The organism is Mesorhizobium caraganae, assembly GCF_016836705.1.
GTDB classification, from domain to species: domain Bacteria; phylum Pseudomonadota; class Alphaproteobacteria; order Rhizobiales; family Rhizobiaceae; genus Mesorhizobium; species Mesorhizobium caraganae.
On sequence record NZ_JAFCGY010000031.1, the window covers coordinates 1 to 54099 of the forward strand.

Annotated in this window: 64 protein-coding genes, 1 tRNA gene and 2 pseudogenes (1 of these 67 only partly in view); 43 read left to right on the top strand and 24 right to left on the bottom strand. The window is 61.5% G+C overall.

Annotation, left to right across the window (positions count from 1 at the left end; translation table 11 throughout):
* Positions 1 to 280 precede the first annotated feature (280 nt).
* Complete coding sequence (gene fsa / locus JQK88_RS29530) at positions 281 to 937, bottom strand: fructose-6-phosphate aldolase (protein ID WP_192252676.1); 657 nt, start codon at positions 935 to 937, stop codon at positions 281 to 283.
* A 90-nt stretch (positions 938 to 1027) separates the two neighbouring features.
* On the opposite strand from fsa, the gene JQK88_RS29535 reads away from it, so the two are divergent.
* The 9 genes from JQK88_RS29535 to JQK88_RS29575 all read left to right on the top strand — a co-directional run bounded on the left by JQK88_RS29535 (position 1028) and on the right by JQK88_RS29575 (position 10417).
* Positions 1028 to 3211: a primosomal protein N' gene (locus JQK88_RS29535; protein ID WP_203280288.1), complete on the top strand. Its 2184-nt coding sequence runs from the start codon at positions 1028 to 1030 to the stop codon at positions 3209 to 3211.
* Between the two features lie 145 nt (positions 3212 to 3356).
* Positions 3357 to 3716 carry a hypothetical protein gene (locus JQK88_RS29540; protein ID WP_203280289.1) on the top strand — a complete coding sequence of 120 codons (360 nt, stop codon included), beginning with the start codon at positions 3357 to 3359 and terminating at the stop codon, positions 3714 to 3716.
* Positions 3717 to 3822: 106 nt separating this feature from the next.
* Positions 3823 to 4518: an aspartate/glutamate racemase family protein gene (locus tag JQK88_RS29545; RefSeq protein ID WP_203280290.1), complete on the top strand. Its 696-nt coding sequence runs from the start codon at positions 3823 to 3825 to the stop codon at positions 4516 to 4518.
* Positions 4519 to 4615: 97 nt separating this feature from the next.
* Entirely contained in the window at positions 4616 to 5011 is a 396-nt protein-coding gene (locus tag JQK88_RS29550) for an AGROH133_08824 family phage infection protein (protein ID WP_112559758.1), read from the top strand.
* Positions 5012 to 5247: 236 nt separating this feature from the next.
* On the top strand, positions 5248 to 5808 hold the full coding sequence (locus JQK88_RS29555) for a F0F1 ATP synthase subunit delta (protein ID WP_192252666.1): 561 nt from the start codon (positions 5248 to 5250) through the stop codon (positions 5806 to 5808).
* Positions 5808 to 7337, top strand: a complete 1530-nt coding sequence (atpA, locus tag JQK88_RS29560) for a F0F1 ATP synthase subunit alpha (RefSeq protein ID WP_192252664.1) — start codon at positions 5808 to 5810, stop codon at positions 7335 to 7337. Before JQK88_RS29555 ends, atpA begins: the two co-directional genes overlap by 1 nt.
* A 32-nt stretch (positions 7338 to 7369) precedes the next feature.
* Positions 7370 to 8254 (top strand): F0F1 ATP synthase subunit gamma, encoded by an 885-nt coding sequence (locus JQK88_RS29565; protein ID WP_192252662.1) that lies wholly within the window; start codon positions 7370 to 7372, stop codon positions 8252 to 8254.
* 70 nt (positions 8255 to 8324) lie between these two features.
* Positions 8325 to 9908 carry a F0F1 ATP synthase subunit beta gene (gene atpD / locus JQK88_RS29570; protein WP_162712003.1) on the top strand — a complete coding sequence of 528 codons (1584 nt, stop codon included), beginning with the start codon at positions 8325 to 8327 and terminating at the stop codon, positions 9906 to 9908.
* A 101-nt stretch (positions 9909 to 10009) separates the two neighbouring features.
* Positions 10010 to 10417, top strand: coding sequence for a F0F1 ATP synthase subunit epsilon (locus tag JQK88_RS29575; protein WP_192252660.1), 408 nt, complete (start codon positions 10010 to 10012; stop codon positions 10415 to 10417).
* Between the two features lie 159 nt (positions 10418 to 10576).
* Here JQK88_RS29575 and JQK88_RS29580 read toward each other — a convergent pair whose 3' ends face one another.
* Positions 10577 to 12076: a mannitol dehydrogenase family protein gene (locus JQK88_RS29580; protein WP_192252658.1), complete on the bottom strand. Its 1500-nt coding sequence runs from the start codon at positions 12074 to 12076 to the stop codon at positions 10577 to 10579.
* Positions 12077 to 12249: 173 nt separating this feature from the next.
* Between JQK88_RS29580 and uxaC the strand changes: the two genes are divergently transcribed.
* From uxaC to recQ, 9 genes are all read left to right on the top strand, one after another.
* On the top strand, positions 12250 to 13659 hold the full coding sequence (uxaC, locus tag JQK88_RS29585; protein WP_203280291.1) for a glucuronate isomerase: 1410 nt from the start codon (positions 12250 to 12252) through the stop codon (positions 13657 to 13659).
* A gap of 39 nt (positions 13660 to 13698) precedes the next feature.
* Complete coding sequence (locus JQK88_RS29590; RefSeq protein WP_203280292.1) at positions 13699 to 14676, top strand: TRAP transporter substrate-binding protein; 978 nt, start codon at positions 13699 to 13701, stop codon at positions 14674 to 14676.
* Positions 14677 to 14745: 69 nt separating this feature from the next.
* Positions 14746 to 15309 carry a TRAP transporter small permease gene (locus tag JQK88_RS29595; RefSeq protein WP_376740472.1) on the top strand — a complete coding sequence of 188 codons (564 nt, stop codon included), beginning with the start codon at positions 14746 to 14748 and terminating at the stop codon, positions 15307 to 15309.
* Positions 15310 to 16590 carry a TRAP transporter large permease gene (locus JQK88_RS29600; protein ID WP_203280293.1) on the top strand — a complete coding sequence of 427 codons (1281 nt, stop codon included), beginning with the start codon at positions 15310 to 15312 and terminating at the stop codon, positions 16588 to 16590.
* A gap of 33 nt (positions 16591 to 16623) precedes the next feature.
* Positions 16624 to 17400, top strand: coding sequence for a FadR/GntR family transcriptional regulator (locus JQK88_RS29605; protein WP_192252646.1), 777 nt, complete (start codon positions 16624 to 16626; stop codon positions 17398 to 17400).
* A 20-nt stretch (positions 17401 to 17420) separates the two neighbouring features.
* Complete coding sequence (gene kduI, locus JQK88_RS29610; RefSeq protein ID WP_203280294.1) at positions 17421 to 18272, top strand: 5-dehydro-4-deoxy-D-glucuronate isomerase; 852 nt, start codon at positions 17421 to 17423, stop codon at positions 18270 to 18272.
* The gene (gene kduD, locus JQK88_RS29615; protein ID WP_246501594.1) at positions 18269 to 19036 is read left to right on the top strand and encodes a 2-dehydro-3-deoxy-D-gluconate 5-dehydrogenase KduD; all 768 of its coding nucleotides are present in this window, start codon (positions 18269 to 18271) and stop codon (positions 19034 to 19036) included. The genes kduI and kduD overlap by 4 nt, the downstream gene beginning before the upstream one ends.
* A 10-nt stretch (positions 19037 to 19046) precedes the next feature.
* The gene (locus tag JQK88_RS29620) at positions 19047 to 19385 is read left to right on the top strand and encodes a cupin domain-containing protein (protein ID WP_203280295.1); all 339 of its coding nucleotides are present in this window, start codon (positions 19047 to 19049) and stop codon (positions 19383 to 19385) included.
* 264 nt (positions 19386 to 19649) lie between these two features.
* On the top strand, positions 19650 to 21488 hold the full coding sequence (gene recQ / locus JQK88_RS29625) for a DNA helicase RecQ (RefSeq protein WP_203280324.1): 1839 nt from the start codon (positions 19650 to 19652) through the stop codon (positions 21486 to 21488).
* 27 nt (positions 21489 to 21515) lie between these two features.
* On the opposite strand, the gene JQK88_RS29630 is transcribed toward recQ, so the two are convergent.
* The gene (locus tag JQK88_RS29630) at positions 21516 to 21905 is read right to left on the bottom strand and encodes a hypothetical protein (RefSeq protein WP_192252634.1); all 390 of its coding nucleotides are present in this window, start codon (positions 21903 to 21905) and stop codon (positions 21516 to 21518) included.
* A gap of 332 nt (positions 21906 to 22237) precedes the next feature.
* Between JQK88_RS29630 and JQK88_RS29635 the strand changes: the two genes are divergently transcribed.
* Positions 22238 to 22876, top strand: coding sequence for a glycoside hydrolase family 25 protein (locus tag JQK88_RS29635; protein WP_203280296.1), 639 nt, complete (start codon positions 22238 to 22240; stop codon positions 22874 to 22876).
* Between the two features lie 29 nt (positions 22877 to 22905).
* Here JQK88_RS29635 and JQK88_RS29640 read toward each other — a convergent pair.
* Positions 22906 to 23849: pseudogene (locus tag JQK88_RS29640) on the bottom strand (AraC family transcriptional regulator).
* A 127-nt stretch (positions 23850 to 23976) separates the two neighbouring features.
* On the opposite strand from JQK88_RS29640, the gene JQK88_RS29645 reads away from it, so the two are divergent.
* Positions 23977 to 24870, top strand: coding sequence for an SDR family oxidoreductase (locus JQK88_RS29645; protein WP_192252625.1), 894 nt, complete (start codon positions 23977 to 23979; stop codon positions 24868 to 24870).
* Between the two features lie 6 nt (positions 24871 to 24876).
* Here JQK88_RS29645 and JQK88_RS29650 read toward each other — a convergent pair whose 3' ends face one another.
* From JQK88_RS29650 to JQK88_RS29660, 3 genes are all read right to left on the bottom strand, one after another.
* Complete coding sequence (locus tag JQK88_RS29650) at positions 24877 to 25071, bottom strand: hypothetical protein (RefSeq protein WP_192252622.1); 195 nt, start codon at positions 25069 to 25071, stop codon at positions 24877 to 24879.
* Positions 25072 to 25159: 88 nt separating this feature from the next.
* Positions 25160 to 25438, bottom strand: a complete 279-nt coding sequence (locus JQK88_RS29655; protein WP_246501596.1) for an Atu4866 domain-containing protein — start codon at positions 25436 to 25438, stop codon at positions 25160 to 25162.
* A 26-nt stretch (positions 25439 to 25464) separates the two neighbouring features.
* Positions 25465 to 26193: an SDR family oxidoreductase gene (locus JQK88_RS29660; RefSeq protein WP_203280297.1), complete on the bottom strand. Its 729-nt coding sequence runs from the start codon at positions 26191 to 26193 to the stop codon at positions 25465 to 25467.
* Positions 26194 to 26306: 113 nt separating this feature from the next.
* Here JQK88_RS29660 and JQK88_RS29665 point away from each other — a divergent pair, with 113 nt between their 5' ends.
* Positions 26307 to 27200: a LysR family transcriptional regulator gene (locus JQK88_RS29665; RefSeq protein ID WP_203280298.1), complete on the top strand. Its 894-nt coding sequence runs from the start codon at positions 26307 to 26309 to the stop codon at positions 27198 to 27200.
* Positions 27201 to 27243: 43 nt separating this feature from the next.
* Here JQK88_RS29665 and JQK88_RS29670 read toward each other — a convergent pair whose 3' ends face one another.
* Positions 27244 to 28290 carry a class I SAM-dependent methyltransferase gene (locus JQK88_RS29670; RefSeq protein WP_203280299.1) on the bottom strand — a complete coding sequence of 349 codons (1047 nt, stop codon included), beginning with the start codon at positions 28288 to 28290 and terminating at the stop codon, positions 27244 to 27246.
* 269 nt (positions 28291 to 28559) lie between these two features.
* On the opposite strand from JQK88_RS29670, the gene JQK88_RS29675 reads away from it, so the two are divergent.
* A complete protein-coding gene (locus JQK88_RS29675; protein ID WP_203280300.1) occupies positions 28560 to 30539 on the top strand; it encodes a putative bifunctional diguanylate cyclase/phosphodiesterase in 1980 nt (659 codons plus the stop codon).
* 259 nt (positions 30540 to 30798) lie between these two features.
* On the opposite strand, the gene JQK88_RS29680 is transcribed toward JQK88_RS29675, so the two are convergent.
* The gene (locus JQK88_RS29680; protein ID WP_203280301.1) at positions 30799 to 30960 is read right to left on the bottom strand and encodes a hypothetical protein; all 162 of its coding nucleotides are present in this window, start codon (positions 30958 to 30960) and stop codon (positions 30799 to 30801) included.
* Between the two features lie 432 nt (positions 30961 to 31392).
* Between JQK88_RS29680 and JQK88_RS29685 the strand changes: the two genes are divergently transcribed.
* Positions 31393 to 31695: a hypothetical protein gene (locus tag JQK88_RS29685; RefSeq protein ID WP_203280302.1), complete on the top strand. Its 303-nt coding sequence runs from the start codon at positions 31393 to 31395 to the stop codon at positions 31693 to 31695.
* Between the two features lie 66 nt (positions 31696 to 31761).
* Here the strand turns inward: JQK88_RS29685 and JQK88_RS37595 are convergent, their stop codons facing one another.
* The 8 genes and pseudogenes from JQK88_RS37595 to JQK88_RS29720 all read right to left on the bottom strand — a co-directional run bounded on the left by JQK88_RS37595 (position 31762) and on the right by JQK88_RS29720 (position 37988).
* A complete protein-coding gene (locus JQK88_RS37595) occupies positions 31762 to 32115 on the bottom strand; it encodes an AMP-binding enzyme (protein ID WP_376740473.1) in 354 nt (117 codons plus the stop codon).
* 146 nt (positions 32116 to 32261) lie between these two features.
* Positions 32262 to 32985: pseudogene (locus JQK88_RS37600) on the bottom strand (ANL family adenylate-forming protein); the annotation flags it as partial.
* A gap of 143 nt (positions 32986 to 33128) precedes the next feature.
* Positions 33129 to 33332, bottom strand: a complete 204-nt coding sequence (locus JQK88_RS29695; RefSeq protein WP_203280303.1) for a hypothetical protein — start codon at positions 33330 to 33332, stop codon at positions 33129 to 33131.
* Between the two features lie 907 nt (positions 33333 to 34239).
* The gene (locus JQK88_RS29700) at positions 34240 to 34545 is read right to left on the bottom strand and encodes a hypothetical protein (protein ID WP_203280304.1); all 306 of its coding nucleotides are present in this window, start codon (positions 34543 to 34545) and stop codon (positions 34240 to 34242) included.
* Positions 34546 to 34970: 425 nt separating this feature from the next.
* On the bottom strand, positions 34971 to 35261 hold the full coding sequence (locus JQK88_RS29705) for a hypothetical protein (RefSeq protein WP_203280305.1): 291 nt from the start codon (positions 35259 to 35261) through the stop codon (positions 34971 to 34973).
* 140 nt (positions 35262 to 35401) lie between these two features.
* A complete protein-coding gene (locus JQK88_RS29710; RefSeq protein ID WP_192252586.1) occupies positions 35402 to 36112 on the bottom strand; it encodes a pentapeptide repeat-containing protein in 711 nt (236 codons plus the stop codon).
* Positions 36109 to 36468: a hypothetical protein gene (locus JQK88_RS29715; protein WP_203280306.1), complete on the bottom strand. Its 360-nt coding sequence runs from the start codon at positions 36466 to 36468 to the stop codon at positions 36109 to 36111. Before JQK88_RS29715 ends, JQK88_RS29710 begins: the two co-directional genes overlap by 4 nt.
* Before the next feature lie 254 nt (positions 36469 to 36722).
* Positions 36723 to 37988, bottom strand: coding sequence for a flavin-containing monooxygenase (locus tag JQK88_RS29720; RefSeq protein WP_192252579.1), 1266 nt, complete (start codon positions 37986 to 37988; stop codon positions 36723 to 36725).
* A gap of 370 nt (positions 37989 to 38358) precedes the next feature.
* Here JQK88_RS29720 and JQK88_RS29725 point away from each other — a divergent pair, with 370 nt between their 5' ends.
* The 6 genes from JQK88_RS29725 to JQK88_RS29750 all read left to right on the top strand — a co-directional run bounded on the left by JQK88_RS29725 (position 38359) and on the right by JQK88_RS29750 (position 41631).
* Positions 38359 to 39573, top strand: coding sequence for a tyrosine-type recombinase/integrase (locus JQK88_RS29725; protein ID WP_203280307.1), 1215 nt, complete (start codon positions 38359 to 38361; stop codon positions 39571 to 39573).
* Positions 39566 to 40006 carry a hypothetical protein gene (locus JQK88_RS29730; RefSeq protein ID WP_192252576.1) on the top strand — a complete coding sequence of 147 codons (441 nt, stop codon included), beginning with the start codon at positions 39566 to 39568 and terminating at the stop codon, positions 40004 to 40006. The genes JQK88_RS29725 and JQK88_RS29730 overlap by 8 nt, the downstream gene beginning before the upstream one ends.
* A gap of 121 nt (positions 40007 to 40127) precedes the next feature.
* Positions 40128 to 40331, top strand: a complete 204-nt coding sequence (locus JQK88_RS29735; RefSeq protein ID WP_192252573.1) for a helix-turn-helix transcriptional regulator — start codon at positions 40128 to 40130, stop codon at positions 40329 to 40331.
* Complete coding sequence (locus JQK88_RS29740; RefSeq protein WP_203280308.1) at positions 40332 to 40706, top strand: hypothetical protein; 375 nt, start codon at positions 40332 to 40334, stop codon at positions 40704 to 40706.
* Entirely contained in the window at positions 40706 to 40897 is a 192-nt protein-coding gene (locus tag JQK88_RS29745) for a hypothetical protein (RefSeq protein WP_192252567.1), read from the top strand. The genes JQK88_RS29740 and JQK88_RS29745 overlap by 1 nt, the downstream gene beginning before the upstream one ends.
* A gap of 116 nt (positions 40898 to 41013) precedes the next feature.
* Complete coding sequence (locus JQK88_RS29750) at positions 41014 to 41631, top strand: helix-turn-helix domain-containing protein (RefSeq protein WP_203280309.1); 618 nt, start codon at positions 41014 to 41016, stop codon at positions 41629 to 41631.
* A 14-nt stretch (positions 41632 to 41645) separates the two neighbouring features.
* Here the strand turns inward: JQK88_RS29750 and JQK88_RS29755 are convergent, their stop codons facing one another.
* A complete protein-coding gene (locus tag JQK88_RS29755; RefSeq protein ID WP_192252563.1) occupies positions 41646 to 41900 on the bottom strand; it encodes a hypothetical protein in 255 nt (84 codons plus the stop codon).
* A gap of 383 nt (positions 41901 to 42283) precedes the next feature.
* On the opposite strand from JQK88_RS29755, the gene JQK88_RS29760 reads away from it, so the two are divergent.
* From JQK88_RS29760 to JQK88_RS29785, 6 genes are all read left to right on the top strand, one after another.
* Positions 42284 to 42598 carry a hypothetical protein gene (locus JQK88_RS29760; RefSeq protein ID WP_203280310.1) on the top strand — a complete coding sequence of 105 codons (315 nt, stop codon included), beginning with the start codon at positions 42284 to 42286 and terminating at the stop codon, positions 42596 to 42598.
* Positions 42599 to 42672: 74 nt separating this feature from the next.
* Entirely contained in the window at positions 42673 to 42906 is a 234-nt protein-coding gene (locus JQK88_RS29765) for a hypothetical protein (protein ID WP_203280311.1), read from the top strand.
* Between the two features lie 89 nt (positions 42907 to 42995).
* Positions 42996 to 44171 (top strand): hypothetical protein, encoded by a 1176-nt coding sequence (locus tag JQK88_RS29770; RefSeq protein WP_203280312.1) that lies wholly within the window; start codon positions 42996 to 42998, stop codon positions 44169 to 44171.
* Positions 44172 to 44234: 63 nt separating this feature from the next.
* Positions 44235 to 44450: a hypothetical protein gene (locus JQK88_RS29775; protein ID WP_203280313.1), complete on the top strand. Its 216-nt coding sequence runs from the start codon at positions 44235 to 44237 to the stop codon at positions 44448 to 44450.
* Between the two features lie 70 nt (positions 44451 to 44520).
* Positions 44521 to 44988, top strand: coding sequence for a DUF3102 domain-containing protein (locus tag JQK88_RS29780; RefSeq protein ID WP_203280314.1), 468 nt, complete (start codon positions 44521 to 44523; stop codon positions 44986 to 44988).
* 544 nt (positions 44989 to 45532) lie between these two features.
* Complete coding sequence (locus JQK88_RS29785) at positions 45533 to 45814, top strand: hypothetical protein (protein WP_192252550.1); 282 nt, start codon at positions 45533 to 45535, stop codon at positions 45812 to 45814.
* A gap of 163 nt (positions 45815 to 45977) precedes the next feature.
* Here the strand turns inward: JQK88_RS29785 and JQK88_RS29790 are convergent, their stop codons facing one another.
* Positions 45978 to 46184 (bottom strand): hypothetical protein, encoded by a 207-nt coding sequence (locus tag JQK88_RS29790; protein ID WP_246501593.1) that lies wholly within the window; start codon positions 46182 to 46184, stop codon positions 45978 to 45980.
* A gap of 105 nt (positions 46185 to 46289) precedes the next feature.
* On the opposite strand from JQK88_RS29790, the gene JQK88_RS29795 reads away from it, so the two are divergent.
* Entirely contained in the window at positions 46290 to 47033 is a 744-nt protein-coding gene (locus tag JQK88_RS29795; RefSeq protein ID WP_376740474.1) for an ATP-dependent DNA ligase, read from the top strand.
* 340 nt (positions 47034 to 47373) lie between these two features.
* On the opposite strand, the gene JQK88_RS29800 is transcribed toward JQK88_RS29795, so the two are convergent.
* A complete protein-coding gene (locus tag JQK88_RS29800) occupies positions 47374 to 47670 on the bottom strand; it encodes a hypothetical protein (protein WP_203280315.1) in 297 nt (98 codons plus the stop codon).
* Positions 47671 to 47820: 150 nt separating this feature from the next.
* On the opposite strand from JQK88_RS29800, the gene JQK88_RS29805 reads away from it, so the two are divergent.
* Both JQK88_RS29805 and JQK88_RS29810 read left to right on the top strand, forming a co-directional pair.
* Entirely contained in the window at positions 47821 to 48087 is a 267-nt protein-coding gene (locus JQK88_RS29805; protein ID WP_192252544.1) for a hypothetical protein, read from the top strand.
* Between the two features lie 131 nt (positions 48088 to 48218).
* Positions 48219 to 48440, top strand: coding sequence for a DUF768 domain-containing protein (locus tag JQK88_RS29810; RefSeq protein ID WP_192252542.1), 222 nt, complete (start codon positions 48219 to 48221; stop codon positions 48438 to 48440).
* Between the two features lie 325 nt (positions 48441 to 48765).
* Here the strand turns inward: JQK88_RS29810 and JQK88_RS29815 are convergent, their stop codons facing one another.
* Together JQK88_RS29815 and JQK88_RS29820 are read right to left on the bottom strand one after the other, a co-directional pair.
* Positions 48766 to 49029 carry a hypothetical protein gene (locus JQK88_RS29815; RefSeq protein WP_192252540.1) on the bottom strand — a complete coding sequence of 88 codons (264 nt, stop codon included), beginning with the start codon at positions 49027 to 49029 and terminating at the stop codon, positions 48766 to 48768.
* Positions 49030 to 49491: 462 nt separating this feature from the next.
* On the bottom strand, positions 49492 to 49782 hold the full coding sequence (locus JQK88_RS29820; protein ID WP_192252538.1) for a hypothetical protein: 291 nt from the start codon (positions 49780 to 49782) through the stop codon (positions 49492 to 49494).
* A 691-nt stretch (positions 49783 to 50473) separates the two neighbouring features.
* Between JQK88_RS29820 and JQK88_RS29825 the strand changes: the two genes are divergently transcribed.
* On the top strand, positions 50474 to 50818 hold the full coding sequence (locus JQK88_RS29825; RefSeq protein WP_192252536.1) for a hypothetical protein: 345 nt from the start codon (positions 50474 to 50476) through the stop codon (positions 50816 to 50818).
* Complete coding sequence (locus JQK88_RS29830) at positions 50815 to 51243, top strand: PIN-like domain-containing protein (protein ID WP_192252534.1); 429 nt, start codon at positions 50815 to 50817, stop codon at positions 51241 to 51243. Before JQK88_RS29825 ends, JQK88_RS29830 begins: the two co-directional genes overlap by 4 nt.
* A 58-nt stretch (positions 51244 to 51301) precedes the next feature.
* On the opposite strand, the gene JQK88_RS29835 is transcribed toward JQK88_RS29830, so the two are convergent.
* On the bottom strand, positions 51302 to 51853 hold the full coding sequence (locus JQK88_RS29835) for a hypothetical protein (protein ID WP_203280316.1): 552 nt from the start codon (positions 51851 to 51853) through the stop codon (positions 51302 to 51304).
* 391 nt (positions 51854 to 52244) lie between these two features.
* Positions 52245 to 52334 (bottom strand) — tRNA-Ser (locus JQK88_RS29840).
* Between the two features lie 325 nt (positions 52335 to 52659).
* Here JQK88_RS29840 and JQK88_RS29845 point away from each other — a divergent pair.
* The 3 genes from JQK88_RS29845 to JQK88_RS29855 all read left to right on the top strand — a co-directional run.
* Positions 52660 to 53373: a 50S ribosomal protein L21 gene (locus tag JQK88_RS29845; RefSeq protein WP_203280317.1), complete on the top strand. Its 714-nt coding sequence runs from the start codon at positions 52660 to 52662 to the stop codon at positions 53371 to 53373.
* A gap of 100 nt (positions 53374 to 53473) precedes the next feature.
* Complete coding sequence (gene rpmA, locus JQK88_RS29850) at positions 53474 to 53743, top strand: 50S ribosomal protein L27 (protein ID WP_015315190.1); 270 nt, start codon at positions 53474 to 53476, stop codon at positions 53741 to 53743.
* A 135-nt stretch (positions 53744 to 53878) separates the two neighbouring features.
* Positions 53879 to 54099, top strand: the 5' portion of a protein-coding gene (locus JQK88_RS29855) for a GNAT family N-acetyltransferase (protein WP_203280318.1). Its footprint extends 367 nt past the window's final position; 221 of the gene's 588 nt are visible here — the first part of the coding sequence; it begins with the start codon at positions 53879 to 53881; its stop codon lies off the right edge, out of view.

A 54099-nucleotide genomic window follows, 5' to 3' on the forward strand; every position in this document is an offset into this window, starting at 1 on the left:
AACACGCTCTTTGACGTATCCATGCCAATGCGAATAAGTTTATCCACGGACGGTCTCCCTTGATGAGATCTGCAACGACCTCATTCTGGCACATCACGATGCCGTCGGGGGCCGTCCACCCCAACACATACGAAAAGTACGCTCCGCTCCGGTTCTCGAAACCACCACCATATGACTCGCCAGAGCGAATTTCGAAACGGTCTCGGAGCGTTCCCCAATATGCGGATCGCAATAAAGAAGGCCGGTTTCCCGGCCTTTTTGTTGATATCTAAGCTTGGTCTCAGCCGATCTTCTGGCCAGTCTTGGCCCAGTCGGCGAGGAACTGCTCGAGGCCCTTGTCGGTCAGCGGATGCTTGACCAGCGCCTTTAGCGTCGCCGGCGGGGCGGTGATGACATCGGCGCCGATCAGCGCGGCCTGCTTGACGTGGTTCACGGTGCGCACCGACGCGGTCAGGATCTCGGTCGGGTAATCGTAGTTGTCGTAGATCTGCCGGATCTCCTGGATCAGCTCCATGCCGTCCGAACCGGTGTCGTCGATGCGGCCGACGAAGGGCGAGATGAACGAGGCGCCGGCCTTGGCGGCGAGCAGCGCCTGGTTGGCCGAGAAGCACAGGGTGACGTTGACCATGCGGTTCATCTGGGTACGGATCGTCTTGCAGGCCTTCAGCCCGTCCAGAGTCAGCGGCACCTTGATGCAGACATTGGGCGCGATCTTGGCCAGCGCCTCGGCCTCCGCCATCATGTTCTTGTATTCGGTCGCCACGACCTCGGCCGAAACCGGGCCTTCGACGATGTCACAGATCTGCTTGGTGACCTCGGCGATCTTGCCGCCGGATTTCAGGATCAGCGAGGGATTGGTGGTAACGCCGTCGAGCAGCCCCAGATCGTTCAGTTCCTTGATGTCCTTGATGTCAGCGGTGTCGACAAAAAATTTCATGGGGGTCTCCTGAAAGATTTTCATGTGCATGCCATGCACATTCGGGGTTGCCCTTTGATCTAGACCAAAGTCGGGGCAAGGTCACGCCCGATGATCGAAGATTCGCCCTTTGTCGCAGCCGCGCCGGTGCTGGTGCCGATGCCGGCCGAACGGCCCTACTCCTATGCGGTGCCCGCCGGCATGCGCGTGGTGCCGGGCTCGATCGTGCGCGTGCCGCTCGGTCCGCGCCAGGTTGCCGGCATCGTCTGGGACGGCGTGGTCGAGAAGGTCGACGCCAAGAAATTGCGGCCGATCGAGCAGGTTTTCGACTGTCCGCCGATCGACCGCGGCATGCGCCGCTTCGTCGACTGGATCGCTCAGTACACGCTGTCGCCGCCCGGCATGGTGGCGCGCATGCTGCTCAGGGCGCCGGAGGCGTTCGATCCCGAACCGTGGATCGAGGGCCTGCAGCGGACGCTTCTCATGCCCGATCGGATGACGGACGCGAGGACACGCGTGCTGGAGACGGCGGAAGGTGGCCTCGCCTGGACGCGATCCGGGCTGGCGCATGCGGCAGGCGTGTCGTCGACGGTGATCGAGGGGCTCAAGGCGCAAGGCGTGTTCGAGACGGTGATGATCCCGCCGCGACCGGTGGTCGCCGCGCCCGATGCCTCTTACGCCCTGCCGGAGCTTATGCCGGACCAGGCTGATGCGGCCGCCATGCTGCGCGCCAATGTCGCGGCCGGTGCTTTCAACGTGACGCTTCTCGACGGTGTTACCGGATCGGGCAAGACGGAGGTCTATTTCGAAGCGGTGGCGGCGGCTCTCGACCAGGGCAAGCAGGTGCTGATCCTGTTGCCGGAAATCGCGCTGACGCATGCCTTTCTCGAACGCTTCCAGCAGCGCTTCGGCGCCAAGCCGGCCGAATGGCATTCCGACCTGCCGCCCAGAATGCGCGAAAAGGTCTGGCGGCAAGTGGCGGAAGGCGGCGTGCGCGTCGTCGCCGGGGCGCGTTCGGCGCTGTTCCTGCCGTTCCGCGAGCTCGGCCTCATCGTCGTCGACGAGGAGCACGACCCCGCCTACAAGCAGGAGGACCGCGTCTTCTACAATGCCCGCGACATGGCGGTGGTGCGCGGCCATATCAGCAGCTTTCCGGTGGTGCTGGCATCAGCGACGCCGTCCGTCGAAAGCCGGGTCAATGCGCAGCAGGGCCGCTACAGCAGGGCGGTGCTTTCGGCGCGCTTTGCCGAGGCCGCCCTTCCCGACCTCAAGACCATCGATATGCGGCGCGCGCCGCCGGCGCGCGGCGGCTTCCTGTCGCCGCTGCTGATCGATCAGATGCAGCGCACGCTGGAGAAAAAAGAACAGTCGCTGCTGTTCCTCAACCGCCGTGGCTATGCGCCGCTGACGCTGTGCCGGGTCTGCGGCCACCGCTTCGGCTGCCCGGTCTGCTCGGCCTGGCTGGTCGAGCACCGCTTTCGCGGCCAGCTTGTCTGCCATCATTGCGGGCACAATGAAAAGCGGCCGGAGGCCTGTCCCGAATGCGGCACGCTCGACCATCTCGTCGCCTGTGGGCCGGGCGTCGAGCGCATCGCCGAAGAGGTTGTGGCGCATTTCCCCGACGCGCGCACCATCGTCTTGTCCTCCGACCTGATGGGCGGCGTTCGGCGGCTGCGGCTGGAGCTGGAGGCCATCGCCAATGGCGAGGCCGATATCGTCATCGGCACGCAGCTGGTCGCCAAGGGGCATAATTTCCCCAACATGACGCTGGTCGGTGTCGTCGATGCGGATCTGGGTCTCGCCAATGGCGATCCGCGCGCTGCCGAGCGCACCTTCCAGTTGCTCAGCCAGGTGACAGGCCGCGCCGGGCGCACCGGCAAGAAGAGCCTCGGCCTGCTACAGACTTTTCAGCCGGACCATCCGGTGATGCGGGCGATCGTCTCGGGCGACGCCGAGGCGTTTTACGAACGCGAGATCACCGAGCGCGAACGGGCGGCCCTGCCGCCTTTCGGCCGGCTCGCCGGCGTCATTGTCAGCGCGGTGACCCGAGCGGAGGCCGAAGGCCACGCTCGTGGTTTGCGCCGCGCAGCACCCCAGGCCAGCGACCTGTTCGTGCTTGGCCCGGCCGAGGCGCCGCTGTCCCTGCTTGGCGGGCGCCACCGCTTCCGCTTGCTGATCCAGGGCGAGCGACGGGCCGACATGCAAGGCTTCATCCGCACCATGCTGGCTGAAGGGCCGAAGCAACGCGGCTCGGTCCGCGTACAGGTCGACATCGACCCGCAAAGCTTTTTGTAAGCAAAGGCTAACGCCCGCGGCGGCGGCGCCTTCACCAAGAATCCCGGCAAATCGGCCGGGCCCAGCACCAGCGTCTCGGTCGAGGGCAAGAAAGGCGATTTCGACTATTTCTTCTCGGCCTCCGGCGATCTGTCGCGCCGCACCTATGACGGCCACCGGCTATGCCTTCGCGATTCCCGACTGCATGACGCCGCTGATGGACAGGATCGCGCTGGACGAGCGCGGCCACTACCGCCTCAACGCCAGCTTCGAGGTTGAGTGGGACGGGCCGGATGACCGGCGCATCTATGCGCTCAATGCCGGCCGCCTCAGCCATGGCATAGCCGAGCCGCAGCTCAGCCTGATGGCCTGGCGCAGCGCCAAGATCGTCAATTCACTGCTCGGGAGGGCACATTTCGATCTCGATCTGCCCGACCCGCCGGTTGCCTGGAGTTCGAGGCATACGGCACAAAGCCTGCATCACCTCGGCACCAGTGCGAGGATGACCGAATCGGGTGCGCGCTGACATTTGGGCGTGGGCCGCAGCGCGGTGCGGCTCGCCTTCAGGTTGACATCGACCTGCAAAGCTTTTCTGTGAGAGAGGTCGTTCGGTCCTGCTGGAGACTCAGCGTATGAAAACCCTTGGTCTGCTCGGCGGCATGAGCTGGGAATCGACAGCCATCTACTACCGCTTGCTCAACGAGATCGTGCGCGAGCGATTGGGCGGGTTGCATTCGGCAAAGCTGCTGCTCCATTCCTTCGATTTCGCCGAGATCGCCGAGCGGCAGCATCATGGCGATTGGGACGGCGCGGGCGTGCTTCTTTCGGGTGCCGCGCACAAGCTGGAGGCGGGCGGCGCCGAAGGGCTGCTGATTTGCACCAACACCATGCACAAGCTCGCCGATCAGGTGCAGGCGGCGGTGTCCATTCCACTTATCCACATTGCCGATGCCACGGCGATGGCAGTCAAGGGCGTCGGCGTCAAGCGGCCAGCGCTGCTGGCGACGCGCTTCACCATGGAGCAGGATTTTTACAAGGGCCGGCTGGTAGAGAAATATGGGCTGCAGCCGGTGGTGCCGGACCAGGCCGGCCGCGACATGGTGCATCGGGTGATCTATGACGAGCTCTGCCAGGGCATCGTCAGCGCACCATCGAAGGCGGCCTACCTCGACGAGGTCACCCGCTTGCGGCGAGAGGAAAAGATTGACGGCGTCATCATGGGCTGCACCGAGATCACCATGCTGATCGGCCAAGGCGATATCGACATTCCGGTGTTCGACACCACGCGCATCCATGCCGAGGCGGCGGTCGAGTTCGCGCTTGGCTGATGCGCCGTTGCTAAACTGCCCACCGCCATCTGGCGCGCAGTCTTTCCTTCGCTAGAATGCTCGCGATTTTCAAAGAGCCATTTGCGAGGGGAAAAAGATGGAGTTTGCGTTTCCATGGCCGACCAGCCAGGGCGAATGGCTGGCGTGGTCGAGCGCCGTCGTCACCTTGGCGCTTGGCCTCATATTCTTCCTCGCGCCGGGGCTCGCTTTTCGCATCCTCAGGCTGCAGGTTCGACCGGAAAAGGCAGCGGCCATCGCCGAAGGGCGCGGCCGCATGTCCGGCTTCTATCTCGGCGTCAGCCTGTGCTGCATTCTTTTGGCGCAGCCATGGCTCTATATGGCGCTTGGCTTCTCCTGGCTGTTCACCGCTTTCGGCCGTTTGCTGTCGATGATGTCGGATGGCGCGAACACGCCTTTCAACTGGGCGTCGATCATTGTCGAGCTGGTGCTGGCCGCACTGCCGCTCGCCTTCGTCTTCGGCTTTCTGCCCTGAATCCAAAGGCTTCGGTTGAACTCTGCCGCCGGATGCGACAATAGTGCCTGAAAAGCATGCGGAACGACGCATTGCGGTCTTAAAATGCCTGTGCTAGACGGCAATCGACTTTCGGCCGGGGATAGCGGAAGCCGCGTCTTCGTGCTTGGAAAAACTTAGTAAGGTCAAAGATTTAGCCAGAGTTTTTTGCTCGCGCCAACAATCTGCGGCCTGTCAGACAAGAGAAAAGACGGTCCGTGGCTCAATCGTCATCGCCAATCTCAGGTGTCGCAGAACGCTACGCGGGTTCGCTGTTCGAACTCGCACTGCAGTCCAATTCAGTGGCCAAGGTCGAGGCCGACCTCAACAACTTCGCAACGATGCTGGATGGCAGCGCCGACCTGACGCGCCTCATCAACAGCCCGGTGTTCTCCAGCGAGGACCAGGCCAAGGCGATCGCGGCGATCGCCGACAAGGCGGGCATCACCGGTCTCACCGGCAATTTCCTGCGCGTCGTCGCCCGCAACCGTCGCCTCTTCGCCGTGCCCGGCATGATCAAGGCATTCCGCCAGATCGCCGCCGAGCATCGCGGCGAGACCGCTGCCGAGGTCACCTCGGCGCATGAACTGACGGCGGCGCAGCAGACCGAACTCAAGGCCGCGCTGAAAAGCGTCGCCGGCAAGGACGTGGCCATATCCGTTACCGTCGATCCGTCGCTGCTCGGCGGGCTGGTGGTCAAGATGGGCTCGCGCCAGATCGATACGTCGCTCAAAACCAAACTCAATTCGCTCAAGCTTGCACTGAAAGAGGTCGGCTGATGGACATCCGCGCCGCGGAAATTTCCGCAATTCTGAAAGACCAGATCAAGAATTTCGGCAAGGAGGCCGAGGTCTCCGAAGTTGGACAGGTGCTGTCCGTCGGTGACGGTATCGCCCGCGTCTACGGCCTCGACAATGTCCAGGCCGGCGAGATGGTCGAATTCCCCGGCGGCATCCGCGGCATGGCCCTCAACCTTGAAGCCGACAATGTCGGCGTCGTCATCTTCGGCGCCGACCGCGACATCAAGGAAGGCGACACCGTCAAGCGGACCGGCGCCATCGTCGATGCGCCAGTCGGCATGGGCCTGCTCGGCCGCGTCGTCGACGCGCTCGGCAACCCGATCGACGGCAAGGGCCCGATCAAGGCAACCGAACGCAAGCGCGTCGACGTCAAGGCGCCAGGCATCATCCCGCGCAAGTCGGTGAACGAGCCGATGTCGACCGGCCTCAAGGCCATCGATGCTCTGATCCCGGTCGGCCGCGGCCAGCGCGAGCTGGTCATCGGTGACCGCCAGACCGGCAAGACCGCCATCATTCTCGACACGATGCTGAACCAGAAGGCGGTCCACGACAACGGCCCGGAGAAGGAAAAGCTCTACTGCGTCTACGTCGCCATCGGCCAGAAGCGCTCGACCGTCGCGCAGTTCGTGAAGGTTCTCGAAGAGCGCGGCGCGCTCGACTATTCGATCATCGTCGCCGCCACCGCTTCCGATCCGGCGCCGATGCAGTTCCTGGCGCCGTTCACCGCCTGCACCATGGGCGAATATTTCCGCGACAACGGCATGCACGCGCTGATCAGCTATGACGATCTGTCGAAGCAGGCTGTCGCCTATCGCCAGATGTCGCTCTTGCTGCGCCGCCCGCCGGGCCGCGAAGCCTATCCGGGCGACGTGTTCTACCTGCATTCGCGCCTGCTCGAGCGCGCCGCCAAGCTCAATGACGACAATGGCGGCGGTTCGTTGACCGCGCTGCCGGTCATCGAGACGCAGGCCAACGATGTGTCGGCCTACATCCCGACCAACGTGATCTCGATCACCGATGGCCAGATCTTCCTCGAAACCAATCTGTTCTTCCAGGGCGTTCGCCCAGCCGTCAACGTCGGTCTGTCGGTGTCGCGCGTCGGTTCGTCGGCGCAGATCAAGGCGATGAAGCAGGTCGCCGGCTCGATCAAGGGCGAGCTCGCGCAGTACCGCGAAATGGCGGCCTTCGCGCAGTTCGGCTCCGATCTCGACGCCGCCACGCAGCGCCTGCTCAATCGCGGTTCGCGTCTGACCGAACTCCTGAAGCAGCCGCAGTTCTCGCCGCTCAAGGTCGAGGAACAGGTCGCGGTGATCTTCGCCGGTGTCAACGGCTACCTCGACAAGCTGGCGATCAATCAGGTCGGCAAGTTCGAGCATGGCCTGCTCAGCCACATGCGCTCGGCCGGTAAGGACGTGCTTGACGGCATCCGCAAGGAGAAGGCGCTGTCGGACGATCTGCGCGCCAAGCTGAAGGCCGAGATCGATGCCTTCGCCAAGACCTTCGCTTGAGAAAGCCGGACGGACGGGATCAGGTTTGAAGCATGCCTTCGTTAAAAGACCTTCGTAACCGTATCGCCTCGGTCAAGGCGACGCAGAAGATCACCAAGGCGATGCAGATGGTCGCCGCGGCGAAGCTGCGCCGCGCGCAGGAAGCCGCGGAAGCCGCGCGCCCCTATTCGGAGCGCATGGGTTTGGTGCTCGCCAACATCACCCAGGCGATCGGCGGCGGCGGCGATGCCCCGGCGCTGATGACCGGCACCGGCAAGGACGACGTGCATCTGCTCGTCGTCTGCACCGCCGAGCGCGGCCTATGCGGCGGCTTCAATTCGCAGATCGCGCGCCTCGCCCGCGACCACATCCGCCGGCTGTTGGCCGACGGCAAGCAGGTCAAGATCATCTGCGTCGGCAAGAAGGGTTACGACATCCTGCGCCGCGACTACGGTTCGATGATCCTCGAACGCATCGATCTGCGTGAGGTCAAAACGCTCGGCTTCGTCAATGCCGACGCCATTGCTCGCAAGGTTATCTATCTGTTCGGCGAGGGCGGCTTCGACATCTGCACGCTGTTCTATTCGCAGTTCAAGTCGGTGATCAGCCAGATCCCGACGGCACAGCAGATCATCCCGGCCGGCGTCGCTTCCGCCCCGGCCGAGGCGACCGTCGGCGGCAACGCCGTCTACGAATACGAGCCGGAGCCGGGCGAAATCCTCGCTGACCTCATTCCACGCAACATCTCGGTTCAGGTCTTCCGCGCGCTGCTCGAAAACGCAGCCGGCGAGATGGGCGCCAAGATGAGCGCCATGGACAATGCGACGCGCAATGCCGGCGACATGATCAACAAGCTGTCGATCACCTACAACCGCCAGCGGCAGGCGCAGATCACCAAGGAACTGATCGAAATCATTTCGGGCGCCGAGGCGCTCTAGGCGCGGCCGCCAGGAGGTCATCGACCTTGTGGTGGAGCGTGAGAAACAAAGGACGAAAAGGGTAAAGACGATGGCGAAAGCAGCGACCCCGAAGGCGGCAGCTCCCAAAGCGGCGGCAAAGGCTCCGGCAACAGCGGCGAAGGCCGCTCCGGCCAAGACGGCGGCTGCGCCCGCCAAGGCAGCGGCCCCGGCCAAGGCTACGGCAGCGAAGACGACGGCCGCCGTTGTGAAGAAGACCGGCGTTGTCGGCAAGGTCCGCCAGGTCATCGGCGCTGTCGTCGACGTCCAGTTCGGCGATCACCTGCCGGCCATTCTGAACGCCATCGAGACGACCAATGTCGGCAATCGCCTGGTGCTCGAAGTTGCCCAGCATCTCGGTGAAAACACCGTGCGCTGCATCGCCATGGACTCCACCGAAGGTCTGGTTCGCGGTCAGGACGTCTATGACACCGGCGCGCCGATCACCGTGCCGGTCGGCCCGGGCATGCTCGGCCGCATCATCAACGTCATCGGCGAGCCGGTCGACGAAGAAGGCCCGGTCGACGGTATCGAAATGCGCGCCATTCACCAGCCGGCTCCGTCCTATGTCGAACAGTCGACGGAAGCGCAGATCCTGATCACCGGCATCAAGGTTCTCGACCTTCTGGCGCCCTACGCCCGCGGCGGCAAGATCGGCCTGTTCGGCGGCGCCGGCGTCGGCAAGACCGTGCTGATCCAGGAACTGATCAACAACGTCGCCAAGGCTCACGGCGGCTTCTCGGTGTTCGCCGGCGTTGGCGAGCGCACCCGCGAAGGCAACGATCTCTATCACGAGTTCATCGAGTCCGGCGTCAACAAGAAGGGCGGCGGCGAAGGCTCCAAGGCGGCACTGGTCTATGGCCAGATGAACGAGCCGCCGGGCGCACGTGCCCGCGTCGGCCTGACCGGTCTGACGGTCGCTGAATATTTCCGCGACCAGGGCCAGGATGTGCTGTTCTTCGTCGACAACATCTTCCGCTTCACGCAAGCGGGTTCGGAAGTGTCGGCGCTGCTCGGCCGTATTCCTTCGGCCGTCGGCTATCAGCCGACGCTGGCCACCGACATGGGTGCGCTACAGGAACGCATCACGACGACGACCAAGGGCTCGATCACCTCAGTGCAGGCGATCTACGTGCCCGCCGACGATTTGACCGATCCGGCGCCGGCAACCTCGTTCGCCCACCTTGACGCGACGACCGTGCTTAACCGCGCGATCTCGGAAAAGGGCATCTACCCGGCGGTCGATCCGCTCGATTCGACCTCGCGCATGCTCGACCCGCTGGTCGTCGGCGAAGAGCACTATGCCGTCGCCCGCCAGGTGCAGTCGATCCTCCAGCGCTACAAGTCGCTGCAGGACATCATCGCCATCCTGGGCATGGACGAGCTCTCGGAAGAGGACAAGCAGACCGTGGCTCGCGCCCGCAAGATCGAGCGCTTCCTGTCGCAGCCCTTCTTCGTCGCCGAAGTGTTCACGGGCTCTCCGGGCAAGCTGGTCGACCTCGCCGACACCATCAAGGGCTTCAAGGGCCTCTGCAACGGCGACTATGATCACCTGCCGGAAGCCGCCTTCTACATGGTCGGCGGCATCGACGAAGCGGTCGAGAAGGCACAGCGTCTCGCGGCGGAAGCGGCATAAGAAGCGAATAGCGAATAGGGAGTAGCGAATAGGGACTGATGGGTTGAGCGGGTCTTCTTTCCCTACTCGCTACTCACTATTCCCTACTCGCTAAAATGATCATGGCTGAAGCTTTCCAATTCGAACTGGTCTCGCCGGAGCGGCTGCTCGTTTCCGAGCAGGTCGAAGCCGTCGTCATTCCCGGCGCCGAAGGCGAGATGACCGTGATGGCGCATCACGCGCCGGTCATGACCACGATCAAGCCAGGCGTCGTCACGGTGAAGACCGCCGGCGGCAAGGAAGAGCGCTATGTGGTGTTCGGCGGCTTCGCTGACATCCTGCCTTCCGGCTGCACGCTGCTGGCCGAATCGGCGGTTGCCGTCGGCGACATCGACCGGGCCGATCTCGCCCGCCGCATCCAGGATGCCAAGGAAGACGCTGCCGATGCCAAGGACGATCAGTCCCGCAGCAAGGCCGAGCAGTTCCTCGCCCAGCTCACCACGCTCGAAAGTGCGCTGCTGGCAGCTTAGGCCACAGGCGAAAACAAACTACGAGACAGGCCGGGTTCAACTCGGCCTTTTTTTGTGCCCACAGATATGGCTGAAGCATGTCAGCAGTCGGACGGAATGGCGACTTGCCGGCTCGGCAATGCGGGCTCTTTCGGATCAGAATCCGGGCCTGGATCGCCGTTAGGCCCGTCTCGTCTTTCCGAGCGCTGCGAGCGCAAGCGCTATCCCGCCCTGCCGGATATGGACGCGGTGGGCGGCGACCAGTTCGATGAGCGCTTGCTTCTCGGGCTTGCCGCTGGCGAAGCCGGCGAGGTCGAACACCGCAGCCACCCTTTCCAGCGTCGGCTGCTCGCCGAGAGCGGCCAGCGCGGTGTCGAGCGGATCGGTGAAGTGGGCTTCCGGCAGGTCCTTGCCGCGCGCCTCGCAGGCGGCGATCCAGGCAGCGATCACCAGCGTCAGATGCTCCGGGACCAGGCCGGCCTGGATGCGTTCGATGGCGGAAGCGACAATACGTTGTGGCAGTTTCTGGCTGCCGTCATTGGCGATCTGCGCCGTGCGGTGGGCGAGCGCGGTGTTGGAGAAACGTTCGGCAAGCTCGGCCGTGTAGGCTGACGTGTCGAGCCCGGCATCTCTAGGCAAGGTCGGGATCGCTTCGGCCCAGAGCCGGTCCACGAATTCACGGATCGCCGGGTCGGCAAAGGCGCGGTCGACGGTGGCATGGCCACCGAGCAGGCCGAGATAGGCGATGCCCGAATGGGCGCCATTGAGCAGCCTCAGCTTCATGTCCTCGAACGGCCTCACGTCCTCGACCATAGTGACGCCGAATTTTTCCCAGGCCGGTCGTCCCGCCGGGAACCTGTCTTCGATTACCCATTGCCGGAACGGCTCAGTCATCACCGGCCAGGCATCTTGGACGCCGAGCTCACCGGCGATGCGCGCGCGGTCGGCATCGATGGTTGCCGGCACGATGCGGTCGACCATGCTCGAGGGGAATGCCACCGCATCGACGATGTGTTCCGCGAGCAGGGCATCGCCCGATGCAGCGGCCCGGTCATCGCGCAATTTGGCGAATGCGATCAGCAACCGGTGCAGCGTGGCGCCGTTGGCCGGGAGGTTGTCACAGCACAGCACGGTGAAGGGTGGCGTGCCGGCGGCGCGGCGGTGCGCCAGCGCTTCAGCCAGAAAGCCATGCGCGGTTTTCGGCGATCCGGGATTGGCCAGATCGTGGACGATATCGGGATGTTTTTCGTCGAGGCTGCCGTCGGCTGCCCTCAAATAGGCCTTTTCGGTGATGGTCAGCGTGACGATGCGGGTGCGCGGATCGGTCAGCGCGGCGAGCACCGCGCCGGGATCTTCCGGCGCCACCAGGATCGACTGGATCGAGCCGATTATTTGAAGCGCTTCGCCATCGCTGCCGCGCACCGCCAGCGTGTAGAGCCCGTCCTGCGGCGTCAGCGCATCGCGCGTTTCGGGGCTGCGGAGCGACACGCCGATGATACCCCAGCCGGTCTCGCCGGCGGCCAGGCAGTCATCGACATAGGCTGCCTGATGGGCGCGGTGAAAGGCGCCGACGCCGAGATGGACAATGCCTGGGGCGACGGCGGCGCGGTCATAGGCCGGGATCGCAACCGAGGCCGGCAAGGATCGCACCGTGTCGTTGCAAAGGCGTCTGGTTGTCATGGTTTGGCTTGTCGGGCTCGGATTGATCGGTCGGGAGGCTAGCGGCGTACCATCCGTTCTCCCGCCGCACAATGACCCGGTGTTGGCTAAAAGTCATCATACAACAATCGAATTTTTGTATGTTGACATTACTTCTTCCCAATCCTACCGATAGCGCCCTTGGGAGGAGTGACGTGGCAGGATTGACCCACCCCGATCTGCTTTTTGCCGCTGAAGGGCGCTCGCTTTCGATCGCGCGCGATCTCTATGCCGGGGTCAAGGACGTGCCGATCGTCAGCCCGCACGGCCACACCGATCCACGCTGGTATGCACTCAACGAGCCGTTTCCGGACCCGGCGCAATTGCTGGTCGTGCCCGACCACTATATTTTCCGTATGCTGTTCAGTCAGGGCGTGCGGCTGGAGGACCTCGGCATATCACCGCTCGACGGCTCGCCGGTCGAGAGCGACCCAAGGGCGATCTGGCGGCGCTTCGCCGAGCACTATTACCTCTTCCGCGGTACGCCGACGCGACTGTGGCTCGACCATGTGCTCGAGCATCTGTTCGGCATTGACGAGCCGCTCAACGCCAGCACCGCCGACCGCCACTACGATACCATCGCCGGCCTGCTCAAACAGGACGGCTATCGCCCGCGTGCACTGTTCGAGCGCTTCAACATCGAGGTCATTGCGACGACCGAGGGGGCGCTGGACGATCTCCAATGGCACAAGGCGATCCGCGACAGCGGCTGGCAAGGCCGCGTGGTCACCGCCTACCGGCCGGATGCCGTCGTCGATCCAGATTTCGAGGGCTTCTTAGGCAACCTCGACCGTCTCGGCGAGGTCAGCGGCTGCGATACCGGCACATGGGCCGGCTATCTCGACGCACATCGCCAGCGCCGCGCCTTCTTCAAAAGCTTCGGTGCGACCTCGTCCGACCATGGCCATCCGACTGCGGAGACCGCCGACCTTTCCGATGCGGCATCGGAAGAGCTGTTCAACCGCATCCGTCGCGGCTCCGACGACGAGCGCGAGCGCAAACTGTTTCGCGCCCAGATGCTGACCGAAATGGCCAAGATGAGCCGCGACGACGGGCTGGTTATGCAGATCCATCCCGGCTCGTGGCGCAATCATTCGCCTGGTGTTTTCCAAAAATTCGGCCGCGACAAAGGCTTCGATATCCCGACCCGCACCGACTATGCGGCGGCGCTCAGACCTTTGCTCGACTGCGTCGGGCTGGAGCGCGACCTGACCATCATCCTGTTCACGCTCGACGAGACGAGCTATGCGCGCGAACTTGCGCCGCTCGCCGGCGTCTATCCGGCGCTGAAGCTCGGGCCTGCCTGGTGGTTCCATGACAGCCCGGAAGGAATGCACCGCTTCCGCGAAATGACCACCGAAACCGCCGGCTTCTACAACACCGTCGGTTTCAATGACGACACCCGCGCCTTTCCATCCATACCCGCCCGTCACGATGTGGCACGCCGGGTCGACTGTGCTTTTCTCGCCCGTCTCGTCGCCGAGCAACGGCTGCGGGAGGACGAGGCGCACGAGCTGGCGCGGGAGCTCGCCTACACGCTTGCCAAGAAGGCGTACCGGCTCTGAGCCGGGCGCTTTGATTTTTACAAAGGGAGGAAGACAGTCATGTTGCATTTTTCAAAACTGACGGCGACCACATTCGCCTTCGGCTCGCTGATGATCGGCGTTGCCAACGCCCAGACCGTGCTGCGCTCGGCCGACACCCATCCGGATGGATATCCGACGGTCGAAGTCGTCAAATATATGGGCGAACTGATCAAGGAGCGCACCGCCGGCCGTTATTCGGTCGAAGTCTATCATTCAGCGCAGCTCGGCGAGGAGAAGGACACGATCGAGCAGACGCAGACCGGTGTCATCGATTTGAACCGCGTCTCGATGGGGCCGTTCAACGGCATCGTGCCGGAAACCGCTGTGCCGTCGCTGCCCTACATGTTTCGCTCGGTCGACCAGATGCGCCATGTCATGGACGGGCCGATCGGTGACGAGATTCTGAAGGCCTTCGAGGCGCATGATCTGGTCGGTCTCGCCTTCTACGATTCCGGTGCGCGCTCCTTCTACAACACCAAGAAGGACATCACCTCGATCGCCGATCTCAAGGGCATGAAGTTCCGCGTCATCCAGTCCGACGTGTTCGTCGACATGGTCAATGCGCTCGGCGCCAACGCCACGCCGATGGCCTATGGCGAGGTCTATTCGGCGCTCGAAACCGGCGTCATCGACGGCGCCGAAAACAACTGGCCGAGCTTCGAATCCGCCAAGCACTATGAGGTCGCCAAGCACTACACCGTCGACCAGCACCAGATCGTGCCGGAAGTGCTGGTGATGGCGAAGCCGAGCTGGGACAGACTGACGCCGGAAGACCAGGCGATCGTCCAGCAAGCGGCCAAGGACAGTGTCGTCAAGATGCGCGAACTGTGGGATGCGCAGGAAAAGAAGTCGCGCGACATCGTCGAGAAGGCCGGCGTCAAGGTCAGCGAGATCGACAAGCAGCCGCTGATCGATGCGATGAAGCCGGTTTACGACAAGTACCTGTCGACGCCGGAACTCAAGGATCTCGCCGCGCGCATCCAGGCAACCAAGTAATCTCCTGGCGGGGCGGCCTAGCGCTGCCCCGCCAATCGTTGTGACGGACGGAAAGACCGGGAGGATCGGATGACAGCGGGAATGGCCGGGAGCGGAGCGCCACCGCGCTTCAGCGCGGTGCTTTCGAAGATTTGCGACGGCGCGCTCTATCTCGCCTGTATCGGGATGGTCGTCATGACCGCGCTCGTCGCCTACCAGGTGTTTTCCCGCTTCGTGCTCAACGCGTCGCCGAGCTGGACGGAAGTCACCGCCATCATGCTGATGAACTGGTTCATCTTCCTGGGCGCGGCGGTCGGCGTGCGCGAGAACTACCATATGGGCTTCGACGTGCTGCTCTACATCCTGCCGAAAGGCAGCAAATGGGCGCTGCGCACATTGTCCGACCTGATCGCGTTCGGCTTCGGCTTCGGCATGGTCTGGTACGGTTGCAAGCTGGTCGGGTTGACCTGGCACACCGTCATTCCGGCGCTCGAACTTCCCGGCGGTTTCGACTATCTGCCACTGGTCGCCGGCGGCGTTCTGATCTGCCTGTTCTCGGCCGAACGCATCGTGCTGCGCTGGTCGGGCGTCGACATCGACAAGGACATCAATCTCGAAGACGTGCCGGAGATGCCGGCCGTGCAGGAGGCCTAGATGGAACTCTGGATCCTGTTCGGCGTCTTCACGCTGTTGATGTTTGCCGGCACGCCAATCGCGTTTTGCCTGGGTGCCGCATCTTTCGCTACCGTGCTTTATCTCGGCCTGCCGCCCCTGGTGGTGTTCCAGCAATTGAAATCAGGCATGTCGGCGTTCTCGCTGATGGCGATTCCGTTCTTCATCTTTGCCGGCGACCTTATGGTGCGCGGCGGCATCGCGCAGCGCATCGTCTCCTTTGCTGGCTCACTGGTCGGCCATGTCCGCGGCGGGCTCGGTCAGGTCAACATCATCGCCGCGACATTGTTCGGCGGCATTTCCGGCTCGGCGGTGGCCGAAGCCGCCGCCGTCGGCGGGCTGATGATCCCGCAGATGAAAGAGCGCGGCTACGGCGCGGACTACGCTGTCAACGTCACCTCGATGGCGGCGCTGATCGCGCTGCTTTTGCCGCCGTCGCAGAACATGATCATCTATTCGATCGCCGGCGGCGGCAAGATTTCGATCGCCGACCTGTTCACCGCCGGCATCCTGCCCGGTCTGCTGTTCGCCGCGTCGCTGATGGTCACCGCCTATTTTGTCGCCCGCAGCCGCGGCTATCCGGTCGAGGCCTTCCCCGGCTTCTCGCGCGTCGGCCAGCTGGCGGTGATCGCGGTTCCCGGGCTGCTGCTCATCGGTATCATCTTCGGCGGCGTTCGCTCGGGTATTTTCACGGCGACGGAAAGCTCCTGCATCGCCATCATCTACGCCTTGCTGGTCACCGTCTTCGTCTACCGGTCGATGGCGTGGAGCGATTTCGTCCATGCCACAAAGGGCGCGGTGCGCACGACCTCGATGGTGCTTTTGATCATCGGCACGGCGGCCTCGTTCAGCTGGCTGATGGCCTATCTCAAAGTGCCGGTGCTGCTTATCGCGGGGATGAACGCCATCTCCACCGACCCGCTGGTGGTGCTGCTTTTGCTCAACGTCCTGATGCTGCTGCTCGGCACTTTCATGGACATGGGGCCGATGATCATCATCTGTACGCCGATATTCCTGCCGCTGGTGACGCATTATGGCGTCGACCCGGTGCATTTCGGCGTCATCACCATCCTCAATCTCGGCATCGGCCTCAACACGCCGCCGGTCGGCACGGTGCAGTTCGTCGCCTGCGCGGTTGGCAAGATCACGGTATGGGAAGCGATGCGCTCGATCTGGCCGTTCTATGGCGCGGGTATCGTGGTCCTGGGACTGGTGACGTATATTCCGGCGATCTCGCTCTGGCTGCCGAGTGTCTTCAAATAGGGCAAATAGGGCGTCTTCAAACAGGGGTGCGACATGGCATCGGATAGCGCTGTTGATCTCAGGGTCGAGAGAAAACCCAAACTGTCGGAGACCGTCGTCGCGGCGATCCGCAAGCAGCTGCATGCGGGCGAGATCCTGCCGGGCCACAAATTGCCGACCGAGGGCCAGTTGACCGAGACTTTCGGCGTCAGCCGCACCGTCATCCGCGAGGCGCTGGCCAAGCTTGCCGCCGACGGCCTGGTCGAGGCGCGCCAGGGCGCCGGCGTCTTCGTCACCGAACACATCTCGACCATGTTCGGCGCGCTCGCCGCCGATATGGGAGCCAAGGATTCGGTCGCGCTCAACGTGCTCGAGGTGCGCCTGGCGGTCGAGATCGAATCGGCCGGGCTCGCCGCCATCCGCCGCAATGCGGCGCAGGAAGCGGCGATCCAGGAAGCCTTCTTCGAATTCGAGCGCCTGCTTCTCAACAGCGAGCCGACCGGTCCGGCCGATCTCGCTTTCCACCGGGCAATCGCCAGCGCCACCAACAACCCGTTCTATGTCGAGATGCTCGATGTGCTGGGCCGGCGAGCCATTCCGTGCGACGTGACCTCGCCCTGGTCGACCGAACTGGTGCAGTCCGACAGCTATCAGCGCGGGCTGCAGCGCGAGCATCTGGTGATCCTGAATGCGATCACATCGGGTGACGCCGAAGCCGCACGCGAGGCGATGCGCGCCCATCTCACCGCCAGCCAGCAGCGCTATCGCGAGCGCCTGCACGCACGCCAGGTCTTTTATGCCGACTCGGTCAAGGCGGCGGAAACCGAATAGAAGAATCAGCTGGAGCAATGATGGATCATCCCCATACCGACTATACCTCGCGTTTCGCCATCGACCCGGTAGCCGCGGCGTCCATGGGAACCGACGAGTTGCGTCACAACTTCCACATTGACGACCTGTTCCAGCCGGGACGCGTCAGCCTGACCTATACCCATTATGACCGCATGATCGTTGGCGGCGCCGTGCCGCAAGGGGCAGCGCTGCCGCTGGAGGCGATCAAGCCGACGGGGACCAAGAATTTTCTCGACCGCCGCGAGCTGATCATCGTCAACATCGGCGGCGCCGGCTCGGTGACGGCAAATGGCGAGACCCACCCATTGCAGGCACGCGACATGCTTTATCTCGGCATGGGCAGCACCGATGTGTCGTTCGCGTCGGCCGATACGGGCCAGCCGGCCAAGTTCTACCTGCTCAGCGCGCCGGCGCATCACACCCATCCGAACCGATTGATCCGTATCGGCGATGCGAAGCGTCTCGACCTCGGCAGCAAGGAGACCTGCAACGAGCGCTCGATCTTCCAGTTCATCCATGCCGGGGGCGTCAAGACCTGTCAGCTGGTGGTCGGCATAACCCAGCTGGCGCCGGGCTCGGTGTGGAACACCATCCCTTGCCATGTGCATGACCGACGCATGGAGGCCTATCTCTATTTCGATCTGCCGGAGACGGCGCGCGTCTTCCATTTCATGGGCGAGCCGGACGAAACCCGACATCTCGTCATGGCCAATGAGGAGGCGCTGCTGTCGCCGGGCTGGTCGATCCATTCGGGCGCCGGCACCTCCAACTATGCCTTCATATGGGCGATGGCCGGCGACAATGTCGACTACACCGATGTCGATCCGGTGCCGCTGGGCGAATTGCGTTGAGAGGGTCGTCCGCCTTCAGCCTCGCCGGCAGGCGCATCCTGGTCACCGGCGCCAATACCGGCATCGGCCAGGGCATCGCGGTCTCGATTGCGCGCGCCGGCGGCACCGTCATCGGTGTCGGCCGCTCGGCGATGGATGACACGGAAACCAAGGTCAGTGAGGCCGGCGGGCAGTTCGAGGCCGTGCGGTGCGATCTCGCCGACCATGCCGCCGCCAAGGCGATGCTCGACCAGGTCTGGGAAAAGACCGGCCCAATCGACGGGCTGGTCAACAATGCCGGCATCATCCGGCGTGCCGATGCGGTCGATTTCACCGAGGCCGACTGGGACGACGTCATCGACGTCAATCTGAAGACGCTGTTCTTTTTGAGCCAGGCTTTTGCCAGGCGCGTGCTGGCCGATCCCAGGCGCCGTGGCAAGATCGTCAACATCGCCTCGGTGCTGAGTTTCCAGGGCGGCATCCGCGTGGCGTCCTACACCGCGTCGAAACATGGCGCGCTCGGCATAACTAGGCTGCTCGCCTGCGAATGGGCGGCAAAAGGCATCAACGTCAACGCCATTGCGCCGGGCTATATCGAAACCAACAACACCGAGGCGCTGCGCGCCGATCCCGACCGCAGCGCCGCGATACTGGCGCGCATCCCGGCCGGCCGCTGGGGTGGGCCGGAAGACATAGGCGACGCCGCCGTCTTCCTGCTTGCGCCAGCGTCCGACTATATGCATGGCGCGGTGGTCCCGGTCGACGGCGGCTGGCTGGCGCGATGAGGAGACGGTCATGACTCAAGCCAAGATTTTCGCCCATCCCGGCGAGAGCGCCTGGACGCCGACGCCGGACGGCAACAGGCGGCGCGTTCTCCTGCACACCGATGAGCTGATGCTGGTCGAATTCGGCTTCGACAAGGGCGGTGTCGGCGCGCTGCATTCGCACCCGCATGTCCAGGCCAGCTATGTCGCCGAAGGCCGATTCGAGGTCACCATCGGCGGCCGGACTGAAACAATCGGGACCGGCGGCAGCTTCATCGTGCCGTCCAATCTGATGCACGGCGTCAAGGCGCTGGAGGCCGGCCGCCTGGTCGACAGTTTTACTCCGCACCGGGCCGACTTCCTGGCCTAATCACTTTTGTCTGTCTGTTCCAGAAACGGAAAACCCGCGCCTCCTGGGAGGCGCGGGCCCGTTGCCTGTGCGCTCGTAGCGCAGCGGTACTCGAAACATCGCCGCAGGGTTCGGACGGTGCCGCAACATTGTGAAGATAGGTTTAACGGCGCCGGCCAGGTCGATCATCGGTGGGATGTTGCTGCTGCTTGTTGTGGTCGGACGGGGGCTGGGCTAATCGTTGCCCATGCCGCTACTTCGGGCGGCCGATCGAAAACATCAGTGATGCAGATATCGACGACGAGCGTTTCGACGCACGATCCCAAACGGCGTGTCCTCAAGGACGTGTTCGGCTTCGACGATTTTCGCCCAGGCCAAGCGTCGGTGATGGAGGCGCTGCTCGCCGGCCGTCATGTTCTGGCCGTGATGCCGACGGGGGCGGGCAAGTCGCTCTGCTACCAGGTGCCGGCGCTGGTCAAGGGCGGGCTTACCATTGTCGTGTCGCCGCTGGTGGCACTGATGCAGGACCAGGTCGCGGCTTTGCGCCTTGCCGGTGTTGCCGCCGATACGATCAATTCATCCATCGAGCGCGACGCCAATGTCGCGGCATGGCGGCGTGTTGCGTCGGGCCAGACGCGGCTACTCTATCTGGCGCCAGAACGGCTGATGACCGAGCGCATGCTCGATGCGCTGGCCAGGCTCGATGTCAGGCTGATCGCCATCGACGAGGCGCATTGCATTTCGCAATGGGGGCCGGCGTTCCGGCGCGAATATGAAGATCTGTCGCAGCTGCGCGGCATCTTTCCCGACGTGCCGATCATTGCGGTGACGGCGACGGCGGACGAGACGACGCGCGCAGACATCGAGACGCGGCTGTTTGGCGGGCGTGTGGAAACGCAGGTGCTTGGCTTCGACCGACCCAACATCAAGCTTGCCATCGAGCCCAAGCAGGACAGCAAGCGGCAGTTGCTCAATTTCATCGAGCGCCATCAGGGGCGCAGCGGCATCGTCTACTGCCTGTCGCGCAAGAAGACCGAAGAGATGGCGGCCTTCCTCGAGAAGAACGGCGTCACCGCGCTTGCCTATCACGCCGGCATGAGCAAGGAGGCGCGTGACGCCAACCAGAACGCTTTCATGACGCTGTCGGGCGTCGTCATGGTGGCGACCATCGCCTTCGGCATGGGCATCGACAAGCCTGACGTCGCTTATGTCTTCCACACCGATCTGCCGGGCAGCCTCGAAGCCTATTACCAGGAAATCGGTCGCGCTGGCCGCGACGGGCGAGCAGCGGAAGCTTATATGCTGTACGGCCTCGGCGATATCCGCATGCGCCGCATGTTCATCGAGGACGAGGACGCGGCCGCCGAGCACAAGCGCCGCTCGCATGGCCGGCTCGACACGCTGATCGGCTATTGCGAGACGGCGGAGTGCCGGCGCCAGGTGCTGCTCGGCTATTTCGGCGAAGAGGCTTCGCCTTGCGGCAATTGCGACAACTGCCTGGAACAGGCGCCGCGCGCCGACGGCACCACCGAGGCTGGCATTATACTGGCAGCGGTGGCACAGAGCGGCGAGCGCTTCGGCGCCGGCCATGTCATCGACATTCTGCTTGGTCACGAGACCGAAAAAGTGGCGGCAAGGGGCCATCACCGGCTGGCCGCTTTCGGCAGCGGTGCCGCGCACAAAAAGGACTTTTGGCAGTCGCTGATCCGTCAGTTGGTCGCGAACGGCTTCCTGGTGCCGGATCCAGGTGGCCATGGCGGCTTGGCCATCGCCGACAAGGGCCATGCGCTCGGCCGTGGCGAGGTTCCGTTCCAGTACCGCGTCGAGACGCGCACCCGCGCGGCGCGCCGCGCGGCTCGTGCCGGCCAGACTCCCCAGGGCGAAAATGTCGATGCATCGCTGCTCGCCACCCTCAAGACGCTGCGGCTGCGTCTGGCCAAGGAGCGCCAGGTGCCGGCCTATGTGGTGTTTTCCGATCGCACGCTGATCGACATGGCCGAACGCCGCCCGCAAGACCTCGACGCTTTCGCCGAGGTGAACGGCGTCGGTGCTGCCAAGCTCAAGGAGTTCGGCAAGGTTTTCCTGAGCGCAATCGCTGCGCACCCGTCAGAGGCGCAAGGCTGAGAGGCTGGACCAAAGCCCGATTGAGCATCAGTACGCTTTCAACTTGCCCGACCAGCGATCCCGCCCCACCCAATAAGGGCATCGCGGGCAGACGCCTCCTTCCGGGTAGTCAGTCCCTTCTTCGTGTGGGCAACCGAGAATTCCGTCGACCATGACCACGGAATGGACTTCGTGCTCCTGCAAGAACGCAGCGATTTCGCCAAAGATCGTATCGTCCTTGCGCAGATCGCCCGTTTCGGCAAACCAGCGGCGCATCTCGGTCGCGTCGGAGTGCTGGTCAGGAATGATGGCGACGGCCGCCTTGGTGGCGCGCCTGTCATCGGGACCATAAAACGCGATGGTACCGACTGGATGGCTTCGCACACCTTTCTTGGCCTTCTTCTCGATCCACTTCCTTGCCCGCTGTTCCGGTTTCATGCTTGCTGGCCTTTGCAGTCCCTGGACAAGATGGGAATATAAATCAAGACGGCGAGAGTGGATCAAGCGCATGCCACGCCCGATTGTACAAAGGACGCAAAGCCCGACGCCGTCACCGACCGGATCGTCCGCTTCCTGCAAAGCTGTGTGAAGGGTTTCACAGAGGCGGACTTAGACAGGGCTAATATGCCTGAATTCAGCGAAGCAAGAGAGTCAGGTTCTCTATTCCGCACCAATGTTCGCTGAGCTTCGGGGGAAGTTCTTACAGCTTGCATCAAAACGAATCGGGCGCACCGAATTTTCGGCGCCCGCTTGGCTATGGGAGCAGGGGCATGCCGACGCGTGAAGGGATCGACGTTTCGCATTATCAAAACGAGGCCGGCGGCGGTGGCGCCAGCGCCATCAAGTGGACGCGGGTCGGCAATGCCGGGGTCAAGTTCACCATCGTCAAGATATCCGACAAGACCAACAAGGACGCATTCGCGGTGCGCAATGTTGCCGATGCGAAGGCGGCGGGATTGCTGGTGGGGGGATATCACTTCCTGCGCAACACCGCTTCGGGCGCCGACCAGGCGCATGCCTTCCTCAACACCGTGTCGTTCGGCAGTGGCGACCTCATTCCCTCGCTCGACATCGAACTCATTCCGGCAACGCCGGCGGCGCGGGCCGCCTATGTCCAGAAGGCGAAGGATTGGGTGGCGGCGGTGCGCTCCGCCCATAGTGGCCGCTGGCCGTTCATCTACACCCGCGCCAATATCTGGCAGGCACTGGGCAACCCGAGCGGTTTCGGCAACTGCCCGCTCTGGCTCGCCCGCTACGGCTCGAGCCCGCCGCCGATACCGTCAGGCTTCACCAATTATGCCATCTGGCAATTCAGCCAGTCGGGCAGCATCGACGGGATCACCGGCAAGGTGGACGAGAACCATCTGGCGATGTCCTTCGCCGAGTTTCGCTCGCGCTACAGCCTGTAGGCAAGGTGATCCGGCATCGGATCGCCTGCTCAGGCGGCTTCGCGTTCGCCCTGCGCCGGCGAGTCCGTTTCCAGGCGCCGGCTGTATTGGCGCGGCGAACAGCCCATGACGCGCTTGAACGCCGTGCTGAAGGCGCTTTCGGATTCATAGCCGAGCGCCAGCGCAATAACGGACACCGGATCGCCGGAATGCATCAACCTGTCGCCGGCGAGCATCATGCGCCAGCGCGTCAGATAATCCAGGGGTGAGGCCCCGACCGTCTGCTTGAACTTCAGCGCAAAGGTCGATCGCGACATGCCGGCGCGCTCGGCCAGCGTCTGCAATGTCCAGGCATGCGCCGGGTCTTCGTGCATGGCGGCGATCGCGGCGCCGATCTGCCTGTCGGTCAGCGCGAACAGCCAGCCGACGCTGTCACGAGCCCCCATATGCAGGCGCAAGGCCTCGATCAGGATCATATGGGCGAGATGCTCGACGATGAGAAAGCCGCCGGGACGCCGCTGGCGCAATTCCTGCATCATCCGCTCCACCGGCCAACGCAGCGCCGAATGGTCACTGTCCCCACGGATGTGGACGATGGGCGGCAGCATCCGCAACAGGATGCCGGCATGGTCGCCGGACAGCGCGAAGCGGCTGCTGACCAGCAGGAAATCGCCGCCGCCATTGTGGGTGGTGATGCCGCCGGTGCGCGCCGGTGAAAAGATCGTTCGGGCGTCGCCCGTCGGCAGGCCGAGATCGCTGGCAAGCCGAAAAGGCCGGGGCCGCGCGGCAGCAGGAAACAGTCGCCGGCGTCAAGGCGCACCGCGTCAGCGACCCCCTCGACCGACAGCCAGCATTGGCCGTAGACCACGGCGCCGCATTTGATGGCGGCCTGCTGGTCGGGGAACTGGATCGCCCAGTCGCCACCAGCCTCCAGCCCGGCGGACAGATAATTGCGCGGCTTCAGCAGCGACAGCACGTCTGACAGCGGATCCATGAGCAGTCCCGGACGATTGCGAAGATATTTCGGATTTTACAGCATAGATCGTATGATCTCAACCTTCTATCTCCTTCGGCAACGGGCTGCCTCGCGCGGCCTTCGACGAAACCAAGGAGAAATCATCATGCGTGTGTTCGTTACCGGCGCCACCGGTTTTGTCGGTTCGGCCGTTGTGCGGGAATTGCTTGGGGCGGGTCATCAGGTGCTTGGCCTTGCCCGCTCGGAGGCTGGTGCAAAGTCGATCGTGGCCGCGGGTGCCGAGGCGCATCGCGGCGATATCGAGGACCTGGACAGCCTGCGCAGCGGTGCCGCCCAGGCGGATGGCGTCATCCATACGGGCTTCAACCACGACTTTTCGAAATTCGCCGCCAGTTGCGCAGCCGACCAGCGCGCCATCGAAACGCTCGGCGCGGTGCTGGAAGGTTCGGAGCGGCCGCTGCTTGTCACCTCCGGGCTCGCCGGCTTTGCGCAGGGAAGGGCAGCGACCGAGGGCGACCTGCCCGCGCCGCCATCGGCCTCCTTCCCGCGCGCTTCGGAAGCGACGGCCATGGCGCTTGCCGCGCGCGGGGTGCGCGCATCGACGGTACGGCTTGCGCCGACCGTCCACGGCGACGGCGACCACGGCTTCGTGCCGATGCTGATTGCCATTGCGCGTGAAAAAGGCGTCTCGGCCTATGTTGGCGACGGTATGAACCGCTGGGCCGCGGTGCACCGGTCCGACGCCGCCACGCTGTACAGGCTGGCGCTGGAGAAGGGCGCCGGCGGCGCCAGCTATCATGCGGTTGGCGAACAGGGCGTGGCGACCAGGGAGATCGCCGAGATCATCGGCCGCCGCCTCAACCTGCCGGTCGTTTCCAAAAGCCTCGAGGAGGCAGCCGGGCATTTCGGCTTCCTCGGCCATTTCATCGGCAGGGATCTGTCGGCGTCGAGCGAGCAGACACGCAACGCGCTGGGATGGCTGCCGACCGGGCCGGGGCTCATCGCCGATCTCGACAGTGTCAGCTATTTCGAGAGCTGAACGAGGTCAGGGCCAATTGCGTTGCATGGCATTGACCGACAGCCATGCGATCAGCGGAAGGGCGAGCAGGATGGCCATCCACAACCCCGCTGATCGCGCTCCGTCCATGTCGTCTCGCCGGAGCCGCAGCAAAGCCTGCACGCCTGCGGCAAGGACGACCGCCAACAGCATGAGCAGGATGACGAATGCGGGCTGCGACACTGCCGGGAAACTCCGCCAACTGACGACCGAGTAGCAGCAAAGGCCTGGAGATCTGTTCCGATCGGCCCGGATTGCGCTCGGCGACCCGTCATTTGTCCCGGTAAAGGATCATGCCGGCGTGGTGCAGCACGCCATCAACAAAGTCTCCCTCGGCGGTGAAGCCGGTGTCGTCCCAATAATCGATGTGATTGCCCGTCACGACATATCGCCCGAGATAGGCGCGTTCGCGTTTTCCCCTTGCCTCGACATAGCGGCCGTTGGCCAGGAGTTCGTGGCGGACATTACGGTCGGCGGTGACCCACATGCCGACATAAGGATTGGTGTTCATCCGGTGGTGCTCGGTGGTTGCGGAGTTGAATAGCGCCAAGACAAGCGACGCGGCGACGGAACGCGTCAATGCGCCGCCCGCGTCGGGCGCATGACGATCTCGTTGATGTCGACATCGTCCGGCTGCTCGATGGCAAAGCGCACCGCCCGGCCGATGGCGTCGGGCTGCAGCGCGATGGCGCGATAGCTGCTCATCGCCGCCGCCGCTGCCGGGTCGGTGATCGTGCCGGCAAGTTCGCTCTCGACCACGCCCGGGTGGATGCAAGTGACGCGGATGTCGTTGCGTTCCTGCCGCAGTCCGTCGGAAATGGCGCGCACGGCATACTTGGTCGCGCAATAGACCGCCGCCGTCGGCGACACGGTAAGCGCCCCGACCGAGGCAATGTTGATGATGTGGCCCGAACCGCGCGCCGTCATCTCCGGCAACACCGCCGCGATGCCGTTGAGCACACCCTTGATGTTGACGTCGACCATCTGGTCCCATTCATCCGTTTTCATCGATGCCATCAGGGACAGCGGCATGATGCCGGCATTGTTGACGATGACGTCGACCCGGCCCCAGGCCTGGCGCGCCGCGTCGGCGAAGGTCGCGACATCGGCGCGGTCAGTGACGTCGAGCCGGCGGGTCATGATCTCGCCGCCGCCTGCGCGGATTTCCTGGGCCAGAATTTCCAGCCGGTCGGTGCGCCGGGCGCCGAGCATCAGCCTGGCGCCGGCGGCGCCGAGTTCGCGAGCGATGCCGGCGCCGATACCGCTGGAGCCACCGGTGACGAGAACGATCTTGTCGAGGGACATGGCAACTTTCCTTTATGTCTGGACTGAGAGGTGGGTTGCCAAGGGAGATACGCCGAGAGCATTGTTGCGATAAGACACCCATTTCTCCACACTATGGAAAGCGGAGCTAACCAGTGTCGCCTGACATCAATGCACTGGTGGTCTTTGCGCTTGTCGCCGAGGAGCGGAATTTCCGCGCTGCAGCCGATCGGCTGGGCGTCAGCCGCTCGGCCGTCAGCCAGACGATCAAGCGGCTGGAGGAGAGCCTTGGCATTGCCCTGGTGCAACGCACCACGCGCAGCGTTAGCCTGACCGAAGCCGGCGAGAGGCTCCATGCCGAAGTCGGGCCGGCCATTGCCGACATGCGCTCCGCGCTCGAGGCGACACAGGCACTGCGCGACCGCCCGCGCGGCCAGTTGCGGCTGGCCGTATCCTCGATTGCCGAACGCTTCCTGTCCGGGCCGTTTCTCGCGGCTTTCTGCACTGCCAATCCCGATATCCAGCTCGACATCACGGTGACCGACGAAGAGTTCGACATCGTCGCCGAAGGCTATGATGCCGGGGTGCGGTTGGGAGAGGTGATCGACGAGGACATGATCGCCGTGCCGGTGGCGCATGACGAGCGGCAGATTGCCGTCTGCTCGCCTGCCTATCGCGACCGCTTCGGCCTGCCGTCTCATCCCGCGGAACTTGCCCAACATCGCTGCATCGGCTGGCGTCCGGCGCCGAAGGTTGCGCCCTATCGCTGGGAATTCGCCGATCAGGGCCGCGAATTCCGGGTCGAGGTCGCGCCGGAGATCACGACCAACGAGATGAGCCTGATGATCAAGCTCGCTGTCGCCGGCGCGGGCATCACCTTCGGCATGGAAGAGAGCTTTCGCCGCGCAATCGAACGCGGCGACCTGATACCAGTGCTCGAAAACTACTGCCCGCGCTTTGCCGGCTTCTACCTCTATTATCCGAGCCGCAGGAATGCCGCGCCGAAGCTGCGCGCGCTGATCGACCATCTTAAGCGCTCGCAGCTGTGATACCGAAAATGGGAGACTCGCGCGATTTCCTGCGCTGTGTCAGTTAGAGGTCGCCTTTCCTGACTTTGCCGTAAACGATATTTCGGTTCGAGCCATAATATACGTGCGCTTCGAAAGAGCTCCTGCCGAGGGCGGCATTGATGATGTCCCACATATCGTCAGCCGAACGCAGGATGAGCGGCCAATCCATGAAGGTCTCCATGTAGCCATCGGTCGTGATCTCGTCGCTGAAATTGGCAAACAGGAATTCGCCACCAGGCTTGACGAGTTCCATGGCTCTTTGCAGCAGTCGGACGCCGATGGCACGCGGCAGGTAATCGTAAAGCCCCGATGCGTAGACGAGATCGAATGTGCCAAGAGAATAGGCGCGGCGAAGAATGCCGCGTACAGAGCCCTGGAGTGCCTCGACTGCCGTGCCGGCAAAGTCGTGGTTCACGGTGGCTACGCTGACGGGGTCCTGGTCCAGGCCGATCCAACGTTGCAATTTGCGCTTGGCCAACGCGTCGGAGCGTTCGGCTTCCCGCAGGTGGCCGCAGGCAATCGCCAGGACCTCCGCCTTCGCCACAACGCTGGCCGTCTCGTCGACGGTCCTGGCCAGGATATCCCGCCGCTCGCGCCCCGCCACCGAACTGGCGGCTTCACTGGTGTACGCGTAAATTTGCCGACCAAGTAAGGTCGACGAAGCCACGGCATCGTCGGCAGCGGGATGCTTGTAGTAAATGTCCAGCAGGCCTGCATCGCCTGAATACCCGCGCGGTTTTTCGACCGACCAACGCGTGAACGGATCCTGGATCAAATATTCCGCGACCCGATGCTGCTGAGCCAACGGGACGAGTTTCTGCCAGACCGCGGGAGCAACCTGCCGGCGGAGCTTATGGAGTCTGCCTGCCAGGCGGTGGACGATGGGGGCGGCCGGTTTGTGCCGCATGAAGGCTTGGTGAGCAAGATCCAGTATCAGGGCGAGCTGGGCCGTCCTGTCCCTCAACTCGTTAGTGTCAATCGTCTCTTCAGAGGTAGGGGCATGTTTCTTCATCAGTCTGGTGGTGACGAGGCTGTATTCGTCGAGCTGCACTTTTGGGTCGATTGGCATGCCGTTTACTCTCCGGTTTTACCCCCCGGTCCCCGGCAAACAGCATAGGTGTGTCGCTGCACGATGCGAACTATTTTAATAAAATTTTAATAAAACTTTAGCCAATTGAGCGGCCCCTTCACCTTGCTGAACTGGCTAAATCCGAACCGTCTGTTTACCGTCGGTTAGCGACATCCGACTTTTCTTGCGGACAGTGGTGCCTTCATTCTCCGACGGCAGGCAACCTCGGCTATTGCATTCGCTACCGCAGATCGCAGAGGAGCGTTGCAATGCAACTGAGCGAGGACGTTGCCCAGAAGGTGGCGGTTGCGATTGCACGCCCGCGCTGGCATTCGGCCGATCCGGAACTCCTGGCGCTGTTCCTGCAGAAAGATGCCGATGAAAATCGCAGTCTCGTGCGATGGGGTATTGCGGCTGCTGTACTCAGCTATGTGGCCTATGGCCTCTTCGATTGGTTTCTTTTTCCGGATATAGCCGATCGGCTTGTTTTGACCCGCGTTGTGCTGGGGATCACGTCCCTGGCGCTTGTCGAATTTGTCGCCCGACGGGGCTTCGCCCTTGCCACCTTGCACCTTGTAGCAGCGCTGGCGATTGTATCCGGTGCCCTTGGATGGCTCGTCTCCGCTCTTGGAACAGAGCATCAGGATGCCCTCTCCCATTTCATGGTTTTTGGCACCGTGTTTATCCTGGGTGCGAATTTGTTCTTCAACTTCCGGTTTTGGCTTTCGGCCATTGCCTCCGCGACGGTCGCCGCAAGCTTTGTGTGCGCCGCGCTGTTCTTCCTCCAGGCCGACATAGTGGGCCGAGTCGTGCTGTCGGCGTATTTCGTGAATTGTCTGGTGTTGTCGCTGTATCTTTCCTGGCGACTTAGCTTGGAGCGGTACCAGACTTTCCTGCACGCACTTCGGGCACAGATTCAGGAGCAGGCTGCTATCAGGAAGGGGCAGAAGCTAACCGAAATCGCGGACACCGATCCGCTCACGGGAATGAAAAACCGGAGAGCGATCATTCGAGAGTTCTCGGAGCTGCGCGAAGACTGGGCCGCGGACGACGACGAGATAGGCCTCATTCTGATCGACGTCGACTACTTCAAAAGGTTCAATGACGGACTTGGTCATCAAGCCGGCGACGATTGTCTGATCAAACTCGCCCAGGTCCTTTCCGAAATAGCGGCTTCGAACAACGCCGTCGCGGCACGCTATGGCGGAGAAGAATTCGTCATTCTCTGCAAGGTCACCGGACGGGCTCACCTTCACGAAATAACGCAGCAATTTTGTCGCGCTGTGGAGGACTTGGACATCTATCACCCTGATCGGGGTGACAAGCTCAACATTGTCACGATCAGTGCCGGGGCCTCGTTGACGCGTGCCGATCAGAGCGTAGAACTTAGAATCCTGCTGCAGGAAGCTGACCGCGCACTCTACGCGTCCAAGTTTGCAGGTCGGGCTACGTTCACAATTTACGACCCGCACGCCACCGGCCGGGATCGCTCCGGCGAAAATCTTTCAGAACTGCTGAAGCTGGCAGTTTCCAACCAGCTCGTTTCTGTCGCCTACCAGCCAATTTGCGACTTGGCGTCTGGACGGGTGCTGGGCCACGAGACGCTGATGCGGGTATGTGACTTCGACGGTACCATGATCAGTCCGTCCGTATTCATACCCGTTGCCGAGCAAACTGGCGCGATAGTGGAACTGGGTACGTGGCTGGTCGATCGAGCCTGCGGTGACATGGCCGAATACGGATTGGGCTCGGTCGTGACCGTGAACGTATCTGTTTTTCAGCTCAAGGTTCCTAACTTTTCACTCCGGATCACCGAAATCCTTGGACGGCACGGCCTCGCGCCACAGAAACTGGCCATCGAAATCACCGAAGGCAGTGACATCTTTCTGGAGGCGCAAGCGGTAAGAAACGTGGAGCGGCTGCGAAAATTGGGCGTTCAGATCTGGCTGGATGACTTCGGAACGGGATTTGCTGGCCTTACATGGCTCCGCCGTTTCAAATTCGACGTGGTCAAGATCGACCGCAGCTTCCTCCACGATTGCCAGACGTCTCATGGCCTTAGCCTGTTGAGGGACATGGTCGGACTGCTTCGCAATCTCGGCCATGTCGTGCTGGCCGAGGGCGTTGAAACGGAAGAGCAGTACATATTGCTGCAGCGCCTGGGGGTAGATTTGATGCAGGGCTTCCTCACCGGGCATCCGGTCCCGATCGAAGAGGTAAACCAAATCAGGCAAGGCCTCGTTGCCTAGAGCGTTTCCCCCTCTCACAGAAACGGCGAACCGCTCGTTTCGCAGTTTCCGGGACGGAAAGTAGCTGCCAATGGAAGATTGGCGAGCATCGTTCAAGCGGAAAGCAAACTGGCGGAGAGAGCGCTCGCTGGGTTGCGGTCGGGCCACTCGCGCCCGTAACCCGGCTTCGAGCCGAGATAGCCGATCGCATTGTTCACTGACATGGAAATGCCCAGCGCGGTGGCCGGGCTGTCCAAAGTACTCCGAACCGGAATAGTTTTCAGTTAACGTTCGGCGGCGTGTAGCCCTCCCACCGCGATAGGCGGGTCTTGATGTCGAAGCGGAACGCCTCGAAGTTGGTGCCGGTGATGACCTTGTTTTTGCCAGCGATCAGCCGATAAAGCTCGTTGTTCTCGACATCGTCGACAGGGTGGGATCGCACCACCCGCAGCCATAGCGATCGTGCTCGATCGCAAACGTCCTTGACCGGTTCATTTCTTCCTCCCGTCAGTCTCCGTGCTGCTCGAGGTTTTCATCGCACACGCGATCTCGCCCGGGCCGCCCAGGCTCGGTCGGTGCGCTCAACTTGCTCCTGATCTGTCATCCCGTCAATGTCATCGCATCCATGATTGCTTGGCTTGCCTTCATCTCCTCGATCGCCGCCGTTGGCGCCATGGTGCTGCATTGAAAGAAAACTCGCCGGGCGAGGAACCCCAATTCCCTCAAGCCCGGCGAAAGTTTACTTCCTGATCCCCGATCAGGACCGGTGGGAGGAAGAGCACCGGCAATCTATGCAGCGCAAAACCGGTGCCAGCATTTTGGTCCCGAAACGAGACAGGCTAACGCGAGCCATGCGAGACAGCGAACTAACCAAGTGCCCTGGCCGCGGCTGGTCTGGCTGGGCGGAAGTGCAGGCGAATACGAGATCGATCGCACCTGGTGGCAGGCCAAGGTGTTGCACTTCCCCAAACTCAATGTGTCGGTCTGGTTCGATGGCTCGCAGATGGTCGGACTTGAGCACTGGGGATATCGCGAGCCGAAATGGTGCATGCGCTTGCCGCCGGCCGACTGGCAGCCGATGCCGGCCGGCTACAGGCAGGAGTCCGAGCAGGCTTGGCTACGGTGGCACGCGGGCACAGGCAAGCGCCAGGACGCGCGGACGGCTTCGGCGCTGTAGGACAGCGGCCAGCCTAAACGCGCTGGCGAGGCATTGGCCGGCTGAAATTTATCGAGCCTCTGATGCCTACCCTGTTGATGCTTCCGGTTTCAGAAGGCGCTCCGCCAACTTCTTCAACACCACCCGATCAACCTTATCCGTGGCGCTGAGGGGCATCTCATCCAGTAAAAAAACGCTCTCCGGTGCCTTATAGCCAACGCTGGCGCGAGCGAAATGGATAAGCTCCTGCGGGGCTGGCTGCGCGGCGCCTGGCTTGAAAGTTACGAACGCGTGGACATTTTCGCCATGGACGGTGTCAGGGACCCGACAACTCCGGCGATTGCCACTGCGGGATGCCGCATAAGCGCTTCCTCGACGTCCTGCGGGCTGATGTTCGAGCCATCGTGTACGATGATCTGTTTTCGCCGCCCGCAGAACCAAAGGTATCCGTCCTCGTCTATCTTCATCACATCGCCGGTGTCCAGCCAGCCATCCCTGATGGTGGCACGCGTTGCATCTGCATCACCCCAATAGCCGACCATGTTGCAAGGCGAATTGATCCAAAGGCGCCCCTGAGCGCCGGGAGGCAGTTCATTGCCGTTATCGTCGCGGATGGATATCTGGTAGCCGACAATCTGACGCCCGATCGAACCCGCTTTGTTGAGCCCGTCAGGAGGGTTGATCGTGGCAACTCCAATTTCAGACATGCCGTACAGCTCATTGACGGACAAGCCGCTGAGCGCAGTAACTTCGAGCGCCAGCTCGAGCGGCATTTTATCGCCGCCGGCACAGAGCAGTCTGAATGACGAAAAGTCTTCGCGCCTGGCATTCTTCGCCCGAACCAACCCGAAGAGGACCGAGGGCAAAGCGATGAGTATGGTTGGACGATGCTCGCGCAGCATCAACAGGGAGCCCGGGTCCATCGAAGCTTGGCGGGACGACGACACCAGCGCCGGCTGCGAGTCCCATGAGAGCGTCCAGGAGCGCTCCGATGTGCGACATGGATCCGCTCAGCAGAACGATGTCGTCTGCCGCAGTTTGGCAGCCCTGTGCGAAGCTGGCAATCATACTGCCCAGACTTTCGAAACTATGGGCTACGCCCTTTGCCGGGCCGGTACTGCCCGAAGTGAAAAAGATAACTGCAGGATCAGTAGGCGCAGGCATAGGCGAATTTTCGGGCGCGATCGGGCTCTCCAAGAGCGTCGCGAAGTTTGAATGGCGATCGTGCTCGGAGCCGTAGTTGATGACCCCAAGTGGCAAGTCACGCGCGACATTGGAAGCGATGTCTTCCTGTCGGTCAACATGGGCCAATAGTGCCCGAGCGCCCCCACAGGGCGGCCATCAGCAGGCAAGCGGCCATGCCGATCATCTCGCGCTGCCTGTAGCGCCAGACCCGCGCTGGCGAGCATCGCAGCGGTGACGGCGGCGATGTAGAGGGCTGGCGCTAGGCGTCCCTATTGCGACCTCTGTCTCTTGGCTTGTGCGGCAATAGCGCAGAGGAAAGCCAGTGCGGCAGCATCGCATGCCGTCCGCGACGGTCCTTTGGCGAAGAGCACGGCGTCCGCAATTGGGATCGTAAGGCCGTACTTTTTGGCGAAAGAGGTGATTTCGTACGGCTGATCGTCAGACGGAGGGCGGATGTCGAATTCGAAATCCATGTGTCTAGTTCCTCCCAGTTCGCGACCCTTCCACTCCTTGGCCTGATGCAAAATTAAACTACCGACGCATCGCGCGAGTCCAGCAATTGGAAATTGAGTAAAACGATGCACTTTCCTGTCGCGCCAACATTGGCAGACGGTCGGCATAAATGCGCGCTGGCGCGGCTACTGCGGCCCAGCGGTCAGGGGCGGGGGGCTTGGGGTTTGACCGCCGGGCCTAACCGGCAAATGGGTGCCGGCTGGCGAGAGATCATACGCCGATATAACGTATTGTAGAATGGGGCTCCCTCCGTTCTGCACGCAAGCCGGTTCCCCCGACGGGAGCGCTTTACGATTTCGGCAAGGTAGCGGGGGAAATCCTGCTATAATCCCGCATGGCCGTCCGAATAGTGGCTGTCTTGGCGCTTCTTTTCGCCTTCGCCTACGGATTCGCAAAACTGGTGGAACGTTATGGCGGAGTTGGCGATCGGCCCTCTGCGTGTGAGCAATTGTCTGATTGCCCCGACCCGAACGCGCCGCCTCCTGAACGTGGGGCTTAAGCCTTACTGAGTCTCACCCCTGAGAGGGCAAGTTACAGTCGATGGCGGCCCGGTGCCGTAGATGGGCGGGCCGTTGGTGACGGTCGACGCCGAGCATGTGCGCCTGGTGGAAAGCTACGTGCCGCCGAAAAGAAAAGCGCCGCTTGTCGACAATCCAACTCGAAAATGACCAAGTTCTCCGACCTGGCCACGTTACGCGCATCGACGGCGATAAGGTGACCATCAGTCTGCGGCCGGTTAGCTCCATATGCTGGCCGATGACAGCCTTCGATGTCGAATCCACAGCCGAATGCGGGAAGGCATCGTCACGCTTATGCGATCGGGTGTCACCCCGCCGCGCACAACGGCGGTGACGGCGACCTCGTCGCCTACTTTGATATTACCCCGAGCCATGCCGATGATTCTGGTGCGGCCGGCGCCTCAACAAGGGCGCCGATGTAAAGGGGATCACGTGTCTCGGCACCGAGGCCATGATATCCATATTGCGCCTTGCAGCTTGGGCACCGGTATGGATGGCCAGCAATCCCAACATCCTGTACGATCTTGAGAAACAGGCCCTTCGCCTCGCAAACGGGGCAGTAGGGCAACCCTGATGCCTTGCCATCTTTCGCTTGGTGGCGAAATCCGTTGTGATCAATGAGGTTTTCAGCTCGGTATTTGACCAGTGCCGTCATCTGAGTGTCTTTCTCGTGCACGAGCCGAGCTTGGCATCGGCAAGGGCTTCAGTTAGTTCGGCAACCTTCAGCTTCAACGTCGCCTGATCGATCTGCGCATCGATCGCCTTGATCTCCTTGACGATCGATAGCGCTGACCCGACGGCCGCAAAATTGTCCCCGGTGTGTCCATTGGCGCCCTTCTAGAAAACCGGGGGCAAATCACCATCGCAGCGCCGGCACAAGACTCGCCAGGCGCGTGAAGCGTCCTCATCTGTTCGGCCGATGTGCCGGGCAAAGGAAGGCGCCAAATTGCAGATGTGATCCTCCCCGGGTCACACCGCCGAACAGCCCCGTCAGCTAGTCCCTAAGTGGGCTGTTCCAAGAGCCCCACCGGCTGATTCCGGTGGGGCATCTTGCTATCCAGGCCTCAGCCAGGCGGCGCGTCAATATTTGATTTTTCTCGATCCCATAGGGCCAAGCCCATCCGACACACGTCTCGCGACGTCCCTGACCAAATGATGGATCGCACTCGGCTCATGCGTCGCGTATGCCGTGAAGAATTCCATCGACTGTGCGACCCGATAAATCTCGCGGAAGTTCTGGGACATCAGCTCGTCATTGTCGTCGAACGGATTCAACATGACATGTTCCATTCGCTCTACGACGTCCGGGAACCTCGCGACGTAGGCTTTTAGGAATTCCTCGATCTGTTCGTCGCGGAAATGCTTGCCCATAGTCTCCTCACGAAAAGGCGCTAGCGAAACAGCCTACAGGCGCCCATGCCGGCCATCAGGAGGCATGCAGCCATCCCCAAGCTTACCCCCGCAAGGGCGCGCTTGACGATTTCAGCCCCGGCAGCGACACGGCGCCGAGCCTATGGCTCGCTACAGGGCCAATCTTCAGGCCTCGTCAAGCCGGAAGGCAACTCGGTCCGGGCGTCTCCGCAAGCCATGTTGAGCTGCCACTGGGATAGACCCGCCGAATTGGAAAGATCGAGGCCCTCGATACGGGTCAGAAAGAAAAAAGCGCGGTCAAAGTCTATCGGCGCGGTGAACGTCGCTCCTCGGAAGTCCGCCCGCGCGAGATTGGCAAACGAAAAGCGGCTGCCGCTGATATCGGCGTCATGGAACTGCGCTCGCCCCAATTCCGCCTTTGTGAAATCAACATTGGTCAGATTGGCGCCCTCGAAATTCGAGCGCTGCACTTCCGCGCCCGTAAACACAGCGCCCTGCGCGTCCATATGGCTGAAGTCGGTCCTGTAGGCCTCGATTTTGTCGAACCGGACGCCTTTGGCGGTCGAGTCGGCCAAGGAAGCACGCACAAGCGTTGCCTTCTCAAAATTTGCCGCAAGGAGATTGCTGTTCCTGAGGTCGGTCGAAGTGAAATCAACACCGATCAGGTTCGCCCCGCTCAGGTCCTGTCCTTTTAGGATGAGAAGCTTTTTGTCACAGTCCTGCCAATCGACGCCAGGCGTCGCGGCTGCGTCGCAATTTTGAGCGGCAGCGGCGTTCTGCCAAGCAAATACAATGCAAACCGCTAGAACCAAGCCGGATGTGCCGTAAGCTCTGGTTCGTCTCAAAGTCATTGTTGCTGGACCTCTGCTGCTCGCCGACAATCAACCTTACCACATCTGCGGAAACTCGAAAGCGACGGCATTTTGCCCGCTAATCCCGCTAGTCCCCACCGCCAAATGAAAAGCCCGCCACCGTTGAGGCAGCGGGCTAAAATGGTGGGCGTCGGACCTATTGAATGTAAGAGCCCGGGCGGGTAGCGCTCAGGGCCGTAGTGCGACGGCGAGACGAGCATGAAATCGTCTTGAGTGCGCACAGGGATCATTCCGAAGTTGTTGCGGTAAGCGTGGTCGAACGGCAGAACGATCATGTCGTTGCTCGGCTCGATCGCTGCTGATAGAGGGTCGAGCACGGCGTTTGGATTTATCATAGCCCGCTCCTCACCAGCACTTCCTGCGACTCCAGATCGTCGGGCCACATGCTATGTCGAGAACGTTTTCTTCGGCACTGGGCCGCGCTCGACCTACGAGGTCGGCTGCCCATTTCGATGTAATCGCCGGCACCAGGTATCTTTCGTAAAGTTCCGGCGCACTGCCATCGAGTTGCCAATGGTGTCGATCAATCATCGCGAGACCCATTCCAGCCCTTGACCAGCCTTATGGCGTCGATAACCGCCGATTTCTTCTAGATATGCCCATTCGTATAGACTGTTGGCCGATCGGTCCGAGCTAATATCTGGCCGACAAATCGACGCGCTTCGTCTTCAACCGCCATAACGGTCCCTGACCGGCGCGTGGACGCAAAGTCGAGCCCGGCGAAATAGATTCCGGGAACCGAGGCAACGCCATCTTCGTGGACCGGCTGGCCTCGCTCGTCGAGAACACCCGGTACATCGATCCAGCTGAAATCGCCGTCAAAGCCTGTACACCAGACAACCGCTGAAATGTTCCGCTCGATGAGGTCCAGCGAGAGGATGGGACGCCTGGGCAGTCGCGGGGTGACCGCCTCCGCCTCCTCCTCAACGGGTGCGGGGGCATCGAGACCGCTGTGCTGGATAAATTCATCGATACGATTTTTGAATTGCGCGGAAATCTCGTCGCCGAACCGAATGTTTTCGAGAACGTCGTCGGCGAAGACAGGCTGGCCGTTCTCCACTCCGACAAATCGTCCGAGCAGCACGACTCCCTGGGCGCTGAGAGACTGCAGACTTATCGTGTGCAACGCACCAATCAAGGGCCTGCCGGCAACGCGGCCGGAGGAATCGACGAAATCCTTGCGCGGCGCGTCGACCAATCCGGTCTTCACCATCCACACGACAATGTCGTGCCCGCGATAGCGTCGCGGCAGACGGCCAGTATGGCCCGTCGCAAGATAGGTCTCCCTGCCCGCCAGGATCAGATCTTCGGCGATCTGGCAGCCCGACTGTGCGCTGCCGACGACAAGGACGGCTCCGGCGGGAAGGTCGCCGGCATTACGGTAGCCGGAGGCATCGAGCTGCACTGGCCCGCCCGTCAACGTGGAGGCGGACGCCGGTCGACGTGGGCGGTTCAAGCTACCGCTAGCGACAACCACGTTTTTTGCCCGCCACGTCCGCTCCGGCGTCACGACGCGAAATATCCCGTTACTTGAATCCAGTTTTGTGACCGAGACGTCGGTGCGAACTGGAAGTCTGTTACGTTGCGCATAGTCTTCGAGCAGCGCAACGAACTCCATCTGCGTCATAAACCCTTCCGGGTCCGGGCCGTCGTAACGATCGCCGGGCATCACACTGTACATGTTGGGAAGATTGAAGTGGAACGAGTCCCAACGCTGGGTCCGCCACGTTTCGCCGATTCGCCTGCGTTCAAAGACGCAATGCCGCATATCGGATTGGGCAAGCATATAACTGACGCCGAGGCCAGCCCATCCGGCACCCACAACCACGGCGTCCAGAACGTCCATTTCGTCCATGGCCGCCCCCTTCCCACAGGTACACCATATTACAGAAGCCGGGAAAACGGACAAGCAAAACGGACATCGGATGGTAGTCCACGACCGCTGACTCGGTCGAACATGACCACGTCGGACAGGCACACTGGCCGCCGATCGAAGATCGACCCGAGCATTGAACCGGAATTTTCCCATGGGAACGAGATTCCCGCAGGGAGTTCAAGCGGAAAGCAATCTGGCGGAGAGGGAGACCGCCAGACGATTGATTTTGCTGACTTTATTGTCAGGCGACCCCTTGCTTTTCCTAATCCCCATGCAAATATCCCAGAACATATTGCACGTTAATGACTTCGCTGGCAACCATGTCGATTAGGAAATCCGTTAGGAAAATATGGCGCGCCACAAGCTACGCGATACGCAGATAAAGGGCCTGCCGGCCGGTCGGCATGGCGATGGCGACGGTCTGTGGCTGTATGTCCAAAAGTCTGGAACGCGCAGTTGGGTGTTCATCTGCATTCGCCAGGGCGTGCGTCGCGAATTTGGTCTCGGCTCTTATGGCAATGCATCGGGGAAGATCAGTCTGGCCGATGCGCGCAGCAGGGCCGACGAGGCGCGGGAGATCATCAAGCACGGTGGCGATCCAACGAAAGAGATGGCGCATCGCCGGAGAACGATAAAGCTGCGCACCTTTGGCGAGTGCGCCGACGAGTTGCTGACCTCGAAAGAGAACACCTTCCGCAACGCGAAGCATGCCGCGCAATGGAAGATGACGCTAGCCGAATATGCGCAGCCGCTGCGCAAGATCCCCGTTGGCGACGTCACGACGGATGATGTGGTTCGGGTGCTTCGACCTCTCTGGGCGGAAAAACAAGAAACAGCCTCGCGCTTGCGCGGCCGCATCGAGAAGGTGCTCGACTATGCCAAGGCCGTCGGGCTGCGGTCGGGCGAAAACCCAGCACGGTGGAAAGGTCATCTCGACCATATCCTGCCGGCCCGCCAGCGGCTCGCCAGAGGCCACCATGCAGCGATGGCCTATGCAGACGTCCCGGCCTTCATGGGGCGGCTTGTAGGCGTCGACGGCTTTGGCGCCAGGGCGCTCGAGCTCTGCATTCTGACGGCGACACGGTCGGGCGAAGTGCTGAATGCGCAGTGGCCCGAATTCGATCTTTCGAAGGCCCTGTGGACGATTCCGGCCGAGCGAATGAAAGCCGGTGTCGAACATGTCGTCCCGCTCTCAGCGCGCGCGCTAACTGTGCTGCAGGGCCTAAAGGAAAAGCGGCTTTCGGACTATGTATTCCCGGGCGCCGCGCCGAAAAAGCCTCTGTCCAACATGGCGATGACCGCCGTCATGCGTCGGATGAACAAAGGCGAGTTCACCGTGCACGGCTTCCGGTCGAGTTTCCGGGACTGGTGCGGCGATGCGACAAACTTTCCGCGAGACGTCGCCGAAATGGCGTTAGCGCACAAGGTAGGCGACGAGGTCGAGCAAGCCTATCGCCGCGGCTCTGCGTTGGCGAAGCGACGCAAGTTGATGGATGCCTGGTCAGCCTATGTGTCGACGACCAAGGGCGCTGCCAACGTCGTAGCGATGAAACGCCATGTCTGATCTTCCTGAAGCTGCTGATCCCCAGTCGGCCCTGGCTCTTTCCAAAGAACTTGAATTCATGGAAGTGATTTGGACGAAAGACGGCGACATCTCCGCCATGAGGAATGCTATCTGGCTTTGCTATAAGCTTGACCGGACACTTCCCAAATGGGCTGCGTCCGCGGTGCTGCAGATGCAGTCAATCTATCATGGAAAACGCGGGCGGCGCGGATCGCCCGACGCTGTCACAGAAGCGGTAAAAAACGACTTTCAACGCTGGGGTATGGTGGATGCCATTCTGGGCCTCAACGGTGGACGAGCCAAACCACTGACGCTCAAGTCCGCATGCGAGCATGTCGCTAACAGTGTGCTCAAGTCGCAGAACGTGACGCCGCGCGCCGTCGAAGACAGCTACCGGCGAGTAAAACGCAAATATGGCAACACGCTAAAATAGCCGATTTGATTGTAGGGACGCGTCTGCGTCTCATGGTCTAGATGGTTGGCCACAACGTCAACGGCGACGACGGTGGTGACCAATGGTCCCACCTCGCCGCACAAGCGAAAGGTGGCAGACCATGGACAGCGACGCTGTTCTGATTTCGATCAAAGAAGCGGCTCGGATTACCAGCCTCTCCAGGACAAGCATCAATGAGAAGCGCGCGGCCGGCCTATTTCCCAAGCCGGTTGCTTTAGGCGACAAGCGCATCGCCTTCGTCCGCGCGGAGGTCGTGGCGTGGATTAACGAGCGCATCGCGGCCAGTCGGTCGGAGGCCGCATAGATGGCCACCACTGTCGAAATTCCATCCGCCGGCCCAAACGCCTCGATCATTGAGATCCACGATGCCATCGCCACGCGCTTGCAATCGATCGCTGACGTGCTCCAAGCGGAGCACAAGTGGTTCGATCACCTTGTCGCCTTCAGCCGTAAAATCGACGGCGGAGAAGAGTCGATTGCCTTCGAACTCAAAAATGGCTGGATCGACGAGGAAACGGCCGAGCACAGGCGCACCGAAGATAACCTCACGATCCTGAAGGCGAAGGTCGACAAGCACCTCCACAACATGTCGACGGCCGGTGTGATCCTCGCCGATGCAGCCGAGACAATCCGCGGAATCGTGGAACTCGGGAAGCGGGCAACGGAGGAGGGCGCCTGATGCAAGAAGATCGCGAACCCGACTTCCTTATCCAGGAAGCCGCCCGCTACATCGTCGAAGTCCCGCGCCAGCAGCGAGGCCCAGCCATTCCGGAACTTCGCCGCCGTTTTGGCCTCGACCCCAAGGCAGCTTGCGTGGCGGTGAGGCTGGCCAACGCGGTCAGGGCAGGAGGCGCCGATGCGACCACCTGATACGCGAAACCCGGCCGTTGGGGACGACCGGGCTTGCGGGACATTGTGCAGGGCTGGTAAGCCTCTAATCCCGCCAGATTATTCCGCCTCCGAAACGATTGCAAGCGGTGGCGCCGGTGCCCAAGCCTGAGCGCAGACGCCTGCCTTGGGAGAAAGAGCTCATCGAGCTCACAAAGTTCGATTGGCTGACCGCCGTTGGGCTTTCCCACGACCACAAACATAGTCCGCTACAGTTGCGCATCGCGATCGGAGTTATGCAGCACGCCGACCCGGAAACAAAGGTTGCCTGGCCATCTCAACAAACGCTCGCGCAGTACGCCGGCGTAGGGGACCAAAGGCAGGTGCGCAGGGCGATCCTGGCCATGTGCGATTCGGGCGCCATCAGTAGAGGCAGAATATCTCAACTGGATGAGGAGAGCCGAGAGAAGGTGACGCGGCACAAACGTGGCGTCGCCTATCGGCTGAATATGTACTGGGCTTTCGAGGTGCTGGAAGCTTCTACAAAGCCGCTTCCGGCCGAACCCATGCAACTGAAAAAGGCGCACATTGACCGGACTACGGCAGTCCTATCTGACCGGACTACAGCAGTCCGCCATACACAGGACTACGGCAGTCCGCCTTATAAGGAGGGAACCTTAGAGATAAGCGAAAAGAAGGCAGGGAACGAAGAAGGCTCAGCGTCTACGCGCGAGACCCCTGCCAGCGCCTATAGCGTTGCATCGAGGGGCGGCTAATGACTTCGATCCCGCTACAGTTGCGACTCCCGGAGCCTGTAATCCGGCGGTTCAGACCGCACCGGACCGCGGTATCGAACCGACGGGCGCACGTCCACCTCCACCGCAGTCGCATCGAGCAAATCCGCCAACGCTTCCTCGACCTTGTCGGCCGCAGCCGCGGTCATATCCATGTGGAAAAGCACTCGGTGCGTCAGCATCGCGACCTTGGCATCGCGAAAGAGCGCTGTGTGCCTGAGCGGCGTGGTGTCGAAATCTCCGATGAGCATGAAAGTAAAACAGCTGCGCCGGTGGTTGGTTCCGATGCAACCCCGTCGGGGGGGAATGTTGGTCTGCCCGCGTATAGGCCCTGGACCGCTCGCCGATCCAAAGCGCGCAAGTTTGCAAATTGATGTTTCCGCTCGCTCAATCTGCAAGCCACATTGGCCATCCCAGAATTTTAATCTGGCTTTTTGCGTATTTTCCGTCGGGAGCCGGTACGCGGCCGACACTAGGCGCGCCAGCATGTACCCCCACCATGGGGGCGGGCATCGACGCTCTGAAGGCGTTCGAAAGCTAGACCGCTCCCCATCGTTTCCTTTCGCTAAAGCGGTAGAAAAAAGGTTCGGCCGTAAGAAAATCTCGCCACAATTGGCGATGGGCCGGTGACGCCATGGGCGCCCGTGCCGTTGCCAATCTCTCCGAAGCCGAGGCCGAGCTCCAACGGGCTTCGTGGGGCGAAGCACAAGGACGTAGGCGCGAGCGCGAGAAGGCCAAGGAATCGGTTTTTGGTTTGAGCCTCAACCCCGAACTCGTCGCTGCGTCGGTCCTGGCGCGATATCCGGATGTCGACAGCACAAACCAAAAGACGTGTGAGGGTGCGCTGTCGGTGATCGTCACCGAACACCTGGTTTCGATAGTCCGCTCATCTCGCGAGCCGGCGCTACGGGAACGCGAACTCCTGGCCGCGCTAAGACGAAAAAAATAGTCATGCATGACGGGTCAGGCCGGACTCAGGCGGGTAACAATCGCACCAGTCCCGAACCACGGAGCCCCAGAAAAATGCTCGCCCGCCTCGCGTCGAAACCTTCCGAACCTGATTTTGAGAAACTGCTCGTTGTCCCCCAGCGTCCGGCCGCCATCGCGAAAGCGGAGGAAGGCCTTCGAAAGGCGGTTTCCGCCCGCGAGGCCGGGCAAGAGCAGCACGTCGCAGCAGGCCGGCGTCTGTCAGCGCAGCAGCTTGGACGGGTGCCGGCGGTGCAGCGACTGGTGCCGATTGGGCCAATGCCTACCTGACGCTCGCGGCTGCTTTCACGGCAGCGGCAGCGGGCGACACGATATTTGTTTCCGAGGATCACGCAGAATCCCAAACCGGCACCATTACGATGACATCGGCGGGGTCGGCGACGGCACCGCTGACAGTCCTGTGCGTGAACCACTCCGGCACCGTGCCGCCTGTATCGGCCGATTTGCGCACGACTGCGACGGTCACCACAACCGGGAGCGGTCAGCCAATTATCCTGAGCGGCAGCAGTTCGCGGACGATCATCGAAGGCGTAACTTTCTCAGCGGGCGTTGGTGGCAATGCGATCGTCTCGATGTGTGGCGCATCGTCCATGGGCGTGAAACTGAAGAATTGTGCGCTACGGCTCGGCGCATCTGTTTCCAACAGCGGGAACATATCCTTTGGCAATGCCAGCTCCCTCGGTTGCTTCGTGGAGCTTGAAAACACAACCATGCAATTCACCAATACAGGTCAAAACATCAGAATCGCAGCCGATTTCATCTGGAAGGACACGCCGTCTGCGATAACTGGCGCGACCATTCCGACCGGCCTCATCAGGCAGGTGTCTACCTGTGGCGCAAAGATCGACCTCCGGGGAGTCGATCTCAGCGCGCTGGGCTCGGGAAAGACGATCATAGAGGCCACTTCAGGCCCGCCTACGGCCAACGTGATCACCCTCACGGATTGCAAGATCGATGCCGCTGTCACAGTGGCCGCGACACCGATTGCACCGGGCGCCTCGCAAGTCGATGTCCTCCGCGTTGCCGGCGATGCGACAAACTACCGGCAGGCAAGATATCAATTTGCCGGCACGCTGACCGAGGAGACCACGATCGTTCGAAGCGGTGGCGCTTCGAACGGCACGACGCCGCTATCTTGGAAGATTGTGACGACCGCCAACTCGACCTGGCCTTTTCCATTTACTTCGCTGCCGATCGCCATCTGGAACGATACGACGGGGTCATCTGTTACCGCGACGATCGAGGGCATTTGGGGCGGCGGTGCGGTTCCGAACAATGACGACATCTGGATCGAGGCGGAATACTTGGGCAGTAGTTCGTCTCCGCAAGCCTCGTTCGTCAACGACAGCAAGACTGATTCACTAGCCGCCAACGCAGGCCACACCTCGAGCTCAGAGACATGGGGCGGCAGCACCACCAAGTTCAAGATGGCCGTGTCATTCACGCCGCAGCAAAAGGGCTGGGTGATGATCCGGGTAAAGGCCGCCAAAGCCTCCTCGACCTTCTACATCGATCCGAAGGTGACCCTAAGCTAACCGGCCCCTTTCCTACGGAATTGGCATCGGGCATGATCGTCAGCATGGCAGGGGGAAACAGCCATGCTGAAGCCGAGACGAAAGCCGCATAAGGTCTATCCGAACGCCGATCGTTACGGGGAGGATGGCCGTCGCATGTACAGCGCCTACGATGCGGCGACGGCCACGCGACGACATGGACGCCGAGGCTGGGTGAAGCGCATCCGGCTCGCTGCGATAGTCCTGGCGTTGGTAGCAGCGGCGCTCGTCGTCATCGTCATGAGTGCATTGCCGCACTGAGACCGGCCGAGCTTGCCTATAAGTCGAGACTTATGCAATATCCGCCACGTTCTCCACGGTGAGGCGCGGCATGCTGGCAAGGACACCCTTCACCGAAGTCGAGATCGAAGGCGTCGGCACCTATCGGCTGCCAAACCAATGGCAGAGCCAGCGGCTGGGGCGCCTTCGCGGCGAGAAGCGCCATACCGCTGTGCTGGCGATCGGTTGCGGTATGACGGTGCGCCAGTTCAACAAGCTCCTGCCCGACAAACAGCAGGAGGTGCACAAGGCCTACTTGGCGTTGATGTCGCCGAGCAATGTCGTGCCGCCGGCAGATCCCGAGCCGGCCGATACTCGAGCAATTCCCCGCGGCCACCTATCGATCGATCAGAAGATAGCGATCGGCCGCTGGCTTCTGCGCAACAAGGCGTCATTGCCCCATGGTCATTTCGGGCCTTGGCTCGACAAGCAGGAAGGCCTTTCCCGCGGTATGGCTTCGCAATGCATGCGGCTGGCCACAGGCGGGCGCCAGGACGCGCGGCAAGGTTCTGCGCTGTAGGACATCGGTCAGCCACAACGCGCGCTGGTGAGGCTCCCATGCAAGTGGGGCTAAGGTCTTTGACCATGGCGCAAAGGTCTGATGCGCCAGACAGCCTGGAACAACTACGCACTCTGAAGGTTGGAATGCGCCGGGTGTCCAACGGCCCGAGCAAACCAGGCCCGCCGCTGCCGTGAATGGAGCGGCGGGTTGTTGTCGCAGCAGCGAGGGGTAGCGGCAATGCCGAGCGGGGTTTTAGTTCCGGTTACCGTGACAATCGACGGGGTCAAGAAGACATTCCCGTCGCTCACAGATTTGGCACTCCATGTAGGTTCAAATCCGAGTGCGCCGGTTGCTTGGCGTAGTCGCAACCCCGACCGACCAATTCAGGACTGGGTGGATAAGCAACTCGTGCGTAAAGTCAGCAGGGCAAACGATCACGGATGACCCCCTCGCATGGCCCATATTGGATCAGTCACTTGGCACCGCAATTGCATGGAGCAGAATGTGTTGGGGGGTGAGGGGCCGCCACTTCATCGCGAAACGACGGAACGGGGTAAAGCAAATGCGGATGCTCGTCAGGCCTGCCAAACGGGAAGGAACTTCTCGAACCATCTTCGATCGACCGTTGATTGATGGCGATGTCAAACCTGGAACAGGCGGCCCGGTGATAACGATCGAAGCCGAGGGCATTTACTCGGATGATTCGAAATACCGATACCAGATTGAAATTACGCTTGGTGAACTTGAGGCACTTATCGAAAGCAGCGGCCCGGCACTTGGGGCGGGTAGGCCAGTAAGCACCGGGCCTAACCGGCAGGGGCATCAAGATGGCGGCGCCGGCTGATGGGAGATATACGCGCCCGCTAGTACAGGCGGAACACAACCAAATGAACGAATGACGCCACAAAAGGGTGGAAAGCCCCTTGGCATTTGATGATGCCCCAAGCGGGCACCGCGCGGCATTGGGGCAGCGGCCGGTGGAAACGCGTTCAGGCGGCTTCCTTGGCCTAACTATTTGATGCTGGGGACGGCGGTTTCACCATCACGCGCAATTGCATCTGGTCGATAGTTGCGACGATGGCAGCCGCCAATGCTTCCGCCTCGTCCATGAGCCCCGGCCCATAGAGACCATTGACCATCTCTTCGCTCGGCAGCACGCCAGGCGGCAGTGATCCTCGATTGTGCGCCGGATGAGCGTCAGCGCTGCCCGGCATTCGTCGGCTTCGATCTTCATAACCATTGAAACATGCAATTCGTCTCAAATGTTCCGGAACTATTTAAGCGCATGCTAATTGAATCCGCCGGGTGTGGGTCAGCGCATGCGTTTGAAGTTCGTCGAGCCGTTGATGCCGAACCTTGTGGAGAAGCCTCCCGAGGGCGAGGACTGGATTCACGAAGTGAAGTTCGACGGCTACCGTTCCCAGATGATCATCGACGAGGACGGGACGCGGATCTACACCCGCCGTGGGCTCGACTGGACGTCGAAATACCGTGATCTAGCCGCGGCCGGATCTGCGCTTGATGTCGAGAGCGCCATTATCGACGGCGAGATCATCGTCCTGAATGAGGCTGGCCTGTCCGACTTCGGCGAGTTGCGCAAGGCGATCACCCGCCGGCAGCATGACCTGTATTTCGTGGCGTTCGATCTTCTCCACCTAAACGGCCACGATCTGCGGGACATGCCGCTGGAGGACCGTCGCGAGATCCTGGCCGAGATGATCCCGAAAGGCAGTCGCATCCAATTCAGCGAAGCTCTGCCGGGCACCGGCGCCGCGGTCTTTCACCTCGTCGACCAAGCCGGGCTCGAAGGCGTCGTGTCGAAACGCAAGGACAGTCGGTATCGAAGCGGAACGTCGACCAACTGGCTGAAGGCGAAATGCTATGCGATCGGCGAGTTCGATCTTCTCGGCATAGAGCGCGAGGCTGGGAAACCTGCCTTTGCGCTGATGGCTGATCGTAAGACTGGCCAGTATGTCGGAAGCGCTTTCATCAACTCGAGCCGCGCCATCCGTGAGCGGCTAAGCGTGTCCAGGAGCATGCCGGACCGGCGCCCAGAGGCATGAAGCGGCCGGCAACGCAGTGGGTCAAGCCGGGCCTGATTGGTCGTGTGAAGCATCTCCGCGGCGAGGATGACCTGCGCCATGCTTCGCTGCAGGATTTTCGGGAAGAGGATTAGCTATGCCGGGCGCCGTTCTTTCACTCCGCTCTGGGCATATTTGTCAGTTCTTCGGCATTTGGGGTGGTACAAGTTGGACGTACGGCGTCGTCGGCTCTTTATCAGAGCGAATGCGGCTCGGGGCTGGCTTCCCGTGTTTGCCGAGCGACCTAATGTATTGATAGAGCGATTTCATATCGCTCTCCTCCATCGCTCGAAGATTGTACCAGGGCATCGGTGGAGACGTCCTAATGCGCTTCAGCATCCCTACGAATCCACTCTCGGTCATTGCCGAAGCATCTATCCGAAGATTGGTCGCATAGGTCGTGCCCCAGGGACCGCGCCAGCCAACCGAGCTGCCCCATTAATGCCTTTTCAGGATCAATCTTGCCTTCTGATTCGCTGTAGCCTTCGGTATGGCAATCGTGACAACCGCCCATGATTGATACCTGCAACCCTCGTTCCACCGATACTTCGCCTTCAGCGAAAGGAGCAACTGGCATCGTGAGGCCGGCTGATAGGAAATACAGGCTTGTGACACGCATCCTTCCCTCCCATGCGTTCCGCTAAGCATATATGAGCCAACGTCCGAAGGCGACGGCCGCGTCCACCTTTGCGGTCTGAGCGCATGCAGGTCAGTTTTGGTGAGGAACAAAGTCCGCTCTTGCGAGGTTAACATATTAGCGGAGGCTGATATGCTTGCGGCTGTAGATGCGGTGTTGGCTGCCAGGAATAACGACGCGGAAATTCTTGGGGTGCTTGATCTCACCAACCAAACGGAAGCCAAGTTCGGTGCCACTCACCTCGGGGACGCCATCCAGTTCGTCGCCAATGCGTCGGTGCTTGGATATGACGTCCACGCAGCGATGGTCTTCTATGGCGAACCGGGAACGCCAAGCCTGAGGGCAAAAGACTGCGAGCAGTTGTGGGCGCAATATGGTGCTGCCCTGCTTCAGCCATAGGGGCGCCCGTCAGGCTGAGCTCTTTGCCGGCGGGAAGACCGAGCCTAATCAGCGACCAGCTGGAAGCGGAGCTTGATGATGCTGCGGTCCGGCCGCTTGGAACCTAACGTCTGCTTCCGGCTTATGGCCGAATGAGCATACGCGGCACGAACTTCCTTCATAAGTGGATTTCGGCCAACGTCCCCGAGACCGTCGGCGCCGATATCATCTCCGTTGCCGAGCTCACTCAAAAACTCTTCGCTGACGCAAAGGCAATAGGCATCAGCAGCACCGAGATTGAGGAAGACACTGGCAGCGTTTATGAGGCCATCCTCGATGCGATCGTGCACCACGATGCCGGCTTAGCTGAGTGAAGCAATCCATGACCCGCCGCGGGAATTGACTCGCTAATCCTGGTCGAAAGCGTACAATCCCCCTGTCGCTCGATCTGCACGGCAACGAGCGCTTGAAAGAGTAGATCACGCTTTCGCCCTATAGGGAGATGCGAGATGCCCTTTCGCGGAATAGCTGACGAAGTCCAATTAGCGACCCTCACCAGAATTCTGGACGATTATTGCGAGCAAGCCGGGATTGAAGGCACGCACCCGGCGCGGGAGCATTTGGCACGCCGCCTGATCGCTCTTTTCAGCGGCGGCATCGATAGTCCAGACGACCTAAGGATGGCGCTGCACGCTTTCGCTACGGACTCGAAACCCGGCGCTGCCCAACCGTAGGCGGCTTTACCGGCCCTGTCATGTTCGGCTGGATGAACGGCGCCCGCTTGCCAGTGATGGTCTCGATCGACTTCAGCAGCGGTCCGTGGACCTCAAGAAGCGCTTGGTAGTGCTCGCTGTGGTACGCCAGGAGGGGACCGACGATGCTCTTGTGCAGCGCTCCGGCTGCCGCCAGGAAGCGCTCGATTTCGGCCTGTGAAAGCTCTTTGGAAGGTTTGGTTCTGGCCATGGTAGCGAACTCCGTTTGAGGGATCGCCGCAACGAGGATTATATTCCTCGAACTTCATGATGCGGGCAAGCGGAAACTCAAAGGGCCTGTGCCGCGGACCGCTCGCTGGCGGGGTTAGTAGCGGCCCAGCGGCCAAGGGCGGGGGGCTGGGGGTTTTGACCACTGGGCCTAGCCGGCGAAGGAGGGGTGCCGGCTGTCGAATTATACGCCTCAACCATGCAGTCTGGCGAGGCTCCAGGCACCGCGCTATACCGGCCGCATGGGCAAAGGCTGGACGTTCCAATCGCTGATCGACGCGACAATGACGGTGACGGCGCATTGCGACCGTTCGCCATGCAACCACAACTAGGCGCTCGACCTGGTGAAGCTTCGCGATCGCGGCCAAGTCGAGGGCCATGACGCCCACCAAGGCGCGCACGTCTCCCTGCGAGGCCGCCAACTGAGGCCGCGCGGCTAATAGCGCTACTTCAATTGAAGAACGATCGAGCCCTCAGAGACTGCGGGTGCGCCGACGCCAGTGTTGGACGCGTTCTCCTTGATCCAGTCTCTCGCTTTCTGGAGGCTTTCATCCGTGCCGGCCTTGTTACTGCAGACCGTAACGGAAATGCCGCCATCTGCCGTGCGGATGAGCGAGTAACTCACAAATCCCTTCACCGACCTTATGAGGCTCTCAACGTCCGTCTTGCGCTTCTCCAGCACGTCGAAAAGCTCTTTCGCTCCCTTGCCAGAATAGGTTCTTACGATTGCGTGCATGCCCATTCCTCCCTTTGGCCATCCACCCGCGATAATTATACTCCCCTCGCCGGTGATTTCCAAATCTAGGTGGTCCCGCGCCCCCGGCTTTGGTCCGGTCGCGCCGGCAATGGCGGATGACCTTGAGCCAAGCTGCGCTGCACCAAATGCGGCGGCAGGAAGGTGGGGCTTATCTACGCGCCGGACTCCGACAAGGTCGTCGGCATGGGCAAGGGCCACCACGCGAAGGCGAAGGGCGGCAGGTAGAAAACGCGCGCTGGCGGGCTATTGGCGTGTAGGGATTGATTTTTGTTAACTCGACCACAGTTCACCTATTTACAAGGCGTACTAAACATTCTGCCGGCAAGATGGGTATGGTCATGGATTGGCAACGTGCCGTTCATCAGGGTGTCTACCCTGTCGCGTTCGCCGCGAAGCTAACCGACATGAGCGCGGCTCGTGTCGGGGAGTGGTTTCGTCCGTCAAAATCCACACGCCTTCAGCCGGCCATCCTTACACCCTTCGAACCTATTAAGGGCAGGCTCGTCATGCCCTTTTTGGCTCTTGTCGAGAGCCGTTTCGTTGCTCGGTTCCGGAAGCATGGGTTATCGCTCCAAACAATCAGGAAGGCCGCTAAGAAACTCCGAAAGGACTATGAACTCGACAATCCCTTTGCGACGGAGCGGAGATTCAGGACCGACGGCAACGCATAATGCTGGAGTTCGCGGCCGATGACGAAGAACGGAAACTGCTCGACATAATGACAGATGAATGGGCTTTTCCGAGCGTGGTCGAACCCTCCCTGTTCGATAGCGTGGTCTATGAACACGACCTTGCTGTTCGAATGGTTCCATTCCACGAATTTCCAAATGTCATCATCGATCCCAAGTACGCGATGGGGCGGCCGGTGGTCGACCGAGCGTTCATTCCGACAGAAACGCTCGCTGCGGCGTATCTGGCAGAGGGGGACTTAAACGAGGTCGCATCCTGGTATGAGACCGACATCGCTCGAGTTTCCCAAGCAATAGCGTTCGAGACGAGGCTGGCTGCGGCTTGAAGATAAAGTTCGACGCCAATGTATCGCCAAAAATTGTCAGGGCGCTGCGAGCTCTCGAAAATGACTCATCAATCGAACTCGGGTCTGTCCACGAAGACTATCAAGCGGGCATAGCTGATCCCGACTGGATGTTTAAATTCGCGGCTGAGGGTGGGGTCGCGATGATTTCTGGCGACCATAATATTCTTCAAAAACCCGAGAACCTGATCGCTTACATTGAATCTGGGCTGATCTCGATCTGGCCATCGCATGGTTGGCCAGAACTGAAGCGCTTCGGTAAAGCCGCTCTGACAATCCGATGGTGGATAACGACCAAGCAGCGCATTCTTACCTCGCAAAAAGGAGATGGCTGGCGCCTACCGATGGGATGGACGCCGGGAGTAGAGAAGTTCACGGCCATCAAAGATCCCCGAGTTGATGGGTGAAACACAAAAAGCCCGCCACCGTGAGGCAGCGGGCTCGATCGTTTCGCGTGCGGAATGATTAGGGACGCTCTTTCGGCGTCAGAGCGTTGATCAACTGGACCTGATCAAAGTCGTCCCATTCGATGAACGTCCTGCATGATGCCATGAACTCGCCCTTGCGCGCCGCTTCGGCCATGTTCGTCGGCCGATGATCGAACAAGGCTTGGCGTGTCTTGGTAACGAGCGCGTTGGCCCGCGCCACGGCCGGCGACTTAGGGTCATCGCCGGGCGTGGCATCATATGCCGCCAGAGCCACCACATGCGCGGCGATCAAGGTGCCGAGTTGACCAGCGATGGGCAAGCCGCCTTCGCCGCGTTCGTTGTCCCAAGCCTCGTAATAGGCTTTCTTCACCTTGCCGACCAATAATTCAGCCTGACTGGCGATGAAGAAAACGCGATTCGCCTCCGTTGCCGTGATGATGATGCTGGCGTCGTCGGACTTGGCGAAATGCGTCTCGCAGTTTTCCAACAGAACATCGACCATGTTGGCGGCGTCACAGATCAGCGGCTCCAGATCAGTGAATCGGATCTTCTCTCCGGCGGGGTTGATGAGTGGGGCGGCGGCGTTCATGACGGCCTCCGGTGCTGCACGATGAGCGCGAAGCAGACCGAATGATCGACGGTAACCCGCCACTCCCTGCCGTGCATACCTTCCAGTGCGGCAGAAAGCTCGCCTGCGAGGCGCGTGACTCGCTCCTCTATGGGTTCCGGCGGTTGGGTAGGGGGAATGCTCGAAACCGCTCCCGCTGCCGCGGTTGCGGCTCCTATGGCCGGGATGGAAGTGAGGGCGCCAAGGAGGGCGCGACGAGAGAACCTCCCGACGATCGGGCCTTCAGTCTGGTCAGAAAAGCGGTGCATAATCCATGTCTCCTTCGGTTGCATTTTCCTTGGGAAACGCATTGGGAAGGAGACAAGTGATGTCGACAACTATCCTGCAAAATCAATCTATTAGGAGAGAAATCTGGCGGAGAGGGAGGGATTCGAACCCCCGATGGGCTTGCACCCATGCCGCATTTCGAGTGCGGTGCATTCGACCACTCTGCCACCTCTCCGCGGTCATGGTCGGCCGTTGCCGGCGCGGCGCACTAGATAACGGCTGGGCGGGCAGGTTACAAGGCCAAATCCGCGGGGAAATTCAGCTTCCTCATTGGCGGCGTCGACAGGCGCCGCCGAGCCGTGCACTGGAGCAAGGACCGGAACAGGAGGGAATCGGGCCGTTTGCCTTGACTTCACCCGAACCTTCGGTTAGGGGAAGCGCGCAATCGGCGTGGAGGGTTCTTCCGCGCCGCTTGTTTTTTGAACCCGCAGACTGACAAAAAGACGGCCGAACCGCCAGAGGCGGTTCATCAAGGCCGACCGAACAGCGAAAGGCAAAAAATGTTCGCAGTCATTAAAACGGGCGGTAAGCAGTATCGCGTTGCCGCCAACGATCTCCTGAAGATCGAAAAGCTCGAAGCCAATGTCGGCGATATCGTCGAAATCGGCAGCGTTCTCGCCCATGGCGAGGGCGAAAATGTCACCTTCGGCGCACCGTTCGTCGATGGCGCTCTGGTCACGGCGGAAGTCGTCGAGCAGGGCAAGAACCGCACCGTCATCGCTTTCAAGAAGCGCCGCCGGCAGAATTCGCGCCGCAAGATCGGCCACCGCCAACTTCTGACCACCGTGCGGATCGCCGAGATCCTGCTGGGTGGCGCCAAGCCTTCCAAGAAGGCCGCAGCCAAGGTCGAAGCCAAGGCGCCGGAAGCCAAGGCAGAGGTCGCACCCGAGGCGAAGGCCGAGGCCGCGCCGAAGGAAGCCAAGGCCAAGAAGGAAGCCAAGGCAGAGGCTGCCCCGAAGGCAGAGGCCAAGACCGAGACCGCCGTAGCTGCGCCGCTGTTCAAGGCGCCGAAGGGCGAGCCGGACGATTTGACCGTGATCAAGGGCATCGGCCCGGTCGCCGCCAAGGATCTGGCCGAACAGGGCATCATCACCTTCGCGCAGCTGGCCAAGCTGACCGACAAGGATGTCGCCAAGATCGACGAGCACATGCCCTTCAGCGCCGACCAGATCAAGGACTGGCGCGAGCAGGCCAAGGAACTGGCGAAGAAGTAATTTTTCCGGCGACAAGGTCGCCGGATCGGACTTGAAACGGAACGCGAACGCGTTCATAAGACCATTCAAGCGCCTCTTGAGGCGCATCGGAGTTAGTTAGATGGCACACAAGAAAGCTGGCGGCTCGTCGCGCAACGGTCGCGACTCGCATTCCAAGCGTCTGGGCGTGAAGAAGTTCGGCGGCGAAGCCGTCATCCCGGGCAACATCATCATCCGTCAACGCGGCACCACCTGGCATCCCGGCGTCAATGTCGGCATGGGCACGGACCACACCCTTTTTGCGCTTGAGACCGGCGCAGTCACCTTCAACAAAAAAGCCAACGGCCGAACCTACGTATCGGTCAATCCGATTACCAAAGCCGCGGAGTAGCCGGTTCCGCACTACAAAACCGGCGCCCATCTCGGGAACCGGTGTCTGGCCAACCAGTGAATGGATCGGGCCAGGAAAAGGATCAGGGGAGATGGGTTTTCCATCTCCCCTTTTTTCTTGCCTGGAGGACTGAAAATGGTTGCCGAAGCGGAAGACACCGAAGACGAAAGTTACGCGATAGACTGCCCGGTTCTGGCCACGGAGCGGCTGGTGATGCGGGCGCCCTGCGAAGCCGATATTGCGCAACTGGTCGAGCTTGCCGACAACCGTCATGTCGCCGAAATGCTGGCCCGTATGCCTCACCCCTATGGCGAGGCCGAGGCGCGCGCCTTCCTGGCCATGACAAGATCGCGCCG

Excerpts from the sequence above, each read along its gene's own strand:
- fsa (WP_192252676.1), bottom strand. The coding sequence starts at position 937 with ATGAAATTTTTTGTCGACACCGCTGACATCAAGGACATCAAGGAACTG.
- JQK88_RS29535 (WP_203280288.1), top strand. The coding sequence starts at position 1,028 with ATGATCGAAGATTCGCCCTTTGTCGCAGCCGCGCCGGTGCTGGTGCCG.
- JQK88_RS29540 (WP_203280289.1), top strand. The coding sequence starts at position 3,357 with ATGACGGCCACCGGCTATGCCTTCGCGATTCCCGACTGCATGACGCCG.
- JQK88_RS29545 (WP_203280290.1), top strand. The coding sequence starts at position 3,823 with ATGAAAACCCTTGGTCTGCTCGGCGGCATGAGCTGGGAATCGACAGCC.
- JQK88_RS29550 (WP_112559758.1), top strand. The coding sequence starts at position 4,616 with ATGGAGTTTGCGTTTCCATGGCCGACCAGCCAGGGCGAATGGCTGGCG.
- atpA (WP_192252664.1), top strand. The coding sequence starts at position 5,808 with ATGGACATCCGCGCCGCGGAAATTTCCGCAATTCTGAAAGACCAGATC.
- JQK88_RS29565 (WP_192252662.1), top strand. The coding sequence starts at position 7,370 with ATGCCTTCGTTAAAAGACCTTCGTAACCGTATCGCCTCGGTCAAGGCG.
- atpD (WP_162712003.1), top strand. The coding sequence starts at position 8,325 with ATGGCGAAAGCAGCGACCCCGAAGGCGGCAGCTCCCAAAGCGGCGGCA.
- JQK88_RS29575 (WP_192252660.1), top strand. The coding sequence starts at position 10,010 with ATGGCTGAAGCTTTCCAATTCGAACTGGTCTCGCCGGAGCGGCTGCTC.
- JQK88_RS29580 (WP_192252658.1), bottom strand. The coding sequence starts at position 12,076 with ATGACAACCAGACGCCTTTGCAACGACACGGTGCGATCCTTGCCGGCC.
- JQK88_RS29590 (WP_203280292.1), top strand. The coding sequence starts at position 13,699 with ATGTTGCATTTTTCAAAACTGACGGCGACCACATTCGCCTTCGGCTCG.
- JQK88_RS29595 (WP_376740472.1), top strand. The coding sequence starts at position 14,746 with ATGACAGCGGGAATGGCCGGGAGCGGAGCGCCACCGCGCTTCAGCGCG.
- JQK88_RS29600 (WP_203280293.1), top strand. The coding sequence starts at position 15,310 with ATGGAACTCTGGATCCTGTTCGGCGTCTTCACGCTGTTGATGTTTGCC.
- JQK88_RS29605 (WP_192252646.1), top strand. The coding sequence starts at position 16,624 with ATGGCATCGGATAGCGCTGTTGATCTCAGGGTCGAGAGAAAACCCAAA.
- kduI (WP_203280294.1), top strand. The coding sequence starts at position 17,421 with ATGGATCATCCCCATACCGACTATACCTCGCGTTTCGCCATCGACCCG.
- JQK88_RS29620 (WP_203280295.1), top strand. The coding sequence starts at position 19,047 with ATGACTCAAGCCAAGATTTTCGCCCATCCCGGCGAGAGCGCCTGGACG.
- recQ (WP_203280324.1), top strand. The coding sequence starts at position 19,650 with ATGCAGATATCGACGACGAGCGTTTCGACGCACGATCCCAAACGGCGT.
- JQK88_RS29630 (WP_192252634.1), bottom strand. The coding sequence starts at position 21,905 with ATGAAACCGGAACAGCGGGCAAGGAAGTGGATCGAGAAGAAGGCCAAG.
- JQK88_RS29635 (WP_203280296.1), top strand. The coding sequence starts at position 22,238 with ATGCCGACGCGTGAAGGGATCGACGTTTCGCATTATCAAAACGAGGCC.
- JQK88_RS29645 (WP_192252625.1), top strand. The coding sequence starts at position 23,977 with ATGCGTGTGTTCGTTACCGGCGCCACCGGTTTTGTCGGTTCGGCCGTT.
- JQK88_RS29660 (WP_203280297.1), bottom strand. The coding sequence starts at position 26,193 with ATGTCCCTCGACAAGATCGTTCTCGTCACCGGTGGCTCCAGCGGTATC.
- JQK88_RS29670 (WP_203280299.1), bottom strand. The coding sequence starts at position 28,290 with ATGCCAATCGACCCAAAAGTGCAGCTCGACGAATACAGCCTCGTCACC.
- JQK88_RS29675 (WP_203280300.1), top strand. The coding sequence starts at position 28,560 with ATGCAACTGAGCGAGGACGTTGCCCAGAAGGTGGCGGTTGCGATTGCA.
- JQK88_RS29695 (WP_203280303.1), bottom strand. The coding sequence starts at position 33,332 with ATGGATTTCGAATTCGACATCCGCCCTCCGTCTGACGATCAGCCGTAC.
- JQK88_RS29700 (WP_203280304.1), bottom strand. The coding sequence starts at position 34,545 with ATGACGGCACTGGTCAAATACCGAGCTGAAAACCTCATTGATCACAAC.
- JQK88_RS29705 (WP_203280305.1), bottom strand. The coding sequence starts at position 35,261 with ATGGGCAAGCATTTCCGCGACGAACAGATCGAGGAATTCCTAAAAGCC.
- JQK88_RS29710 (WP_192252586.1), bottom strand. The coding sequence starts at position 36,112 with ATGACTTTGAGACGAACCAGAGCTTACGGCACATCCGGCTTGGTTCTA.
- JQK88_RS29715 (WP_203280306.1), bottom strand. The coding sequence starts at position 36,468 with ATGATAAATCCAAACGCCGTGCTCGACCCTCTATCAGCAGCGATCGAG.
- JQK88_RS29720 (WP_192252579.1), bottom strand. The coding sequence starts at position 37,988 with ATGGACGAAATGGACGTTCTGGACGCCGTGGTTGTGGGTGCCGGATGG.
- JQK88_RS29725 (WP_203280307.1), top strand. The coding sequence starts at position 38,359 with ATGGCGCGCCACAAGCTACGCGATACGCAGATAAAGGGCCTGCCGGCC.
- JQK88_RS29730 (WP_192252576.1), top strand. The coding sequence starts at position 39,566 with ATGTCTGATCTTCCTGAAGCTGCTGATCCCCAGTCGGCCCTGGCTCTT.
- JQK88_RS29735 (WP_192252573.1), top strand. The coding sequence starts at position 40,128 with ATGGACAGCGACGCTGTTCTGATTTCGATCAAAGAAGCGGCTCGGATT.
- JQK88_RS29740 (WP_203280308.1), top strand. The coding sequence starts at position 40,332 with ATGGCCACCACTGTCGAAATTCCATCCGCCGGCCCAAACGCCTCGATC.
- JQK88_RS29745 (WP_192252567.1), top strand. The coding sequence starts at position 40,706 with ATGCAAGAAGATCGCGAACCCGACTTCCTTATCCAGGAAGCCGCCCGC.
- JQK88_RS29755 (WP_192252563.1), bottom strand. The coding sequence starts at position 41,900 with ATGCTCATCGGAGATTTCGACACCACGCCGCTCAGGCACACAGCGCTC.
- JQK88_RS29760 (WP_203280310.1), top strand. The coding sequence starts at position 42,284 with ATGGGCGCCCGTGCCGTTGCCAATCTCTCCGAAGCCGAGGCCGAGCTC.
- JQK88_RS29765 (WP_203280311.1), top strand. The coding sequence starts at position 42,673 with ATGCTCGCCCGCCTCGCGTCGAAACCTTCCGAACCTGATTTTGAGAAA.
- JQK88_RS29770 (WP_203280312.1), top strand. The coding sequence starts at position 42,996 with ATGACATCGGCGGGGTCGGCGACGGCACCGCTGACAGTCCTGTGCGTG.
- JQK88_RS29775 (WP_203280313.1), top strand. The coding sequence starts at position 44,235 with ATGCTGAAGCCGAGACGAAAGCCGCATAAGGTCTATCCGAACGCCGAT.
- JQK88_RS29780 (WP_203280314.1), top strand. The coding sequence starts at position 44,521 with ATGCTGGCAAGGACACCCTTCACCGAAGTCGAGATCGAAGGCGTCGGC.
- JQK88_RS29785 (WP_192252550.1), top strand. The coding sequence starts at position 45,533 with ATGCGGATGCTCGTCAGGCCTGCCAAACGGGAAGGAACTTCTCGAACC.
- JQK88_RS29790 (WP_246501593.1), bottom strand. The coding sequence starts at position 46,184 with ATGCCGGGCAGCGCTGACGCTCATCCGGCGCACAATCGAGGATCACTG.
- JQK88_RS29795 (WP_376740474.1), top strand. The coding sequence starts at position 46,290 with ATGCGTTTGAAGTTCGTCGAGCCGTTGATGCCGAACCTTGTGGAGAAG.
- JQK88_RS29800 (WP_203280315.1), bottom strand. The coding sequence starts at position 47,670 with ATGCGTGTCACAAGCCTGTATTTCCTATCAGCCGGCCTCACGATGCCA.
- JQK88_RS29805 (WP_192252544.1), top strand. The coding sequence starts at position 47,821 with ATGCTTGCGGCTGTAGATGCGGTGTTGGCTGCCAGGAATAACGACGCG.
- JQK88_RS29810 (WP_192252542.1), top strand. The coding sequence starts at position 48,219 with ATGAGCATACGCGGCACGAACTTCCTTCATAAGTGGATTTCGGCCAAC.
- JQK88_RS29815 (WP_192252540.1), bottom strand. The coding sequence starts at position 49,029 with ATGGCCAGAACCAAACCTTCCAAAGAGCTTTCACAGGCCGAAATCGAG.
- JQK88_RS29820 (WP_192252538.1), bottom strand. The coding sequence starts at position 49,782 with ATGCACGCAATCGTAAGAACCTATTCTGGCAAGGGAGCGAAAGAGCTT.
- JQK88_RS29825 (WP_192252536.1), top strand. The coding sequence starts at position 50,474 with ATGCTGGAGTTCGCGGCCGATGACGAAGAACGGAAACTGCTCGACATA.
- JQK88_RS29835 (WP_203280316.1), bottom strand. The coding sequence starts at position 51,853 with ATGAACGCCGCCGCCCCACTCATCAACCCCGCCGGAGAGAAGATCCGA.
- JQK88_RS29845 (WP_203280317.1), top strand. The coding sequence starts at position 52,660 with ATGTTCGCAGTCATTAAAACGGGCGGTAAGCAGTATCGCGTTGCCGCC.
- rpmA (WP_015315190.1), top strand. The coding sequence starts at position 53,474 with ATGGCACACAAGAAAGCTGGCGGCTCGTCGCGCAACGGTCGCGACTCG.